This window comes from Pedobacter sp. D749 (assembly GCF_019317285.1).
Taxonomy (GTDB): domain Bacteria; phylum Bacteroidota; class Bacteroidia; order Sphingobacteriales; family Sphingobacteriaceae; genus Pedobacter.
On record NZ_CP079218.1, the window covers coordinates 461,372 to 519,042 of the forward strand.

Consider the following 57,671-nt stretch of genomic DNA (forward strand, 5'->3'; position numbering starts at 1 on the left):
TACGATCATGGCCGATTACCTCAACATCATGTACATCCCCAATTCGGCAGAGCTGATGATTTTTGCCGGAGCCTTTGTTGGTGCGTGTGTAGGTTTTCTTTGGTACAATTCTTACCCTGCCCAGATTTTTATGGGTGATACCGGGAGTTTAGCCATTGGTGGTATTATTGCCGCATTTGCACTCATGATCCGTAAAGAACTTTTGATCCCGATTTTATGTGGGATATTCCTGGTAGAACTGGTGTCGGTAATTATGCAGGTTTCCTACTTTAAATATACCAAGAAGAAATTTGGAGAAGGACGAAGGATTTTCCTGATGTCACCTTTGCATCACCATTACCAGAAAAAAGGATACCATGAAGCTAAAATTGTAACCCGCTTCTGGATTATAGGAATCATGCTTGCAATTATGACCATTGTAACATTGAAACTGAGGTAGGTTGAGGTTGAAGGTTTGAAGGTTGAGGGGAAAAGCTGAAAGACTAAAGCTGAAAGATAAAAGAGAGAAAAATAAAAAAGTTAAAGTGTGGAGGTATTCCTGTCTTGATACTCGATACCCATTACTTGATACTAAAAAAAATAAAAAATGAGCACGAATAATATCACATCAAGCAATACTACGTCAGCAATGACCGGGCAGGGCCGTGTGGTTATTCTTGGTGCTGGCGAAAGTGGTGTTGGTGCCGCAAAATTGGCTCAGGCCAAAGGTTTCGAGGTATTTGTTTCCGATTACGGTGTAATTACTGATAAATATAAAGCCGCGTTAGAAAAGCTTTGCGTACCATTCGAATCTGAAAAGCATACTGAAGAATTAATTCTGAATGCAACGGAAGTAATTAAAAGTCCGGGTATTCCGTCTACAGCGCCAATTGTTAAAAAGCTGGTAGCTCAAGGTATTCCGGTGATTTCAGAGATTGAATTTGCTAAAAGATATACCCATGCCAAAACCATCTGCATTACAGGTTCCAATGGTAAATCAACCACGAGCCTGTTAACCTATCACATCTTAAAAAATGCCGGGTTAAATGTAGGCTTGGCCGGTAACATCGGACAGAGTTTTGCCGCACAGGTGGCTACAGAAGATTACGAATATTATGTGCTGGAAATCTCGAGCTTTATGCTTGATGATATGTTCGAATTTAAAGCCGATATCGCGGTTTTGCTCAACATTACCCCAGATCATTTAGATCGGTACGATTATAAACTGGAGAATTATGCTGCATCTAAAATGCGCATTGTTCAAAATCAAACTGCAGATGATGTTTTCATCTATTGTGCAGACGACGAAGAGAGCTTAAAAGCCATTACGCTGATTAAGCCGATAGCAAAAGCTTTTCCTTTTTCAATTACTAAAAAAGTAGCGATTGGTGCTTATTTAGAAAAAAATACGATACATATCCTTACAGAACCAAATAACCAACTAACCATGTCTATTTCAGATTTAGCCTTACAGGGCAAGCACAACATTTACAATTCTATGGCCTCAGGCATTGTGTCTAAAGTTTTAGAATTAAGAAATGAGACCATCCGCGAGAGCATGGGCAATTTCAAAAATATTGAGCACAGGTTAGAGCATGTGGCCAAAATTTCGGGGATCGATTTTATCAACGATAGTAAAGCCACGAATGTAAACTCAACATGGTATGCTTTAGAAAGTATGACTAGTGATGTAGTGCTGATTATGGGTGGTGTTGATAAAGGAAACGATTACAATATGCTTAAAGACCTGGTTAAAAGTAAGGTTAAGGCTATCGTTTGTTTGGGTAAGGACAACAAACGTATCCACGATGCTTTTGAGGATGATGTAGAAGTAATTGTAAATACTTTTTCGGCTGATGAAGCAGCGCAGATTGCCTTTCACCTGGCTAAACGTGGCGACGCAGTATTGTTATCACCTGCATGTGCAAGTTTTGACTTGTTTAAAAATTACGAAGACCGCGGTAACCAGTTTAAAGCGGCAGTTAGAGAATTATAAAGGAGGTACAATAGATGTTGCAGGCACTACTTAATAAAACAAAAGGCGATAGATGGATCTGGTTGATCATCATCCTGCTTTCGCTTATATCTGTAATGGCAGTATACAGTGCAACAGGTACCTTGGCCTATAAAAAAGGCGAAACCGTAGAAAAACTTTTGCTTACCAAACATTTAATTTTTGTGTTGATGGGGATAGGCATGATTTATATCGCCCACCTGCTGGATTACCGTTATTACGCTGGTATTTCGAAGGTGCTGATGATTGTAACCATTCCGTTATTGTTCTATACATTAATATTCGGAACGAATTTGAACGATGCTTCCAGGTGGGTTAAAATACCCGTAATCGGATTAACCTTTCAAACTTCCGATTTGGCTAAACTCGCATTGATTACCTTTTTGGCCAGGATGCTCACTAAAAAGCAAGAAAATATTAAAAATGTTAAAGAGTCATTTATACCAATTATGGGCTCGGTTTGCGTGGTGTTTGTTTTAATCGCGCTGGCCAACCTATCTACAGCGTTAATGCTGTTTGGTGTAAGTATATTGCTGTTAATTATTGGTAGGATTAGTATTAAGCAGATCGCAATTGTTTGTGCAGGCGGCTTCGTGTTGCTGTTGTTCGTTTTCTTTTTGGGACCAAGGAGAAAAACTTACATGTCGCGTATCAATACGTTTATGCATCCCGAAATGCAGCATTCAGACAAAACTTTCCAGGCAGATCAGGCAAAAATTGCCCTGGCTACTGGTGGTGTTTTTGGTAAAGGACCAGGTAATAGTACACAACGCAATTTCCTACCACACCCGTATTCCGATTTTATTTTCGCCATTATTATTGAAGAGTGGGGAACCGTGGGAGGAATTGTAATCATGATACTATACCTGGTGCTTTTATACCGATGTATCAAAATCGTAACCCGGGCGCCCAAGGCCTTCGGTGCGCTCCTGGCGGCCGGATTGAGTTTCAGTCTCACCATTCAGGCTTTCGCAAATATGGCGGTAGCTGTAGGACTGGGGCCGGTAACAGGGGTTCCGCTTCCATTGGTTAGCATGGGCGGTACATCGATGATTTTTACCAGTGTGGCCTTTGGGATTATATTGAGTGTAAGCCGCGATGTTGAGGAAAATGCAAGCGCATCTACAAAAGAGGATAAAGAGAAAGTAAAAAATAAAGTGATCGTTGGAGAGATTCCGGCGATGGCGTAAGATTAAACGTCATTGCGAGGAATAATGACGAAGCAATCTATTTAAAATAATAAAGTAAAAAAGGTTTAACCACAGAGGACACGGAGGAAAGCACCGAGAAACACGAAGAAATATTTTAAGCGCTTGGCTGAGTATTTTTTGTGGTTAAAAGAAAAAATAAAAGCTCAGTGCCCTCTGTGAGAACTCAGTGCACTCAGTGGTAAAAATAGATAAACAATTAAAATGAATAATTCCCCAAAAATTATCATATCAGGTGGTGGCACCGGTGGGCATATTTTTCCCGCCGTAGCCATAGCCAATGCGCTAAAACGCATGGTGCCAACCTGTGAAATCTTGTTTGTGGGCGCACTAGGCCGAATGGAAATGGAAAAAGTTCCTGCAGCCGGATATAAAATTATAGGATTAAACATTAGTGGGATGCAACGTGGCTCGATTATTAAAAATCTGGCACTCCCGCTCAAAGTAATCGGAAGTGTGCGTAAAGCTATACAGATTATTAATGATTTTAAGCCCGATGTTGTAGTTGGTGTTGGTGGTTATGCTTCAGGACCGTTATTGTACGCAGCTTCTTTGAAGGGAATTCCTTACCTCATCCAGGAACAGAATTCTTATGCAGGAATAACCAATAAGTGGTTAGGCAAAAAGGCTTCGAAAATCTGTGTCGCTTTTGATGACATGGATCAGTTTTTTCCAGCTGATAGAATTTTGAAAACAGGAAATCCTGTTCGCCAGGAAGTGGTTGATATTAAAGGAAAACATTTTCAGGGTGCCGAATTGTTAAAGCTGGATCCATTGAAAAAGACCATTATGGTTACTGGTGGAAGTTTAGGCGCAGGTACACTGAATAAAGCGATTGAAAAACATTTGCCCGATATCCTTGCACAAGATGTACAGGTGATCTGGCAAACAGGTAAATATTACTATAAAGGAATTATCGAGAGATTGGGTTTAGACTATCACCCCAATGTTCGGATTCTTGAGTTTTTAAATAAAATGGATTTGGCTTATGCTGCAGCAGATGTAATTGTGAGCCGGGCAGGAGCGGGAACCATAGCAGAACTTTGTTTAATTAAGAAACCGGTGATTTTGGTGCCTTCGCCTAATGTAGCAGAAGACCATCAAACCAAAAACGCCATGGCCCTGGTTAAAAATGGAGCAGCAATATTAATTAACGACCGCTCTGCGGAAGATACCCTGGTTAAGGAAGCATTGGTATTGCTCACGAATAAAGAGCACTGCGAAACGTTAGCTCAAAACCTGGCAAAGATGGCATTGCCACAGGCAGATGAAATTATTGCGAATGAAGTATTGAAACTTATAAAGCGGAAAGACTAAAGCTGAAAGTCCAAAGGGAGAAATAAGTAGTAAACAAAATAAAAAATATAACTGGAAGATAGAGAGGAGGCTTTAAGCTTTGGTCTTTCGCTTCAAACTTAAAATAGAACGGTGGAAAGACAGCTTTAAGCTTTAGTCTTTCTGCTTTTAGCTTAAAAAAAATGGAATTAAGTAAAATAAACAGGGTTTTCTTTGTAGGTATCGGTGGTATCGGCATGAGTGCGCTTGCCCGTTATTTTGCTAAACGCGGACAGGTGGTTTGTGGTTACGATAAAACCAAAACTAAATTGACCGAAACCTTAACGAGTGAAGGCATTCTTATTACCTACCTGGATGAGGTATCTTCGTTGCCTGGTGAATTTTTGGATCATCAGGATGATACCCTTGTAGTTTATACACCAGCGATTCCGAAAGATTCGAAAATTTTAAACCATTTTATAGATAAAGGTTTTGCGCTTAAAAAACGTTCAGAAGTTTTAGGGATTATTAGTAAAGGAATGTTCTGCATTGCGGTTGCAGGTACACATGGCAAAACCACAACATCATCTATTGTTGCACATATTTTAAAGGATACCGGATACGATTGTACAGCTTTTTTAGGTGGAATAACCAGTAACTATAACAGTAATGTGCTTTTTGGGGAAAATAATGTGGTAGTGGTAGAGGCTGATGAATATGACCGTTCGTTTCTTACGCTACACCCTGATGTAGCTGTTGTTACTTCTATGGATGCCGATCATTTGGACATTTACGGAGATAAAAGCCATCTCGAAGAATCTTTCAGGTTATTTGCCGGGCAGCTCAAGGGCAAAGGTACACTTTATGCACATGAAGGATTGCCTTTGGACAGTAGTATCAGTTATGCTGCAAGTTCAACTGCTACAGCAAAGGCAGAAAATTTAAGGGTAGAAGGTTCGAAGTTTGTGTTCGATTATGCAGATGCCACGCAGCGCATAAAAGATATCAGTTTAATGCTTCCCGGTAAGCACAATGTCGAAAATACAACGGTTGCCATTGCTATTGCGCTGCAATTGGGAATCGATGCAGAAAAGGTAAAACAAGCGGTTGCCAATTTTAAGGGTGTTAAACGCCGCTTTGAATATATAGTGAATAATTCCAATCAGATTTATATAGATGATTATGCGCATCATCCTGAAGAACTGAGGGCTTGTTTTGATGCTGTGAGGCAATTGTATCCAGATAAAAAATTAACGGTAATTTTTCAACCGCACTTATTCACACGGACACGAGATTTCGCCGATGAATTTGCAAAAGTTTTAAGCACTGTTGATGAATTGCTACTGCTGGAGATTTATCCGGCAAGAGAATTGCCGATTGAGGGGGTAAACGCACAGTTTTTATTGGATAAAATTACTTTAGCAGATAAAAAAATATGTGAAAAAGGTTTTGTAGTTCAGCATGTTGAGCACACAAAACCTGAATTAATTTTAACAGTAGGCGCGGGAGATATCGATACGATTATCGAACCCCTTAAAAATACTTTGAATAATGCTTAAACGGATAAACTGGAGCGTAATTTTTACTGGCTTTGCCTGGCTGATCAGCCTGGCAGGGGTGGTGGTGCTTTTGAGTTTTATCAATGTGAAGAAACAGACTGTTAAATGTACTGATGTTAAGATTCTGATTCCTGGAGCAGATAATTTTATTGAACGCGAAGAAATTGACGCTATTTTAAAAGAAGACCAGGGTGTGCTTTTAGGACGTAACCTCGAAAATATCAATATACATAAGATCGAGAAAAAACTGCAGTCTAACCCGTATATCGGATTTGCGAAAGTTTACGTTGATATGGATGGGGTGTTGCACATCGAAGTAAAACAGCGCCAGCCTATCCTTCGCATATTGAACGAGAACGGACAGGATTTTTATATTGATAACGAGGGGTTGAAAATGCCTATTTCATCAAACTTTACCGCTAATGTGCTGGTGGCAACAGGGCATATTACTGAGGTTTTTGGTAGTCGTGTTGATAGTCTGCATACCCAGCTGGCACGAGATTTATATAAAACTGCCCAATACATTAAAAAAGATACCCTTTGGGATTCACAGATCGAACAGATTGTGGTTGATCAGAAAAACGATATTGAACTGATCCCGAGAGTCGGTAATCAACGGATTATTTTAGGTGATGCTGATTCGCTTGAGAAGAAAATGAAAAACCTGTTATTGTTTTATAAAAAAGCAATGCCACAGGTAGGATGGGATACTTATAGAACGATCAACATTAAATATACCAACCAGATTGTTTGCGAAAAAAGAGATTCGACAGGATTAGGAAGAAAAGCGAAAACAATTTCGGCGGCAGATAGTTTGAGGATACAACGAAGTGTGACCGACTCATTAATCAAAAGTACAATTGTGGCAGAAATGGACGATCGCCCTGAGCCTGATCAACAGGAAAAAGAAGTGCTTAAAAAAAGTGAGGTTCGAAAGATTGAACCTAAAAAGGTAGAGCCGAAAAAAACAACGCCAGTTAAAACAGAAGTCAAAAAGCCGGCGGTTACGCCAGCCGCAAAACCAAAGGAAACTAAACCTGCGGATAAAAAAGATAAACCGAAGCAAACGGTAACAACACAGCCAAAGCCGGCAAAATCTGAGGCCCAATTAAAGAAAGAGAAAGCAGCAAGAGAAAAAGAAATCAGAGCCTTAGAAAAACAGTATAAAACTCAGCAAAATTAACGAATATGGACAAGGCAAAATTTACCAGTCAGTCGCCCATCGTAGTAGGATTGGATATCGGTACTACAAAAATTTGTGTTATCGTTGGTCGTAGAACGCAACACGGTAAGATAGAAATCTTAGGAATAGGCAAGGCAGAATCGGCGGGAGTGACACGCGGAGTGGTTTCTAACATTCAAAAAACAGTGCAGGGTATTGCTCAGGCAGTTGAAGTAGCAAGCGGACAATCCAATGTAGAGATACAAGTGGTAAATGTGGGTATTGCTGGTCAGCATATTAAGAGCTTACAGCACAGAGGAATTTTAACAAGAAGAGAATTAAACAACGAAATCGGTAAAAGGGATATTGATAAGTTGATTGATGATATGTTTAAGCTGGTAATGCCTCCGGGTGAGGAGATCATCCATGTATTGCCGCAAGAATTTACCATCGATAATGAGCCAGGAATTAAAGATCCGATCGGTATGGCGGGGGTTCGCCTTGAAGCTAACTTCCATATCATTTCTGGTCAGGTTACGGCCGTAAAAAACATTATCAAATGTGTAAATAATGCAGGTTTGCAAACTCAGGATTTAATTCTTGAACCATTAGCTTCTTCTGAATCGGTGTTGAGCGAGGAAGAAAAAGAAGCGGGCATTGCATTGGTTGATATTGGTGGTGGTACTACAGATATAGCCATTTTCCATGAAGGTATTATCCGTCACACAGCAGTTATCCCTTTCGGTGGCAATAGTGTTACAGAAGATATCAGAGAAGGTTGCTCTGTAATGCGTAACCAGGCCGAGTTGTTAAAAACACGCTTTGGTTCGGCATTGGCTGAGGAAAATAAAGAAAACGAAATTATTTGTGTTCCGGGATTACGTGGTCGCGAACCAAAAGAAATTTCGGTTAAAAACCTGGCTTATGTCATTCAGGCACGTATGGAAGAAATTATTGAACACGTATATTACGAGATCAAATCTTCCGGATATGAGAAAAAGCTGATTGGTGGTATTGTAATTACAGGTGGTGGTGCTTTATTAAAACACTTATCTCAGGCGGTTGAATATGTAACCGGTTTAGATTGCCGTATTGGTTACCCGAACGAGCACTTGTCTAAATATGAAGATATGCCTAAAGCCATTTACGACGATCTGAAAAGCCCGATGTATGCGACTAGTGTAGGTTTGCTGATCAAAGGAATCCAGAAAGCAGAAGAGTTAATTGAAGAAATGAAACAACCTGGTGTTTTTGTAGAAAAACCAAAAACAGCAAAAGAAAAAGAGAAACGAGGACCTGGTTTGTTCGATAAATTACTGGCGAAAACTAAAACTTTCATTCAGGATGATATGAATGTGAGTGATGAAGATTACTTAAAAAGCTAAAACTTTTCCACAAAAGATGAGTTTTCCACATTATTAACAGTTGTGGAAAACGTCTGTTGAAAAAGTGTTAATATTACATTGAGTAATGAACAGAATTTAAAAATTTTTAAACAACTGATTCATAAAGATATGCAGTTCGAAATGTTAAAAGATAAGTCGTCAATCATCAAGGTAATTGGTGTTGGGGGCGGTGGCGGCAACGCAGTGAACCATATGTACCTGTCAGGTATTACTGGTGTGGATTTTATTATTTGTAATACAGATGCCCAGGCTTTGGAATCTAGTCCTATACCCAACAAGGTACAATTAGGCGCTAGTTTAACCGAAGGAATGGGAGCTGGTTCTATTCCTGAGGTTGGTAAAAACTCAGCTATAGAAAATATAGATGATATTAAGGCCATGTTAGGTAGTACAACCAAAATGCTTTTTATTACAGCAGGAATGGGTGGTGGTACCGGAACAGGGGCTTCTCCAATCATTGCGAAAGCAGCCAAAGAACTTGACATTTTAACTGTTGCTATCATTACTACACCATTTTCTTTCGAAGGAAAAAGACGTAAACTGCAGGCCGACGAGGGAATGGAAGAGTTGAAGAAATATGTAGATTCTTACCTGGTGATCTCTAACGATCGCCTGCGCGAGATCTTCGGAAACTTAACTTTAGGTTCTGCCTTTGGCCAGGCCGATGATATTTTAACAACCGCTGCGAAGGGTATCGCAGAAATCATTACAGTTCCAGGTTATATCAATGTGGATTTTAAGGATGTGCGTACCGTAATGAAAGATAGTGGCGTAGCCATTATGGGTAGCTTTGCCGCTGAGGGCGAAGACCGTGCATTACAGGCAGTTGAAGGTGCTTTGGCTTCACCGCTTTTAAAAGATAACGAAATCGAAGGTGCCCGTTATATTTTATTGAACATCAGCTCTGGTTTGCGTGAGGTAACCATGGATGAGGTTTCGATCATTACCGACTATATTCAGGAGAAAGCTGGTTTATCAGCAGACTTAATATGGGGTAACTGTACCGACGAATCTTTAAGCGATAAACTTTCTGTAACCATTATTGCAACAGGTTTCCAAACCTCTGAAGAGCGCGTACATGAAGAAAAAAATAAAAAGAAAATATCACTTTTAACACCAGAAGAAGCGCCGCTGGTTCGTCCCGTTGAACCAGTAAACTCTTTCATTCAACCTAAAACGCCATCTTATGAGCCTGTTTTAAAAACGAAGGAAGAAGTTTCGCAGGCAGATCTTTTCGGTGGTATGTTTAATAAGCCGGAACCTCAAAAATTTCAGGAGCCGGAAAATAATGTGGTTCGCCATACTTTAATTGAAGAAGAACCTCAGGTTGAAGAAGCCAAAGAAACAGGATTTGAATTTGAAGTTAAATTGGCAGAAACCAACTATGTATTCGAAACGCCAGTAGCCCAGTCAGTACCTATGCCACAACCTGAGCCAGAAATCGAAATGCCGGTTGTTGGATTAGATGACGACAAAAGTGACGAATCAATGGAAGAGCAATTGAAAAAATCTAAAGAACGTATTTTACGTTTAAAAGATTTGAGCATGAAATTGCGTACAACCAATGGTTTACAGGAATTGGAAAACGAACCTGCCTACAAACGCAAGCAAATGCAGTTGCAACAGGTTCAGCATTCTTCTGAATCGCAGGTGAGCAGGTTTACTTTAAGCAACGACCAGGACGGTGGTACAGAGATCAGACCTAACAATTCTTTTCTGCACGATAACGTTGATTAAAACAAACCAAATATAATTATAGAGCCCCGTTGTAAAATCGGGGCTTTTTTGGCATAAAATTGGAGTACTAAAAACCTTAATCGAAGCCTAAAAGATCATTAGGTTGATTTTAAGCCGAATAAAGCTTAAATTCGCAAAATTTCATTATAAAAAATACATAATACATTGGATATATTTGATAAGATAGCAAAGCACATGGGGCCGCTTGGCCAACACCAGAAATGGTCTCATGGGTATTTCTCATTTCCAAAATTAGAGGGAGAAATTGCACCTCATATGCAATTTCGTGGAAAAGAGCATTTGGTTTGGAGTTTAAACAACTACTTAGGTTTAGCCAATCACCCGGAAGTTAGAAAAGCAGATGAAGAAGCAGCTGCAAAATTTGGTATGGCTTACCCTATGGGAGCCCGCATGATGAGTGGTAACTCAAACTATCACGAACAGCTGGAGCAGGAACTTGCAGAATTTGTAGGTAAACCCGATGCATTTCTATTAAACTATGGTTATCAGGGCATGGTATCCATTATCGATACTTTGGTTGACAGAAACGATGTGGTGGTATATGATGCAGAATCGCATGCCTGTATTGTAGATGGATTACGTTTGCATATGGGTAAACGTTTTGTTTACAAACATAATGATATTGAAAGTGCCCGTAAGCAATTGGAGCGTGCCACCAAACTTGTTGAAGAAACTGGTGGTGGGATTCTTTTAATTACAGAAGGTGTTTTCGGAATGAGTGGTGCTCAGGGCAAATTAAAGGAAATCGTTGATCTTAAAAAAGATTTCAATTTCCGTATACTGGTTGATGATGCGCATGGTTTTGGTACCATGGGTAAAACCGGGGCCGGTACACATGAAGCACAGGACTGTATTGAAGGAATTGACGTTTACTTTGGAACATTCGCCAAATCAATGGCAGGTATTGGTGCATTCGTTGCTTCAACAGAACAAATTACCAATTTCTTAAGGTATAATATGCGTTCTCAGACTTTTGCTAAAGCATTACCTATGCCAATGGTAATTGGTTTATTAAAGCGCTTAGAATTGCTTAAAAGCAAACCTGAATTAAAAGATAAACTTTGGGAAATTGCAATGACCCTTCAAAAAGGATTGCGCGAACGCGGATTCGATTTAGGTGTTACCGATTCAGTAGTTACTCCGGTATTCCTGAAAGGTGAACTTTCTGATGCGACTGCAATTACTTACGATTTACGCGAGAATTATAGCATCTTCTGCTCAATTGTAGTTTATCCGGTAATTCCAAAGGGAATGATCGAACTTCGTTTAATTCCTACAGCAGTTCACACGCTGGACGACGTACAACGTACTTTAGATGCTTTTAGCGAAGTTGCTGAAAAATTAGAGAACGGGTATTATAAAGAAAATCTTTTCGCTACCGTTTAAGATCAATCAAAATTATACAGAGCCCTTTAAATATGTTTGAAGGGCTTTTTTGTGTAAGTTTGTTTTTTAAAAACCTGTATATCAGCATTTTATTTTGTTGTTGTTGCGTGATATGTTTATAAAGCCATAACATGTGGAAAAAAAACGTTTTAGAAGGCTGTTTTTTATTATTCTAAAAATTTTTTTATTTCGTTAAACCCTTTAAATTAGATAATTAAAACTAAAAACCTTAGAACCATAGGAGTAATTAAAAATGAAAAAATTCGAAGAAGTAAAAAGTTTAGTGACAGCTTTAGAAGCTGATGCAGACAAATTTTATAACAAAGGCAACAGCGCAGCCGGCACCCGTATACGTAAAGGTATGCAGGATTTGAAAAACTTAGCCCAGGCTATCCGTTTAGAAGTTCAGGAAACCAAAAATAAAGCTTAAGCGAAAAAATATTATAGTAAAGAGCCTCAGGATTTTCTGAGGCTTTTTTTTTAACCAATGTTAATTTTTTGTAAATAAATATTGTGCTTGCTGTAAAATTTATAATACAAACCAACCTTTGTGATATAAGTTTTTTAGCTTTCTTATCATTTGCTCCAGGTCGTCTTTTAGAGATAACATTTGCGGAATTTTGATGTTATGACACGTCATAAGATTTACGTTAAGGCAAAGTAATTAATTTACTTAAGTGAGCGATCATTTGGTAGGATTGAAAACATTATAGCAGGATAAGGTGTCAAAACATTTACAATACAATAAGGCGGAAAGTAAGGATGTAGGTTATATATTGAATGTGCTCAGTAGCATACATACAGTAGATCCTAAATTGAAAGAAGAATTTGAGAAACATCTTTTAAGGCTCAGGATTAAAAAAGATCAGATCCTCTTCAAAGAGAATGAAGTATGCGAATACATATACTTTATAGTTAAAGGTGCTTTAATGGGGTGTACCACTCATAATAAACAAAAAATAACCACCTATATTTCAATTGAAAATGATTTTGTAAGTTCTATTTCCGGGCTTCACGGATCTGATTATTCTCAGGAATATGTAGTCGCTGTTGAAGATACAGATCTGCTGGCCATCCACAATAGTGAACTCAACCGACTTTTTGCATACCATTTCGAGCTCAACTATATCGTTAGGGTTGTTTTAGGAAAATATTATAAAGCTGCACAACAAAGGGCACACATTATCCGTGTTGGAAATGCAAAGGAAAGATACCTGTATTTTGCAAAAACGAATCCAGGCTATCTGGACCGGCTGCCCCTGGATGTGGTAGCTTCATTGTTGAATGTTAAAACTTCAACACTACTATCCATTCAGAAAAATTCTTCTAAAGCAAAAGAAGGCAATGTTGACCTTGCTGAATTCGGGCGCAAACTGGAACGTTATGTCAACGACTATCAGTTGTTCAGGCAAAAGGATATCAGGCTCAGTTCTCTCGCTCAAAAGATCGGTATAAGCAGTCACAAGCTTTCTATTGTGTTAAATAGCTATTTCAACACAAGCTTTATTGATTATATTAATCAGTATCGGGTAAACTGGATAAAGGACAGTATCCGTAATCCGGAGATTATGCAAAATTTTACACTCGAGGCCCTGGCTTATAGTGCAGGTTTTTCATCCAGAAGTGCCTTCTATAATTCTTTTAAAAAATTAGTTGGAATGAGTCCTCTCGACTATTCAAAAAACAATGCGGAGGAAATACTTTAGTTTAACGTTTTTGTTACCGATATGCCGCCTGAGGTTACTTTTAGCGGGCTTATTGTATTGATTTATAATACTGGACAAACTTGATCCTGTTATCTTCGCCAGAATAAGCCTGATTGGCTAATTTAGTTTGACTAGCAATTTTATATATAGCTTTTACTGAATTTTGCCAAAACTGATTAACTATGATAAGAAAGATGCGTGATACAGATTGGAGTGAGGTAAGTACCATTTATCAGGAAGGAATCGACACGGGTACCGCAAGTTTTAGAACCCCAGACATTTCATGGAAGGACTGGGATTCATCACACCTTAAAACCTGCAGATTTGTGATCTTGCAGGGCCGGGAAATTGTTGGGTGGTGTGCACTTTTGCCGGTAATGGCCAATTATGACGCTGGTGGTGTTGGAGAGATTGAAGTTTACGTTAAACAGGGTTACAAGGGGCAGGGCCTGGGTTCTTCTTTATTAAACACCCTAATTGCCGAAAGTGAAAAAACAGGAATATGGATGCTTCAGGCAGGAATCTTCCTGCAGAATTCGGCCTCCTTAAAAATTCATGAAAAAGCTGGATTCAGGGTAGTAGGGTACCGGGAAAAAATAGGTAAAGCAAAAGGTGTTTGGCAGGATAACCTGTTACTGGAAAGAAGAAATAAATTAATTGCATGATAAACAAAAGGTCTTTGAAAATAATTTCAAAGACCTTTATTGTTTTTAGTATCTGAACGACTTATAATCATCTGCATAAATCCCTTTCTCAAACCTCACAAGTTTTTCATTTCGAAAAAAGAAAAATTTGTAATTCGTGCTGGCGTAATATGTGCTATAAATTCTGGTCCCATCTTCTTCATTCGCAGCGACCAATTCCGGCTTGTTTTTCTTTTTGAAATCTGATTCCGACATGCCCATTGTAAAAGTAGGTTCGAAGCCTACAAAGGCCCTACAGCTCAGCATAACCAGTGCCAGGCCAATTAAAATTAATTTTTTCATTGTGTGTTTAATTTGTGTGTATCGAAGCCAATTCAATAATGATGCCTTTAATATTTCTAAAACTTTTGTAACATTATAGTTTTTGAGCTTTGTTTTAAGGCGTTGATTGTCAGTTATTTTGTTTTCATATTTTTTTATTCAACACAAAAAAACAGATTGTCTTCATTTGCATTTTTTCTGCAAAATCAAACAATCTGTTTACATTTTTGGGAAATATTATTATAAGCAGCTTAAGCTACTTCACTTAGCTTTTCTATTTCTGCAATTATTGATTTTTCTAAAGATGCAGATGCTTTAACTAATGGCAACCTTACGGTATCGCCACAAACACCTAAATGTTTTAATGCAGCTTTTATCCCTGCCGGATTGCCTTCTGCAAATGCCAGGCGAGTGAATTCTACTAAGCCTAAATGAGCAGGCAATGCCGCTTTATAAGCGCCAGCTAAACAAAGTTTTACCATATCAGAAAATTGTTTAGGTAAAGCGTTTCCGATTACTGAAATAATGCCTGCGGCACCCAAAGCGATCATCGGCAAAGTAACCGGATCATCCCCGGAGATTAAAAGAAAATCTGCAGGTTTATCTCTCATAATCTGGTTAAACTGATCGAAACTTCCTGATGCTTCTTTGGTTGCAATAATGTTTTTAAAATCATGAGCCAGCCTGCAGGTAGTCTCAGGGCTCATATTACTTCCTGTACGACCGGGTACGTTGTATAAAATCAAATCTAAAGGAGAAATTTCAGCTAAATATTTATAGTGTTGATAAATTCCTTCCTGGGTAGGTTTGTTGTAATAAGGACTAACCGATAAAATTGCACTATAACCTGCAGCATCGAAAGATTTAATGTCTTCAGCCACAGAAAACGTGTTATTGCCACCTATGCCGGCAACTAAAGGTAATCTGTTATTGTTAATTTCAGCAGTATAGGCCCACACCTTCTTCTTCTCGTCCTTGGTCATTGTAGCGGTTTCGCCGGTTGTACCTAAAGAAACGAGGTAATCTATCCCTCCATCTACCAGGTAATTAATCAGGTTTTTTAAGCCGTTATAATCAACTGATCCATCTGTGTTGAAAGGCGTAACTAAGGCTACACCAGTACCCTGAAATTTGTTCATTTTATAATTTACTTTTTTGTTTTTACCACGGAGCCACAAAGTACACCAAGGTTTTTGTTCTTTGGGTTATAAATAGCCATTTATAACTCTTTTTATTCCATCTTTTATTTTTGACTCGTTAAAGTTAATGAGTAATCCTAGCTTACAGTTAGAGAGCTTTAAATATGTTATTGTTTGCGCTAAGTGAACATCTTTAAGAATATTTACAGCTTTCACTTCAATAATAACTTTTCTTTCAACCAAAATATCTATTCTGTAATTACAACTAAGTTTTATATCCTTGTAATGAACAGGAAGATCTATTTGATTGGAAACTTGCAGCCCTGCATTAACCAATTCATAAACCAGACAAGCTTCATAAGCTGACTCTAACAATCCTGGCCCAAGCTCAACATGAACTTGATACGCAGCATTAACAATTAATTTAGCAATTTCATCTTCAGTCATCCCTTAATATTTTAAAATAATTTATTTTGAAGCAACAGGGATGTTTATAATCAATTAACTTTGTGTTCTTAGTGTCTTTGTGGTAAAATATTAACCATTTATCATTTCTAAAAGTTCGGCATCGGTGATGATTGGGACGTTTAGCTTATTCGCTTTTTCCAGTTTCGATGGCCCCATATTGTCGCCCGCTACCAGATAATTCAATTTGCCCGAAATGCCGCTCAGCATCTTGCCTCCGTTGGCCTCAATCATATCTTTTAGCTCATCGCGGCTAAAGTTTTCAAAAACGCCCGAAATTACGAATGTTTTTCCAATAAGTCTATCACTGTCCAGCGTTATTACTTTTTCTTCAATTTCAAACTGTAATCCTGCTAATTTTAATAATTCTACCTGCTGTAAGTGCTCAGATTTTCCAAAATATTCAACAATACTCTCTGCTATTCGCTGTCCAATTTCATCAATAGCAATTAAATCCTCTACAGTTGCCTTGGCCAAATTATCTATATTCTTAATTCCGGCGGCCAGTTTCTTTGCTACTGTTTCGCCAACGTAACGGATGCCCAAGCCAAAAAGCACTTTTTCGAAAGGCATTTCTTTTGATTTTTCAATGCCTGCAAGCATGTTTTCAATAGAACGTTCGCCGAAACGATCCAGGGTTTTAAGTTCATCTGATTTCTCGTATAAGGTATATAAATCACTAATGTGGTTTACTAAGCCCCGTTTGTAAAAGGTTTCGATGGTTTCATCTCCAAGTCCGTCTATATTCATGGCCTTGCGGGAAATAAAATGCTGAATTTTTCCCACTATCTGTGGAGGGCAACCTTCATCGTTAAGGCAATAATGAACTGCTTCTCCTTCTCTCCTGATTAATTCTGTTCCACATTCGGGGCAGTTGTGTAAATAATGAACCCTTTTAGCACCAGGCAAGCGCTTATCTAAATTTACCTTAATAATTTTCGGAATAATTTCACCACCTTTTTCTACATACACAGTATCGCCTTCATGTAAATCTAAACGCTCTATTTCGTTTGCGTTATGTAGTGTAGCACGTTTAACCGTAGTACCAGCCAATAAAACAGGCTTTAAATTGGCAACCGGCGTAACTGCTCCGGTTCTACCCACCTGATAGGTTACCTTTGCTAAAACAGTTTCAACCTCTGCTGCTTTATATTTATATGAAATGGCCCAGCGTGGAGATTTGGAAGTGAAACCCAATTCCTGTTGTTGCGCATAACTATTTACCTTAATTACAATACCATCAATATCGTAACTTAGTTTAAAACGTTCGTTTTCCCAATGGTGAATAAATTCCAGAACTGCATCGATATTAGAAACCAGGCGGTTATGTTCGCAAACATGAAAACCCCAGTCTTTTACGGCATTTAAACTTTCCCAATGGGTTTTAAATTCATTTTTATCTGTATACAGGAAATAAATAAAACCGTCTAATGGCCGTTTAGCTACTTCCTTGCTGTCTTGCATTTTTATAGTGCCAGATGCAAAGTTACGGGGGTTTGCGTAAGGGATTTCTCCCAGCTCCTCACGTGCTGCATTTAAGCGTAAAAAGGCCGCTTTGTGCATGAAAATCTCGCCACGGATTTCGAAATGTTCAGGTGCGGCAGTTGATTTGATTTGATGTGGGATGGTATGAATGGTTTTTACATTATTAGTTACATCATCACCTTTGGTGCCATCACCACGGGTAACCGCACGTAAAAGTTTGCCATTTTCGTAAGTAAGACTAATAGATAAGCCATCAAATTTTAATTCGCAAACGTATTCAAAATTATCGCCAATTGCTTTACGGATACGTTCATCAAAATCCCGGAGATCCTGTTCGTTATAGGTATTCCCCAGTGATAACATCGGGTATTTATGATTTACCGTAACAAAATTTTTGGTGATATCGCCACCAACACGCTGCGTAGGCGAATTTGGATCGGCAAAGTCAGGATTTGCTTTTTCGAGCCCGGCAAGATGTTTTAATTTTTTATCAAATTCATAATCGCCAATGGTAGGCATAGCCAGCACGTAATAGTTATAATTGTGCTGGTTTAATTCGGCCACCAGGGCATCCATTTCTTCTTTTATTGCAGTTAGCGACATAAGACAAATATAGAAAAAGGAGGAAAGGGTTTTATGGTGTGGAAAACAAAAAAACTGCTCTGTTTAATCTTTTTTAAGATGTTAGCGAGAAATCGTTATTGCTGTAAAGGTTTTTTCGGCCGACGAAGCAATCTCCTACTGTGGGTTATAGCGATCGTTGTAAGATTGCGTCGTCGTTTCTCCTCGCAATGACGACTTTTTTAGATCGCTCCATTCCAATGCGTTTCAGGAGATGACGATTTCTCTTACAAGTCTATTTTTTCTTCAATTTCCTTAAAAATATCCATATAGTCTTTTTCCAAAACCGCCTTGAAAAGGCTCAACTGAAAAGTAAGCTGCTGCAACTGTTTTTCATTTAATGTTTCTGGCCACAAACGCATACAAATCCTGTTAAGGGCATAACTGATGTTTTCGAGTTTTTGGTAACTCAACAGGTATTTACTGCTAATGAATTTCGTTAAAAAATCGAAAAATATTTCAGGATTTTTAAGCTTGCAGTGCTCCAGGAAATCGCTTAACGATTCTTTTTTTACGGCATCAAGTTTATCGTAAAAATGGTTAACCTGAACCAGGTTGTGTTCCACTAATAGATGATCCAATAAAAGTTCTAAGCCAATATGGGCAAGAAAGGAAGGGCGCACCGCAGTATTTTCTACAATTGGCTTAATGAGTTGCTTAAGTTCTGTGGTTTTCTCCAGGAAGAAATTAGAGGAATGAAAAAGCAGATCGACAGCTAAATGTCTTTTCCAGCCAATTAGAAGGCTTTCTTCGTCAGGGTTCCCTTTAAACAGGAATTCATTCTTCTGGGGATATAAATTTGCTTCTTTAGCCGCATTTTTAATCAGATCTGGCAAAACAGTTCCCATTACCACATTGGCATCATTACTTGTCCGGTCGAAATAATAATGGGATAAAAAGTTCATCTTGCAAGGTAATGTTTTCTTATATGGTTGTAAAGGCTGAGTTCAATTATGATAACTCATTTACAAAACCAACTAATTTGCTTTAAACTAAGCTAAAATTTTATCTTTGCACGCACATTATTAAAGTGTTTGTACAATGACGAATTTTGTTGAAGAGTTAAGATGGCGTGGCATGCTGCATGATATTATGCCGAATACTGAAGAAAAGTTAAACGAGGGTATGACTTCCGGTTATATCGGTTTTGACCCTACTGCAGATTCGTTACATGTTGGTCACTTAACGCAGATCATGACCCTGATTCATTTTCAAAATGCCGGTCACAAGCCGTTTGCTTTGGTTGGTGGTGCTACAGGTATGGTGGGCGATCCTTCAGGGAAATCTGATGAACGTAACCTTCAGACACCTGAAATGATTGAGCATAATCTGAAAGGGATGAAAAAGCAATTGGCTAAATTCTTAAAATTTGAGGAAGGCGGAAACGGGGCCGTAATGGTTAACAATGCCGATTGGTTTAAAGATATGAACCTTTTCACTTTCATCAGGGATGTAGGTAAGCATATTACTGTGAACTATATGATGGCCAAGGATAGCGTTAAAAGACGTTTAGAGGGCGATTCTGGTCTGTCTTTTACCGAATTCTGTTACCAGTTGATTCAGGGTTACGATTTTTATCATTTATGGAAAAATGAAAACTGTTTGGTACAGATGGGTGGATCAGATCAATGGGGCAATATTGTTACCGGAACAGAGCTCATCAGAAGAAAAGACGCTGGCACAGCTTATGCGATTACCACACAACTGATTAAAAAGGCAGACGGAACCAAATTCGGTAAAACCGAGAGTGGTGCAGTTTGGCTGGATCCGGAAAAGACTTCTCCATATAAATTCTACCAGTTCTGGTTAAATGCATCAGATGATGATGTGAAAAAATGGATCCGCATTTTTACGCTTAAAAATAAAGAAGAAATAGAAGCTTTAGAAAAGGAACATGATGCCGCTCCGCATTTGCGTATCCTTCAAAAAGCTTTGGCTGAAGATATCACCATAAAAACCCATTCGGTGGATGCTTTGGAAACCGCTATTAAAACATCTGAGTTTTTGTTCGGTAACGGTTCATTGGAGTTTTTAAAAGGCTTATCTGATAAAGAAGTGTTGGATATATTTGATGGTATACCACAATATAAAATCTTAATTGAAGAACTTGGTGCTGGAATTGATGCAGCAAGCTTACTTGCAGAAAAATCAGCTATATTTCCGTCAAAAGGAGAAGCCAAGAAAACCATTCAGGGAGGAGGGGTTTCTGTAAATAAAGAAAAGGTAGCTGAAATGGCTCAGATCTTTACCGCAGATCATTTGATAAACGACAAATTCATCGTCGTACAAAAAGGAAAGAAAAACTACTTCCTTTTAATCGCTGAATAATATTTTAAGCCCAATGAAACTGATCATAAAAGATCTGTTCATTGGGCTCGAATTTAAAATTGAACAGGAAGTTGATCTCCAGCAAGATCTCTTATTCAAAGCGTATTAGTCAAGAATTACCTTGACTGAAGGAAATTGATTAGTCGCTCAACTCAATTTGAAATGAATTGGTTTTTAGATTTTTTTCTTTAATCTTAAGACTTTCGATCAATCGATTGGCAGCGTATGACCTTCTATCTTATTTGAGTTATAAATAAAGTAGATCTTGATTAATTTCGATTCCAGGATTTGCTATAAGTATAAAGCGTTTTAAAAGAAAAAAGCTAACTGAAGCGGCTTAAATGGGATGATAATTTTAGATTACTTAAATACGTAAAACTTATTAAAACACTTATAACATTTGTATCTCTTAACTGAAATCCAAGGCATAAGTATTTTAAAGATAAACCCTCTTGGTACTCTATAGGTTTCGAAGTTTTTACACTTCGGGCAATGCACGTGGATTTTAACTGAAGTTAATTTTCCTGAGGATTCCATGATAAGCGTTGTTTGGTTAGACAAATTTAAGCAAAATAAAACCTAAAAATATTATCGAAAAACTACCATTTTGTTAACTTTATCTACTAATTATCAGTATTATAGCGAAATATACTCAAATGCATTCTTAGAACTGGTTAATTTAAATAGTTTTGCTTCTGTATCCGTTAACAGGCGGTATTTGAATGTTTTTGCAGATAATCCTATCCTGTACGGTAAATAAATTGGTTTTAATGGCCTATCGTTTGTAAAACAGGCCCGCTAAGAATATCATAGAAAAACTTCCATTGTTCATTCCATCTAATATTGTTTTGTTTTTAAAATAAAACATGCTCAAAAGGATTTTTAAAGCTGTTTTTTGTTTGATAATCCTTCACTTCTCGGTCAGTTAAGAGGCAATATTCAAGCGATTTTTTTAACTCATCGTTGTTCATTTCCTGGCCAATAAACACAAGCTCATTTTTACGGTCTCCAAAATCGTTGTCCCAATCTGCATCAATTTCAGCTCTGTTCTCCTGGTAGTCCTGGTATTGCTCACGTTCATGCTGTTGCATACTTGCCCACCAAACCCCTGCCAGATCGATACGTAAAGAACCACCCGCTTGCGAGAAATTAATGGCCTGTTCAGGCATGGCAGCTAAATAGAAAATACCTTTCGAACGGATAATGTTCTGTGGAAATTCTTTATTAATGAAATGCCATAATCTTTCAGGGTGAAAAGGTTTTTTAGAACGGAATACGGTCGAACTTATTCCATATTCTTCTGTTTCGGGTTGATGGACTTCTTCCAGCTCCTTTTTCCATCCTGCACCATCTGATGCCGATTCAAAATCGAATAAACCAGTATTTAAGATTAAGGATGGATTTATTTCTCCGAAGAGTGTCTGATAAATTTTAGCAGTAGGGTTAAGTTTTGCAATTAACGCCTTAAGTACTTTAAGGTCGGTATCACTTACCAGGTCAGTTTTGTTCAATAAAATAACATTGGCAAATTCGATTTGGTCGGTAAGTAGATTTACAATAGTACGTTTATCCGCCAGGTTATCAACCATATTACGGTCGGCAAGCTTATCTGCCGAACCAAAATCTTTATAAAAGTTGTAAGCATCAACAACAGTCACCATGGTATCTAACTGGCTAAATCTGCTCAGATCAATACCGGAGGCTTCATCTATAAAAGAAAATGTTTGTGCAACAGGGATGGGTTCAGATATTCCGGTGCTTTCAATCAGCAGATAGTCGAATCGGTTTTCTTTCGCCAGTTTTTCTACCTCAATCATCAGATCTTCACGCAAGGTACAACAAATGCACCCATTGCTCATCTCTACCAGTTTTTCATCAGTTTTAGATAAACTATGCTGGTTTTTGACTGTAGCAGCATCGATGTTTACCTCACTCATGTCGTTCACAATAACCGCCACTTTTAAATCTTGCTTATTCTTTAATATGGCGTTTAGCAGGGTGGTCTTGCCACTGCCTAAAAAACCGCTTAATACGGTTACCGGTAATTTCTTTATCATTTTAATGCAATTGTGTTGCAAATATACAATTGATAATTACAAATGCAACTAAATTGCTTTTGTGCATTAAATTTATCTCATTGCGAAAAAAGGAATTTACAGCAACAACCTTCACCCTGCAGCTTTTCGGCTTCAATACTTTAACTCATAAATGCGCTAGGTCATTTGCAGATATGAATGCCAGCGCTTGCCCTAAATTCAGGTTCATTATGCAGACAGGTGAATGAATGATGGAATAATTTTAGGATGGTTGTGATGACTTTTATGGTTTTTTTGATACATAAAAGCACTTTTTAAGCTACTTAAACAAACTGGGTATTAATTTAAACAATTGTGCTATCCTTAAAATTGTAGTTGTCTTAGCTTCGAATATTCAATACAGGGTAAAACCATTATCTTCTTTTCAAACATGATGCTGAAGTAAGTATACCAATACTTACCTAAGAGTGCATAATGCTGATCTTAAATCTCAGTGAGCGCCAAAGACAGATTGTTCAAAATGAGGAAAACTAAAATTGGTTTTTATTGTAAGGAGCTAACCAAATAAATATGAACCAAATTGAACAAATGCTCATGAAAGCACCTGGCTAAATCCAAATCGATCTCAAACCGATATAGGTGAATTTCGTTCAACGGTATCGAATAGTAATTCTAACCAAAATAAACCAAAATTTATGACCAAAAACTACTACTACTCCAAAGAGGGATTAATCCGCTCTTCGCTACCTGAAACAGTTGAAAAATCTGTTTTGATGACCCTGATTTACTAGGCCTGGCGTACAATTATCCAATTCTATTTCTTTTTTAATGATTTTAAATAATGGAAAAAATAACCAATATGGGTAATAGTGCGCGCTCCGGATTTAAGGGGGCAAAGCAGTTATTACTTGTGATGTATTTAATACTGATTACTTCCGCGCTATTCGTCAATACGGCTGCTGCCCAACAACGGCGAAAGATAACCGGGACGGTAGTTGATGAACAAAAGCAGTTGCTAGTAGGAGTTACTATCACTATAAAAGGCACTAATTCTAAGGTGCAAACCGGTACGAACGGCGAATTTGCCATAGAGGTGCCGGCTGACAAGCAGGTACTTAGCGTTGCATATATAGGTATGAAAACGCAGGAAGTAAGTGTTGCCGGCAAAAACAAAATAAACGTAACAATGAAATCTAACTCCGATCAATTGGGTGATGTTGTGATTGTGGGATATGGCGTTCAGAAGAAACAAAGCGTGGTAGGTGCAATTTCTCAAACAACCAGCGAAGTATTGGAGAGAACAGGTGGTGTATCTAGTTTAGGTGCCGCATTAACCGGAAATTTGCCAGGTGTAATTACCACCGCCAGCACCGGAATGCCGGGAGATGAAGATCCTCAGATTCTTATTCGCGGGCGCAGCACCTGGAACAATGCCAGTCCGCTTATTTTAGTAGATGGAGTTGAGCGATCGATAAATAATATAGATATCAGCTCTGTAGCTACAGTATCAGTACTTAAAGATGCTTCAGCCACTGCGGTATTTGGGGTAAAAGGAGCAAATGGCGTAATCTTAATCACCACCAAAAGGGGGCGCGAGGGGAAGGCAGAAATTAGGGCAGCTGCTAATACAGTAGTTAAATCTGCATCTAAACTGCCTGGTAAACTCGATTCGTATGATATGTTCCAGGCACGTAACCGGGTAATCGAATATGAACTGGCGCTCGCTCCGGGCGCCTGGAGTTCCTATCTTCCAGAAGCTGTGATGCAAAAATACCGCTCCCCAGCCAATCTTGAAGAAGCCGAGCGTTACCCCAATGTAGATTGGGTAAATACCTTGTTCAGAGATAATGCAATGTCTTATAATGCCAATCTTAATATAAGCGGTGGAACTTCATTCGTAAAATATTTTTCTTCAGTGGATTACCTTGACGAAGGAGATTTATTTAAAAGATTTAGTAACGATCGTGGCTATAGCGGGGGCTACAGTTTCAAAAGACTGAACGTAAGAAGCAACTTAGATTTTCAAATAACACCATCAACGGTATTCAGAACAAATATCTCCGGTTCACGAGGCACATCTGAGCGTCCATGGATTAACGTTAACCCTTACAACACCTGGACTGCTGCTTATTCTGCAGCGCCAAATCTCTATCTTCCTGTTTATTCGGATGGTACATGGGGATACTACAAACCCAATGAACAACAAAGTTTAAACTCTGTGCGAATTTTATCTACCAGTGGTATGCAAACGACCACAACTTCCCGTATTACCACAGATTTTACCTTAGATCAAAGCTTAAATTCTCTTGTTAAAGGATTGAGCCTGAAAGGAACATTATCTATCGATAATACATTTATTGAAGCTGGCCGCGGAATTGATGACAGTAATAACGGAACACTAAGTAAATATATTGATCCTGAAACAGGAGTGGTAAGTTATTCGCAAACTAAGGATGCGGCAACAGAGCTGGAATGGAGAGAAAGTGTAAGGTGGGCAAGCCGTGCAGGTGATGTTAACGATGGCGCAACTTACCGCCGGATGTTTTCTCAAATGCAAATCAATTATGCCCGAACCATCGCTCAAAATCATAATATAACGGCTATGGGACTTTGGAGCAGAGATAATACCGCCACCGGAAGTATTATTCCTTCTTACCGTGAAGACTGGGTTTTCCGTACCACTTATAATTATGCAGGTAAGTATAGTGTAGAATATAATGGTGCTTATAATGGTTCTGAGCGATTTGCACCTGCCTATCGTTTTGATTTCTTTTCTTCTGGAGGACTTGGATGGATGATTTCTGAAGAAAAATTTATGAAACCGATCAAATTCATCAATTCATTGAAATTACGCGGATCGTATGGCGCAATTGGCGATGATGGCGGTTCTCCAAGATTTGCCTTCTTAACGAACTGGGCATTTGGCGGCACTACACCGCTCGGCATTACCGGAGAAGCTGCAGAGAATAGTCCTTACAACTGGTATAGGGAAACTTCGGTAGGTAATCCAAACGTGCGTTGGGAAAAAGTTGTAAAGAAGAATATTGCACTTGATTTTGGATTTTTTGGAAACATGATCTCTGGAAGTGTAGATTTCTTCCAGGACAACAGGAGTGATATCCTTACCAGCAATCGTGCTGTTCCAAGTTACTATGGTGCCACACCACCTACGTTTAACGTTGGGAAAGTGAAATCAAGAGGATTTGAAATCGATCTGCGTTTTAATAAGAAAATCAACAATAACCTTACATTATGGAGCAACATTAATTATACTCATGCCAAGAACAAAGTTACCTATGCTGATGTTGCCGGATTATTACCGTTATATGCTAAGCCTCTTGATAAACAGATTGGACAGGCTTATTCTTATGTGAGCGCTGGTTATTACAATACCTGGGATCAGCTTTATGGAAGTACCATGCACAATGCCAACGACCAATTGAAAATCCCGGGAAACTATCACCTGGTAGATTACAATGCTGATGGGGTAATTGATGCGAATGATAACATTCCTTATGGTTATTCTGGCGCTCCTGAAAACACCTACAATGCAACTATAGGTTTTGAATGGAAAGGTTTCAGTGCCTTTGCTCAATTTTATGGTGTAAATAATGTTACCCGCCAGGTTGTATTCGGAACATTTTCAGGAAAGAATACAGTTGCCTATGATGAAGGAAGTTATTGGTCAAAAGACAATACAAACCCTGATGGTCCGATGCCACGTTGGGAAACAACGCCAGCGGGTTTTTACACAGGAGACAGGTATTTTTATGACGCATCTTACCTGCGTTTAAAAAATGCTGAGGTTGCTTACACTTTTAGGCAAGATTGGGTTAAAAAAGCAGGAATCTCAAGCATACGTATATTCTTAAACGGAAACAATTTATACGTGTGGACTAAGATGCCGGATGACCGTGAAGCGAACTATCAAAGTGCTGGCGGACAAGGATGGGCTTCGCAGGGTGCTTATCCAACTGTAAAGCGGTATAATCTGGGCGCTAATTTCATCTTCTAACATGATCATTATGAAAAAATATATAAAACACCTATTGTTAATAGGAATGATTTGGGCGGGAACCGGCATGGTATCTTGTAAAAAATATTTAGACAGAGATCCTGAAGCAACTGTGACGGCAGAATCTGCCTTTAAAGACTTTCGTAGTTTTCAGGGTTTTACCGAAGAGCTCTATAACTGTATTCCAGATTTTACCAATCGTTATTGGACCAACAGTTTCAACTGGGGGGAAGATGAAATTCAGTCTACCGTGCAAAATTTCCACTTTGTTAATAAAATTGATAATGGTGATTTTTGGGGCTGGCAAAGAGAGTTTGACGGATGGGGTGCAGGGTTTTTAGACAATGCCAATGCCAGTACAAATAACGATCGTTTTACCAAGGGCCTTTATCCGCTGGCCTGGTATGGCATTCGTAAAGCGAATTTAGGTTTGGAGAACCTAAACCTGATGGCAAACGCAACTGATGAAGAACGTAATCTGATCAGAGGTCAGCTACTGTTCTTTAGAGCCTGGTTCCATTTTCAGCTCATTCAATATTTCGGAGGGTTGCCATACATTGATAAGGTATTACCAGCTGATGAAGAATTGAGATTGCCAAGGCTTAAATATCAGGAATGTGCAGCAAAGGCAGCACTGGATTTCAGAGCCGCCGCTGATCTTTTGCCAATCAATTGGGATAATACAACAGCCGGAATCCAAACCCTGGGTAAAAACCAGTTGCGCATCAATAAAATTATGGCGCTAGGTTATTTAGGTAAAAACTACCTGTGGGCCGCTAGTCCGTTAATGAACCTTGAATCTACCGGAAGTAAAACTTACAATGTAGAACTGAGTAAAAAGGCTGCGGCTGCATTTGCCGAGTTATTGAAACTAACAGAAAGTGGGGCTGCTCCACATAAGTTATTACCTTTTGCACAATACAGTACCAATTTTTACACAATCGGACAAAATTTCTTGATCCCGGGAGGTACTGAAGTCATATTTACAGGTCCATACTGGGGGGCGCATGGTTCAACCTATGGTACTGCAAAACAATATACACCAGCAATTGTAGGTGCCGATGCACTGGTATTTGCGCCTACTGCAAATTATATTAATTATTATGGGATGAAAAATGGTTTGCCCATTTCAAATTCTGCCCAGGCTGATCCTAGCGGATCAGGATATGATCCGCAATTTCCATGGCGCGATCGCGATCCAAGGTTCTATAATGACATTATATACGATGGGGTTAAAGTGGTGCAGGGAACATTAGCGGCAAATATGGAGCCACACCGGTATGCAAACCTGTATACAAGTGGAAGTTACAGAGATGAACGTTCTGGTAGTCGTACCGGGTACATGATGTTTAAATTTGTGCCCAGAACTGCCAATAACTTTGATCAGGGCTGGAATTATGGCCAGAATCTGAATATTAAGGTTTCATATATGCGTTTGGCCGATATCTACCTGATGTATGCAGAATCGGTTGCAGCAGGATACGAGTCCCCGGGTGCAACCGCAGAAGGTTTTAGCAAAACTGCCGTTGATGCGATCAACGTAATTCGGGATCGCGCTGGTGTTGGGCATGTTGCCGCACAGTTTTTAGCATCTACAACAGAATTTATGAAAGAAGTTAGACGCGAACGCGCTGTTGAACTTGCCTTTGAAGGACATCGTTTTAATGACCTTCGCCGCTGGCATTTGCTCGCCGAATTGCCGTACACGCTAAAAACAGCTGCAGAATTTGATCGTGCTGCCCCTTTAAACACCACAACCGATACCAAATTGAATAAGGTTGTAAACTATCGCGAGCGGTTAATATTACAACGCCCATTTAGTGAGAAGCATTATTGGCTGCCACTTAAGCGGGCAGATGTAAATATGTATAAGGAGTTTGCGCAAAACCCCGGATGGTAAGGTAGTTCATGATCACAAATAATTAAAGACAAGAATGATGAAATTTTTAAGAAATGCATTGGCGCTGTGTGTCTTTCTTACACTGTTTGTTGGTGTAATCAAAGGTCAGGACGCCGTTAAGATACCTATAAAAGCTGTTGTTCGCGATATTAATGGAAATCCGGTAAAAGGGGCATCCATAACTATTGAAGGAAGCGATGTGCTCACTATAGCAAATCAGGAAGGTGAATTCTCTTTATCCGTAAATGAGAACAGTACATTTTCAGTAAGTGCTAAAGGCTATAAAACCTCACTGGTAACCGCATTAGCCAACCTGAAGCAAGTAACTTTAACTAAAGAGGATAGGCTGATAAATGTGGGTTTTAAAAACGTCGCGGAAAGTAATCTTCCTGCCGGTGTTTCAAGTGTTAACCTGGCACAGCTCTTTGAGAAAAACTTTACCACTTATGGATTGGACGGGATGGAGGCTTTTGCTCCGGGCTTTAATGGCAACAACCTCTGGGGTATGAACACCTCGTTTATATTGGTTGATGGAGTTCCGAGGGATGTGAACAGTGTTACACCAAATGAAATTGAGGAGATCACTTTTCTAAAAAGTGCTTCGGCCGTTGCCCTATATGGCAGCCGTGGTGCCAAAGGGGTAATTTTGATCACTACAAAAAGGGGTACACCCACTAAGCAAAAAATAAACGTTCGTTCCAATATTGGGTTAAATACGCCAAAAAGATATGCTCAATACCTGGGCTCTTCAGAGTACATGACCTTATATAATGAGGCTTTATCCAATGATGGTTTGGCAGCGGCTTATACTCCTGAAACTATTTATAATCATTCTGGTGTTAACCCTTATCGTTATCCAAGTGTGGATTATTACTCTTCAGAGTACCTCAAAAATAGTTTTTCACGCTATGATGGGGTGGCAGAAATTTCAGGAGGGAATGACCGTGCCCGTTATTACACCAATGTTGGGTTCGCATCTACAGGTTCACTGCTTAATTTCGGTGAAGCAAAAGAAAATAATACGTCAGACCGCTTTAACATCCGTGGAAATGTTGATATGCAACTCACCAAAGCATTAAAAGCACGGGTAGACGCAAGCGCTGTGTTTTCCAGCAGTGGCGGTGTAAATACCAACTACTGGAGTAGTGCTGCAACCCTGCGCCCTTATTTATTTACACCCTTAATCCCAATTAATTTATTGGAGCAGAGTGATGAGGTGAGCAAAGCGATGATTAAAAACGCTACAATTATTGATGGGCAATACATCCTTGGTGGTACGCAATTAGATCAAACCAATCCATTTGCGGCCATTTATGCGGGTGGTAACAATAAATTTGTACAACGCCAATTTCAGTTTACCACAGGTATTGATGCTGATTTGAAAGGAATTTTGAATGGACTTACCTTTAGTACTACTATGGGCGTTGATTACCTGAACAGCTATAATCAGGGTTATCGAAACGGATATGCAACTTACCAACCCAATTGGACAACCTACTCTGGTACAACGCTAATCGGAAGTTTAACGCGCTGGGGGGAAGATACTAAAACCGGAGTTCAGAACATCGCAGATAGTTATTATAGACAAACTATTTCGTTATCTGGCCAATTTAACTACAATACTACGTTCCGTAATAACCATCATATCTCTGCGGTATTGCTGGCTGCGGCATATCGTCAGTCACAGTCTGAAATCTATCAGCCAACAACAAATTCTAATTTAGGATTGCAGTTAAATTACGATTTCAGCCGTAAATATTTTGCTGAAATTACCGGAGCAGTGGTACGCTCACCAAAAATGCCACCAGGAAACAGGACTGCACTTTCTCCAGCAGCTTCTATTGGATGGCACCTTAGCGAAGAGCCGTTTTTGAAAAAAGTTTCATTCATTAACGACTTAACGCTAACTGCATCAGCCGGTGTTTTAAATACCGATCTTGATTTTGATGAGTATTTTGCCTATGAAAGTATTTATACAGCAACTGGCGGTAACTGGTATGGCTGGAACGATGGTACAGGCACACAGTCTACCGATTCGCGCCGTGGTTCCAACATGGACTTAACTTTCGCTAAAAGAAAAGAAATCAGCATCGGGATAAAAGGTGGGATGTTCAAAAATCAACTTAATTTCGGAGCAAATGTTTTCAGGAATAACATCACCGGAATTATCGGTCAGATTAATGTGCTTTATCCAAACTATTTCACTACCGGATTTCCGAGTTCTTCTTTTGTTCCTTATAGTAATTATAATAGCGATCAACGCACGGGTTTAGATTTCTACTTAAACTTCAACAAACATATTGGAGCTGTCGACTGGACATTAGGCGTTTCCGGAACATATTATACCACCAAGGCAACAAAACGTGCCGATATGTTAACTTACGAAAATAGCTATCAATACCGTGCCGGTAAACCGCTTGATGCGATCTGGGGATTAAAAAGTAATGGTTTTTATATGGATGCCAGTGAAGTGGCAGCGGCCGATGGAGTTAGTAATGCAAAACCAGCATTTGGATCAGCATTGGCTCCGGGCGATATCAAATATATTGATCAGAACGGCGACAAAATTATCGATGATAAGGATCAGGTATATCTTGGTCGTGGTGGATGGTTTGGTGCTCCCTTTACAGCAGGATTGAATTTAACTGCTAAATGGAAAAATCTTACCCTATTTGTTTTGGGTACAGGCCGTTTTGGTGGAAGTGCCATGAAAACCGATAACTATTTTTGGGTTAACGGAAGCGATAAGTATTCGGCAGTGGTGCGTGACAGATGGACGCCTCAAACAAAAAATACGGCAACATTTCCGCGACTTACCACTTTAAATGGCGATAATAATTTCAGAGCGTCTGATTTCTGGTTGTACAGCACAGATCGGTTTGATTTATCTAAAGTTCAAATCTCCTATACAGTTTCCGATAAATTGTTCAAAAGTAAAGTGCTGAAAGAACTTGGGCTGTATGTGGCAGGATTTAATCTTTTAACAATTGCGAAAGAAAGAGAAATACTTGAGCTGAATTTAGGAGGTACCCCACAAACAAGGTTATATAACCTGGGCGTAAAGGCAATGTTTTAATTGAATATTAGATTAGAAAAGATGAACAGAATATTAATACGATTTGTAGTTGTCGTTGTGATGCTCTCGGGCTGTAAAAAGTTTACCGACCCCGCTCCACAAAATAACGGAGATTTTGAGAACATCTATACAGAACCCGCACTTGCCCATGGGCTATTGCTAAATGGTTACACAAGGCTTCCATCAAATGGCTGGTCTTTTAATGATGTAGCTACCGATGATGCGGTAAGTAATGATATCAATAATAATTTTAGAAAAATTGCCACCGGACAATGGTCGGCTGCAGTTAATCCATTAGATCAATGGACAAATGCAAGAGCTGGCATTCAGTACATTAACTTGTTTTTAGCAGAAACAGACAAGGTGCTTTGGGATTCTAAAGACCCCGTGTTAAGTAGAATGTTTAACGACAGGCAAAAAGGCGAAGCATATGCCTTGAGAGCTTACCTGATGTCGTATATGCTACAGGCACACGCCGGAAAAGTAGGCGGAAATTTATATGGTTTCCCAATTGTACTCGAGCCTGAAACTCCGGCTTCTGATTTTAACAAACCAAGGGCTACATTTGATGCCTGTATGAAACAGATTTATGGCGATTTGGACAAGGCAGAACAATTACTTCCTTTAGATTATGCTGATATCAATAGTACGAGCCAGATCCCGACAAAATATGCAGGAGTTAATGTAGAGACCTATAACCGTGTTTTCGGTAAGTTTTTTAACCAACGCATGACGGGTCGTATTTCTAAAGCCATTCGTGCCCGGGTAGCACTAATGGGCGCAAGTCCGGCTTTCAGCACTGGTAATTCTACCACATGGGCCGATGCCGCCACCTACGCAGCACATGTACTTACACTGAATAACTGGTTAGCTAATTTAGATCCTAATGGTGTTACCTGGTACGATAACAAGGCAGAAATTGATGCATTGGCTTCAGGGGCTAGTCCAAGGGAAGTACTTTGGCGTACAAATGTTGGATCAAATAGTGATTTAGAGGCTGCCAATTATCCACCAACCTTATCAGGGCAGGGACGCATAAATCCAACTCAGAATCTGGTTAATGCTTTCCCGATGCAAAATGGTTATCCGATTGCCAATATGCCACAGAGCGGATATAACCCTGCTGCTCCGTTTACAGGTAGAGACCCGCGTTTAGCAAAATTTATTGTGTACAACGGAAATACAATCGGGCCAACAAATAAAGTCATTAATACCACAACAGATGTGGCAACCAATGATGATGGACTGAATAGAAAAGAAGTTTCTACACGGACTGGTTATTACATGAAAAAACTGTTGAGGCAAGATGTCAGCCGTACACCAACTGTAAATAACCAGAAGCACTACAGGCCACATATCCGTTATACCGAAATGTTCCTGATCTATGCAGAGGCCGCAAATGAGGCATGGGGACCAACGGCAAATGGTGGCAATCCTTATTCTGCTTACGATATTATTAAAGCTATTCGTGCCAGGGCTGGCGTTGGAACTGCAAACGGTGATGCTTACCTGGAATCGATTAAAGCAGACAAAGATGCCATGCGAACATTGATTAGGAACGAACGTAGGTTAGAACTGGCTTTTGAAGGGTTTCGTTTTTGGGATCTTCGCAGATGGAATGCAACATTAACCGAACCGGTTAAAGGGGTTAGTATCTCGCAAGGTACCTATCAGGAAATTAATGTAGAAGCAAGAAACTATCAGGAGTATATGAGATTTGGACCAATTCCTTACAGTGAAACGCTAAAGTATAATGCTTTGCAACAAAACACGGGATGGTAATATTCAATCGCTATAAAAAAATAACATCATGAAAAATAAAATATATATTTTACTTGCGCTCGTTTTAGCACTTAGCGCTTGCAAAAACGAAGAATGGGCATTTCCGGATAACGACGTACAATCTGTATATTTTGCCTACCAGGGGCCAATTCGGACTATTACCATGGGAGAAGATATTTTTGATACTTCACTTGATAACCAACATAGATTTCAGATTATGGGCACGGTTGGTGGAGTATATTCAAATAAAGAAGACATTACCATTGGCATCAGTGTGGATAATGCGCTAACTCAGGGATTGTCTTTTCCATCGCCGTATAGCGGTACTGTAAGGCCAATGCCTGCAAACTATTATACACTTGCGGCTAACAAAATTGTCATCCCGAAAGGAAGTTTGGTTGGTGGAGTAGACGTGCAGTTAACCGATGCTTTTTTCGCAGACCCATTGGCTGTTAATACCACTTATGTAATCCCTTTAACAATGACCAGTGCCGATCAAAACAAAACAATCTTGCCTGAGAAAAAATATACATTGTATGCCGTAAAGTATATCAATACATGGCAGGGTTTCTATCTTCGGAGAGGAAAGGATGTGATTACGGGAAAAAACGGCAATACGTCACTTAATCAATCTGTAGTTCGCCACATGAAGTATGTGGAGAGTGATGAAATCAACAAATTAAACACACGTTCACTAACCCAGGCGGAGTTTCCTGTTACTTTTAAGGTAGCGGGAGGAGCCAGCATCAGCAGGACCTTACTGCTTACTTTCGATAATGCGGGCAATTGTGCAATTTCGGCTGGCGACGCTAGTTTTACAGCAAGTGGCAGCGGGAAATTTGTTAAACGCGGAGAGAAAAATAGCTGGGGCAACCAGGATCGCGATGCGCTTTATCTTAACTATCAGATCGATCTGAATGATAGAACGGTGAACAGCCTGGATACCTTGGTTATGCGCGATCGTGGTGTGAAGGCCGAAACATTTACACCGGTCAAATAATTAATATTTAATCAAACAATTGAGAAAATGAAACGATTATACAAAATAGCATTTTGTCTGGCGGGGATAATATTGCTTGCTTCCTGCCACAAATATGAAGCACTCGATTTCCAGGTGGCTAAACCGACAAGCTTTGCGACCCAGGAGACGATCGATGCCTATCAGCCATTAAAAACCTATATTGATAGAACGGCAAATCCTAAATTTAAATTAGGCGCCGGAACCGGCCTGCAATCCTACCTCTCTAAAGGTGTGATTTATAGATTGACCAATAGTAATTTTGATGAAATTACACTAGGTTACGAAATGAAACATGGTGCCGTTGTACAGGCCGACGGAAGTTTGGCCTTAACTAATGTGAAAAACCTGCTGGAGACAGCATCTAAAGCAGGTATTACCGTTTTTGGCCATACACTTGCCTGGCACGCCAATCAAAATGCTACTTACCTAAAAGGACTGATTGCCCCGGTGGTAACTGCATCAAGTAGTGGTCCTACCTGGGACCTGGTCATTGGAGCCGATTTTGAAACTGACAACGCTTCAGTTTATCAATCCAATACCAATGCCGTAGCCTCTTTTACTGCGACTGGCGGAGGCTTTAACGGTACAGGACGGGCTTTGAAAATTAGTAACTCGGCAGTGCGGGCCAATGATTATGATGCACAATTATTTCTTAAGTTTCCGGCGGTAGCAGTAGGAGAGAAATATGAGCTGAAAATGAATGTACGCTCTGATGTAGCGGCATCTTACCCTACACAGGCTCACACTACGCCCGGTGCCTACAAATTCTATGATTTTTTTGGCGCAATTTCTTCAACACCTATCTGGACAACCTATACCAAAGAAATTACCGTTACCACAGATATTGCAGCAAGTGGTGCTTTGGCTTTTAATCTGGGTAAAACCGCGACAAATTTTTATTTTGATAATATCACGCTTAAAAAATACAATGCCCTTGGCGGCACTACAATTGTAGAAAAAACTGCCGAGCAGAAAAAGGCCATTTTAACCACCGCATTAGAGACCTGGATTAAAGGGATAGTTACCGCTTCAAAAGATTATGTTAAAGCCTGGGATGTGGTAAACGAGCCGATGGATGATACAAAGCCAACTGAGCTTAAAACTGCTGCAGGTAGGGCTTCCATTGCGGCTGATGAATTCTTTTGGCAAGATTACCTGGGTAAGGATTATGCGCTAAAGGCATTTCAATTGGCCAGGCAGTATGGTAACGCAAATGATATCCATTTTATAAATGATTATAATCTCGAATACAGCATCGAAAAATGCAAAGGATTACTTGATTACATAAAATATTTAGAAGGCAAAGGCGCAAAAATAGATGGTATTGGTACACAAATGCACATTGTAGCTACTTCCGATAAAGCTAAGATTGAAGAAATGTTCAAATTATTGGCCGCAACAGGCAAACTGATCAAAATATCAGAATTAGATATGGGTTTTACAGGAAATGTAAAAACGGCACAGGCAACGGCCGAGCAATATGCCGCTCAATCAGAGATGTATAAATATGTAATCAAGAAATATTTTGAGCTTATTCCAGCCGCTCAGCGATATGGAATTACCATCTGGTCGCCTCAGGATAGTCCAGCCAGCTCAAGTTGGAGAGCAGGGGAGCCAATTGGCTTGTGGACAGAAGGCTTTGTACGGAAACCGGCCTATGCAGGCACAGCTGAAGGCTTAAAGAATAAATAAAAAATTACGCTCTTAAAGCCAGAAACTTCGTTTAACGTTGTTTCTGGCTTTTTTTATTGGATTAGGTCATCACTCCCGTTACCATAATATCACCTCATTTTTCCATGCTTTTTTAATACTCCTGATTAAAAAATACAACATAGTAATGCAATCGATTGTTTTTTTCAAAAGTAAGTGATATATTCGGTTAGAAATTATTCAGGTATTGCTTTACATGAGTATCACTTCTAAAATAAGGTAACCAAATATAATGCTTTAATGATGTATTGCTGTAGTGAACCAAACGGAGGCGTGTAAGCACCCATATTTTGTCGGAAATTATATATTGCTACATTTCCCGGATTTCAAAAGCGTGATCGTAAAACTTATCTTCCGCTTTAGCATATCAACGTCAATTAAGCAGTCCTGCACAAACACAATCACAATCCAGATCGCTAAAGCGTGAATCTATTATTATGATGTTAAAACGAGTATTGATTACAGGTGCAATGTCAATTTTAGTGATATTGTTATTGAGCTCCACTATTGCAAGGGGACAAAATAATCCCAATTTCATTACCCTTAATACTAAAAACGGTCTTTCTTCAAATACTGTAAATACGATACTTCAAGATCATAATGGCCTTGTGTGGTTTGGCACCAGCGATGGACTAAATAAGTTCGATGGTACCAATTTTACTGTTTATACCACCAAAAGCGGCGATAGCTCAAGCATTCCGTCTAATAATATCTCAGCACTTTTAGAAGATCGGAGGGGAAGGCTTTGGGTGGGTACAAACGGGGGTGGCCTGGCCTATTACGATGCCAAGCAAAATACATTTAAATCATTTGTTGGGGAGGGGATCCCGAATCGTAACACCCCCTTCAATGTATTAACACTTTACGAAGATAAAAGCGGAAATATATGGGTAGGCACCTTTGGTGGATATCGGGTGATCAATTCGAAAACGTTAAAGGTAAAAAACGTCGGAATAAATGCCTTAATGGGCAATGGCTCCAGTGTGCTTTCTTTTCTTCAGGCTAACGATAACAAGCTATGGATTGGTACCAATGTTGGGCTTTTGGCGCTCAATTTAACCAGCGGTGCCACCGAGAAATTTATCCATCACCCCAATGACCTTTCAAGCCTCACTGATAATTTCATCAGAACTATTGTGAAGGATGAAAAGGGGCGGATATTTTTTTGTACCAATAATGGCCTCAATATGTTGCTCGATGATGAGAAGCATTTCAAATCCTTTTTGCAATCGGGTGATATGCTATTTTCTGACGACATTATTTATGCTGCCAGATTAGAAAAAGGAGGTAAATTGTGGCTAGGAACCGAAGACGGGGTAACTATTTTCAATACCGCCACTGAGGTTTTTTCAAATATTCGTCCCAACAAACGCGAATCCTTTGGCCTTAGCCATAAGTCGGTTAGAAGCATTTGTATGGCTGATAATGGTATTATCTGGCTGGGTACCTATCAAGGTGGCGTTAATAAGTTCGATCCAAATTTAGCACTGTTTAACCTGAAGCATAGCAGCCCGTTTGATCCCAAAGGACTTTCATCACCCATTGTTACCTCCTTTGCCGAATTCTCAAAACGAAAAATATTTGTAGGTACGGATGGGGGAGGGTTACACTTTTTCGATCGTGATCAAGGCGTGTTCGAGCATGTTGACATGAAGAGCAAAATTGATTTTTCCAGAAATCCATTGGCTATACTTAACTTAATGCTTGATTCGAGGGGCACGCTTTGGGTAGGAACGTACCAACATGGCTTATTTGCCTATAATTCCAAAACCAAAACCTACAAACAATACCTGGCAGGGCCATCAGCAACTGATCTTAGCCAGAATGAAATTTTCGCTATTAAAGAAGATAGTAAGGGTTTAATATGGATTGGTACAAACGGAACTGGTGTTAATGTATTTGATTATAAGACGAATTCATTTACGCAATATGGCACTCAATCCCTGCCACCTATGCTGCTCCCTAGCAATGGTTTTATACGGGCCATTGTAGAAGATCATTATGGCGATATGTGGATATCATCCAGCGGAACTGGAATAGCTGTATTTCAGCGTAGTAACGGTAAATATAAAGTATATCGAAAAGCAAATAGCGGACTTTCCAACGATGTGGTATTAAGCTTGTTATGCGATACTAAAGGGAATATATGGGCAGGAACTGATGGTGCCGGGCTCGATCTTTTCAATCGCCGTACTGGGAAATTTACCAATTTTAACGAAACAAACGGATTGTCTAATGCTATCGTTTACAAGATATTAGAGGGTAAAGACGGATTGATTTGGCTCAGCACCGATAACGGCATCAGTTGCCTTAATCCTGAAACAAAAAAAATAAAAAACTTCGGGCATCCCAATGGCGTGCAAGACAGTCCTTTCATATTGGGTTCCGGAATCAGCACTTCAGATGGCGAACTTTATTTTGGCGGGCAAGACGGTTTCAACTATTTTAATCCGCTCCAGTTGCCTACCAATACTGTGGTTCCAAACGTGCTGCTTACCGAACTAAAGGTTTCTAATACCGTTGTACTCCCTGGCGAAAAGTCACCGATTCAGGAGCAAATAGGTTTCGCAAAAGACATTAAATTAAGTTATGGACAAAATTTTTCAATTAGTTATGTAGCACTTAATTACACAGCGCCGCAGCAAAACCACTATTCCTATCGACTGGTTGGCCTGGATGATGGCTGGAACGAGGTTGGTAAAGAGAAGACCGCCTATTACACGAATCTGGATCCCGGAGATTATGTTTTTCAAGTAAGGGCAAGTAACAACGACGGCGTTTGGAGTAATAAAATTACTTCAATTTCTGTTCATATACAGCCACCCATATGGAGGACAACTTACGCTTATATTTTTTATGTAGTTTTAACTGGTACAATTCTATTTGCCATTCGCAGAAGAGGAATTCAGCGCATCAAAAAACAGCTCGCCATAGAGCAAGCTCAAATAAATGCAGAAGAAAGAATACTGCAGCAACGAAAAGATGCCGAACGTGCACATGCGTTGGATACACAAAAGATCAAATTCCTTACCAACCTAAGTCATGAGTTTAGAACACCAATTTCGTTGATTTTAGCACCTGTTGATAAGTTGCTTGCCGTTAAACAAGAGTCTTCAGTAGCCGGTCAGGTAAAGATGATCCGTAGAAATGCCCGAAGACTGTTAAATCTGGTCAATCAACTGCTCGATTTTAGAAAGATGGAAGAACAGGAACTGAAATTAAACCTGAATGAGGCCGATCTCATTACTTTTATCAGTGAAGCCGCAGAATCATTCCAGGATCTTTCCGAACGCAAGAAAATTTCACTTCGCATTAACAGCGATATCAAAAGCCTGAAAACGCAATTTGATCAGGATAAAATGGAAAGGATTATATTTAACCTGCTTTCTAACGCATTTAAATTCACAAAAGAAGGTGGTGAAGTATGCCTTAACATGTTCATCAGGGCCACCGGCGATCAGGTAAAACCTGTATTTTGCATTGCAGTTTCAGATACCGGGATAGGTATTGCACATCAAAGTAAAGACAGGGTATTTGATCGTTTTTTTATGGATAATAATGAAACCGCTATTTTAAATCAGGGAAGTGGAATTGGATTATCGATTGTAAAAGAATTTGTAGAACTGCACGGCGGACAGATTACTGTAGAAAGCGAACCTGGAAAAGGCACTACATTTTTGGTTTCGCTGCCGGTTGACGTGGTGAAAGAAGATCATAATCAAGAAACTGACCTTGCAGTTGACAGTCTAACAGAAGAAGAAACAGATGAAACTTTTGGAGAATCGGTAACTGCCGAGAGTAAGATGGCTACGATCCTGCTGGTAGAAGATAATGAGGAATTTAGATTTTACCTGAAAGATAGCTTACAGCCTTTTTATCAGATTATAGAGGCGGCAAACGGAAAAGAGGGTTGGCAAAAAACACTTTCCGGGCATCCTCAGTTGGTGGTTACTGATGTTAGCATGCCCGAAATGAATGGCATTGAGCTTAGTCAGAAAATAAAAGCAGATAAAAGAACAAGCCATATTCCGGTTATTTTGCTTACCGCAATTAGTGGAGAGGAAGATCAGATTAAAGGCTTAAAGTCAGGTGCCAACGATTACCTTACAAAGCCTTTTAATTTTGATATTCTTCATGCAAAGATTGACAATTTATTGTTGTTTAACCGCTCCGTTAAAAATGCATATTCTAAACAAGTGCAGGTACAGGCTAAAGAAATCGAAATTGAGTCTGGCGAAGTTAAATTGTTGAATAAAATTGTTCAATACATTGATGAAAAACTTAATAATCCGGAACTTTCAGTAGAGGAACTGAGCAGGCATGTGGGAATGAGCAGGGGCTCTCTTTATCATAAGCTACTTGAAATTACGGGTTTAACACCAATAGAATACATCAGATCTGTAAAACTGGAAAGAGCCGTGGAGCTGCTGGAGAAAAGTGATTATAACGTTGCACAAATTGCATACATGGCTGGTTTTGGTACACCAAGCTATTTTTCTAAGCTTTTTAAAGCCCAGTTTAATATGCTTCCATCTGAATATATTAATGCAAAACGAAAAGATAAACGAGAGAAGGTTTAAAATATATATGGGCTTAAATAAATGGCTCAAAGAGGTAAGAGCTTGTTTAAAAATTAGTAGGCTGCGTGAGGTCGTCATTCCCAACTCGATTGGGAACCACGGAGTGCTCATGAATGCCTTTGAAACAAGGGAAACTTATGAATAATCGTAATGCAAGCGCTTTAAGATTCCCGCATGCGCGGGAATGACGTCCATTCTATTGGAGTCTGTCAATGGTAGCGTAGTCGAAGGCCATATCAACGCATTAATAGATTTAAAAAATCGCCGTCATTTCGATCCGATGGCTATCGGATTTATTTCAGCATCTTTTTTGCTAAACCGCCTTGCTATACAGACCCTGAAACAAGTTCAGGGTGACGACCATTCATGCAAGGCGCTAAATAACCCAAATTAAAACACATTATTAATCGAACTGAAGTTACTACATTTGGTTAGCTTGATTGTTTTCTGTAACCGGGATTGATTCAATTCAAAACATTCGTCACACACATTTGAACAAAGCCGTCCATTGATCTGTATATTTTTGAATAGCTTTGAATACCGAATATAAACGCAGTGCAAATTGAAATGCTGACTAACCTGTATGAAGAATCTTAAATTATTTACATTATCGCTCTTTTTTGTGCTAATTGCTACAGTTAGTGTTAATGCGCAAAAAGCTACAAATCCGATCATTTTTGCCGATGTACCCGATCTTTCGATGATCAGAGTGGGCAAAGTGTATTACATGAGTAGCACCACGATGCACATGAATCCAGGTGTACCGATCATGAAATCAACCGATCTGGTAAACTGGAAAATTTTAAGTTACGCTTACGATACCCTCGGAAATGCTGATGAATTAACTTTATCTAATGGAAAGTGGGATTACGGGCGGGGATCCTGGGCAAGTAGTCTTCGTTTTCATAAAGGCATTTATTATGTAAGCACTTTTTCTGGCACTACTGGCAAAACGTACATCTACAGTACAAAAGATATCGAAAAAGGCCCATGGAAGCTAACATCGTTTAAACCTTCACTGCACGACCATTCCCTGTTTTTTGAGGATGATGGAAAACCTTATATGGTATATGGGACTGGAAAAATTACCCTGGTGGAGTTAAAGGAAGATTTATCTGGAATAAAACCCAATACGCAACCTGTAACGATCATCGAAAACGCAAGCCTTCCGGCAGGTACGGGTGCCGGATTACCAGCAGAGGGTTCCCAACTGTTTAAAATTAATGGAAAATATTATCTTTTTAACATCACCTGGCCACGAAATGGAATGCGTACGGTTGTTGTACACCGTTCCGACAAACTTACAGGGCCATATGAAGGGCAGGTAGCGCTTAAAGATCAGGGTGTTGCACAAGGCGGTTTAATTAGTACACCAGAGGGGAAATGGTTTTCTTATCTTTTTAGAGATTTCGGATCCGTTGGACGCATTCCGTATTTAGTTCCGGTTAACTGGCAAGATGGATGGCCGATACTTGGCATAAACGGTAAAGTTCCGGAAACACTGGAACTTCCGGTTAGCAAAGGCTTAATTCCCGGAATTGTAGCATCAGATGAATTTAACCGCAAAAAGGGCGACCCCTTGCTTCCGCTGGTATGGCAATGGAACCACAATCCAGACCATGCATTTTGGTCAGTAACTAAACGCCCGGGATTTTTACGGATTACCACTTCAAGATTAGATACTAATATTCTTTTGGCTCGCAATACATTAACCCAGCGTACCATCGGACCGGTATCAACCGGAACCACTTTAATTGATATCTCCGGTATGAAGGCTGGAGACCAGGCCGGACTGATGCTGCTTCAGCGCAAATTTGGTTGGGTTGGTGTAAAACACACTGGATCAAAGAAAACGGTGGTTGCCGTAAGCGCCCAAAATGGTATTGTAATTGGTGAAGATGTTCCGGCCGGACAGCAAACCATTTATCTCAAAGCAAGATGTGATTTTGAGAACCGAACAGATAAAGGTTATTTTTCTTACAGCTTTGATGGCAAAACCTGGAAACCTATAGGGGAGCCGCTGCAAATGTCGTATACGCTTCCCCATTTTATAGGGTACCGTTTTGGATTGTTTAATTACGCAACCGAAAATGCTGGTGGATATGTTGACTTTGATTATTTTAGAATTGAAGCAAAATAGAAGAGTTTCACACCTGATCTTATCCTTTTAGTTTAATTAAATCATCAACATTTTGGATGACCTGCTCCGCATTAATTCATCTAAATGAAATGTGGGTAATTCAATTGTGAATGGCTTCATAATTGCCTTCGTAAACAAATATCCATAAAGGATGTGGCCATTGCGTAAGCTAATACGCGCGTCTAATCTAAAATCTTATTTATTTCTGAACATCGTATTAAGCGGCTTGGTCACTACTACTGCAACCGCTTAATCCTTTCCTGGTAATTTTCTTTATCATTCTAATGCAATTATGTTGCAAATGAAGCGTTAATTATTTTAGTGCAACTAAATTGCTTTTATATTTGTGCGCTAAATTTATTTTTAATGAAACAACGGAGTTCCAAAATCAATCTCGACAGGATAGGCATTACGGCCTCAACACTTTGTGCCATACATTGCGCTGCATTGCCATTTTTAATTACCGTTTTACCGATGTGGGGACTGGGTTTCCTGGCCAATGAGGAGGTTGAAATAACCATGATTGCCATTTCATTGCTTGTTGGTATCTGGAGTTTAAGTTCGGCGTACCGCAAACAACATCGCCGTATGATGCCAATTCTGATACTTATTGCCGGCTTTGCCTGTATTGCATTGGGGCATTTTTCGGGCATTGAACCATTAGAGCCAATCTTGATTCCTGTAGGCGGCCTTATCATTGCTGCTGCACATTATATTAATTTACGAATGCTTAAATCCTGCCCATTGGGTCATCAATAGTCAATTATGTCAATGAATTACAAAATATTATTTATCACAGCTTTATCGTTTATAGCCATGTTAAATCCGGCCTGTAAACATGGTACAAACGATGGAATAGAACTTTACAGGCGTTACGCCATAAAAAACCTGGTTATTAAAAAAGTACAAACAGCAGCACATCATGATTGAGGTAAACGCTTTGGCACATGTTTATGATAAGGGGAGACGCTTAAAATTTCCATCTTGGGAAATTGCCGATATGGAACAATGGCTTCTACTGGGTGCATCAGGAAGTGGCAAAAGCACACTTCTTAATATTATTTCAGGTCTTTTAAAGCCAAGCCAGGGTGGAGTTTTAATTAACGGAACCGATTTGTATACTTTGCCTGCACGGGAACAGGATAGATTTAGGGGAAGGCATATTGGCATCGTTTTTCAAAGGCCGCATCTTATTCGTTCTCTTAATGTGCTCGATAACCTGGAACTTGCTGCGGTAATGGCTGGTTTGCCAATAGATTATGAACGAAACCTTTCGCTTTTAGCTGATCTGGATATTGCTGAGCTGGCTAAAAATTATCCTGATGAATTAAGTCAGGGTCAGTTGCAAAGGGTTTCGGTGGCACGTGCATTGGTAAACAGGCCCGATCTGTTGATTGCAGATGAACCTACCTCTAGCTTAGATGATGAAAACGCCAGTCAGGTAATTCAGATGCTGACTACCCAGGCCAAAGATAACGGTGCTGCACTGATTATTGCCACGCATGACGGGAGGGTTAAAAACCATATTACTAAAACCTATCTACTCTAATGAATATTTTTAAAATCAGTAGCAAGAACCTCATCAGGAATAAACTCACAACAGTTTTGAATATTATTTTAGTTGCCTTTGGTGTGGGTATTCTGTCTATTCTCTTTTTGGCTTCAACACAGATTAACAATAAACTGGAGAAAAATGCGAAAGATATAGACCTGGTTGTAGGAGCAAAAGGAAGTCCGTTACAATTGATATTAAGCAGTGTTTACCATATTGATTATCCAACAGGAAATATCCCGGCCAAAGATGCCTACAAACTGATGCATAACCCGATGGTTAAAAGGGCAGTTCCATTGGCGTTGGGAGATAATTATAATGGTTACCGGATTGTTGGTACAGATAGTACTTTCTCCAATCTTTATGGTTTATCTATCCAAAAGGGCAGTTTTTGGCAAAAAGATTTAGAAGTAACCCTGGGTAGCACTGTTGCCATAACATCGGGGCTTAAAATTGGTGATTCTTTTTTCGGTGCACATGGTTTAACCGGTAACGGAGATATTCATAAACAACACGCTTACCAGGTAAAGGGGATTTTAAAACCGCAGGGGAATATAACCGATAACCTGATCCTCACTAATATTGGCAGTGTGTATAAAATGCATGAAGAGAAGCATGCTGAAGGCCATAGGCATACCGCCGCAGAAGAAGCCAAAGAAATTAATGATAAGCAGATTACAGCCTTGCTGATTCAGTATAAATCGCCAATGTCGGTTATCCTTTTTCCGCGGATGGTTAACCAAAGCACCAATATGCAGGCCGCCTCTCCGGCGATGGAAAGTGCAAGACTATTTTCGCTCATTGGCGTTGGCATTGATACCCTGCAATGGTTTGCCATATTTATTATGGGAATCGCAGCGCTGAGTATTTTTATTAGCCTTTATAATGCGATGAAAGAACGGAAATACGATCTGGCTATTATGCGTTGCCTGGGTGCATCAAAATCGAAACTATTTTTCCTGGTTATGTTTGAAGGCGTTTTGGTTACGTTTATCGGTGCCTGTTTGGGATTACTGATCGGGCATGCTGCCCTCGAGTTAATCGGGAGCTACCAGGAATCTTCGCAGGCAAAATTAACGGGGCTTACTGCAGTTCCGCAAGAGATCTATTTAATCTTGATCGGGCTGGTTATAGGTACTTTGGCTTCGCTTATTCCTGCTATGCAGATTTACAAAGTTGATATTGCTCAAACCTTAACCAAAGACAGATAAACTCAAATGTTTATGCAATGAAGAAATTGATTTTATTGGTTGTTTCTTGTTTAGTTATCCACGTAGTAGCGGCGCAGGTTAAGGTACATACCGACATGCGCACGCCTACCTGGAACCTGATCGGTTTAAGGTACGATGCCGAAATTGCGCCAAAGAAATGGGGAAGCGTTTTTCCACCGGCATTAAAGGCATTACACAATAAGGTTATTGAGCTGCCCGGTTACATCATTCCCACCAAAGTAGGATCGAAATTTAGCGAATTTATGTTCTCCATTGTGCCCATTGCCTCCTGTCCGTATTGCGGCTCGGGCGATATTCCATCAATGGTGCAGGTAAAAATGACGACGGCTATTCCCATTACCGAAAAACCAATCAAACTTAAAGGGGTATTTATCATTAACGATTCGGGCGATGACCGGAGCGAATTTTTTCTTTTAAATGCAAAACAGTTATGATGAAAAAATATATAACGGTTTTATTGATATTGATCTCTTTTACGGCTGTTGCGCAGGTAAATGTACATACCGATATGCGCACGCCCACCTGGAACCTTATCGGTTTAAAATATGATAAACAGGTAAAGCCCCTGGTTTGGCAGGCTGTTTTTCCTCCCGCTTTAAAGGCCATCCATAATAAAGTAATTGAACTTCCTGGCTTTATTATTCCCATAAAAGTTGGCAATAGCTTCAGCGAGTTTATGTTTTCTATCGTACCTGTTGCCTCCTGCCCGTATTGTGGTACAGGCGATATCCCTTCAATGATAGAAGTGAAGACTTTAAAACCCATTAACTGGACAGAAGAGCCCATTACCCTTCGGGGGAAATTTATAATTAACGATTCTGGCGACAGCCGGTCTACCTTTTTTCTACTAGATGCTGTAAAACAATGAGACATTTATATGCCATTTTTATTCTGTTTTCGGTATGTACAGCCAATGCGCAAATGCAAAAACATAGTCCAAAAGATCAGTTACGCTCTTTAAACTGGGATGTAATCGGCTCTGTGAAATTTGAACTTACCGAAAAGAACGAACTTTTGCCCCTGTTTACAGAATCAATCAGGCGTTTTGAAAATAGGGAATTTGATTTAACAGGTTACCTGATTCCTATAAAAAGCGGACAGAAACAGCAGACATTTCTTTTGGCCACTTTGCCTATTAATCAATGTTATTTTTGTGGACAAAACGGCATTCCGGTAATGATTATGATAGAGATGGCAACTGCGGTACCTTATAGTGAAAAACCCATTCACGTACAGGGAATTTTAAGATTAGAAGAAAAAGATGCGAGTTACAAGCCACCAATAACTATCAAAAATGCCAAACTCATTAATTAATTGCTTATTTTTGTATTGCTATGGAAGATAATACTTCGCGTTTTGAAAAACTTTTGGTAAAGAATGGACTAAAAAGAACAGCCCCGCGTTTACAGGTGCTGGAAATTTTGAGTGGGAGAGATTCTGCAACATCACAGCCTTATTTAGAGCAGGTGATGGGAAAAGATGCAGACCGTGTTACCTTATACCGCGTTTTGCAGGCTTTTGAAGAAAAAGGGATTATCCACAAAGTTTTAGATCAACAGGGAACCGCCAATTATGCCATCTGTTCTGATGGCTGCAGTGCGCACGAGCATCATGATGAACATGTGCATTTTAACTGCGATAACTGCCACAAAATTTACTGTTTGGATACGGTTAAAATTCCGGCATTAAAAGTTCCGGCAGGGTTTAAAGTAGATCGCCTTAATCTAATTGCTACGGGTTTATGCGCCAGTTGTTCGGATAAGGTAAATTAAGAATTACTGTACTAAAAGATTACATCCCCTGATATCGGCATTGTCAAACCGGCCCAGTACTTCAAAACTTTGATCAGGATTGATCCTGCCCAGATCCTGTGTGGCAATAAATGAGCAAGAATTGAGATTAGCCAGATCGATTACATTAATGCCACCAGTTCTGCCATTTTTAATTAAACTCAAAGGATCATTGGTATCGCGAATCAAAACCTGCATCCAGTCAGGACAGTTGAAAATACCTTCGCCCAAAGAATAAGCCTGAGAAAGGAGCTCGGTCATTCCATATTCGCTATGGATAGCTTTTACGCCAAATCCTTTAGTTAACTGTTCATGAAGCTCCTCGCGCACCATTTCTTTACGTTTCCCTTTCATTCCTCCGGTTTCCATTACAATAAGTTCAGGAAAATCGATATCGAAATTTTCAATAAAATCAAGCAAGGCATAAGTAACACCAATTAAAACGGTTTTCTGTTTTTTTGATTTAAGATCCATGAGGGTTTTTAGCAATTCATCATGGTTGTATAAAAAGTAATCACTTTGTGGATGTCTGCTTTTTTCAATCAGATCGTTCACCATGTAGATCAAAGATGAACCAGAACGTTGTTGGTAGGATGGGAGAAGCGCTAAAAAGCAATATTCGGTAACATCTCCATAAAACTCCGTAAAAGCCTGCAGATAGCTTTGTTCGTATAGTTTTACATTGGTTACGTGGTGGCTGCTTTGCACCATACCCGTTGTACCAGAACTGCTAAAGGTAATTTCTACAGGGTCATTACTACTCAGGATAGAATGGCTTTTAAAAAAACTGATGGGTAAAAATGGGATCTGTGCAATTTCGGTTACCGCATCGGCATCTATACCCAGGTGAAAGATATATTCGCGGTAAACATTGCAATTTTGCGCCTGTAGCTTAAAAATGTTTAAGGCAAGGGCGTTAAATGTATCTTTATCTTTTACAGAAAATATGTCGTTAGCTGTTAAATTCACAACGCAAAAGTACAAAGCATTATGCTATTTTCTCGTCAGTTTTTTTAGCCAGCATAGCCATTCGAAACTGATAGCCACAATAACCGCTAATTCCGGCTACTAAACCACTTAATATGCCGGTAACCAATAATAATGCCCACCACAATTTAATACCCGTCATTACCGCTACACGGCCAGCGAGTACATTATCGTTAGGCAGGCTTTTGAATAAGGCATAACCGATCCAAAGTAAGAAAATAGCAAAGAAGGACTGCCAGAAGGCTATTTTTCCTGTTTTGCCGATAATGCCACAAGTGGCAAAAGATATGACGATGATAATCCACCAGGGGGCAATCATTTGTAGAAGGAAACAGATTATTAATATAACAATGAAAACCATTTTAGCCTATTTAGAAATTTTTAAACGAGAAATAACCGTGCCCGATTGATCATCAGGACTTTGCATATAAAACAGATCGTACAATTTACCATTTGCCCAGGTATCGATCATATTATCATAAAATTTGCTTCCAGGATTACCCGATTGTCCGCCTGGATAAACACCATGCCCTTTTGGCGTTTTACCCAGTTCAATTACCATCCGCCATGAAGGCCCATTGGTTTCGTTCAAAGCATTAATAGTGCCTTTGTTGCCACCAATCTGTAAAACCTTCGAGCCGAACCCAGGTATTTTGGCCAGGTGTGGTACATTGGTCTGTTTTACATTTGCCCAATCCCAATCTTTATTTATTGGCCCAAAGCGCCTCTCCAAACTGTCGCAGCTATATTTAAAAGCTTCGTTAACCAGATCAGATAATGTTTCTTTTTTGCTGGTATTGATATTATCATACCAGGTTGCATTGGGTTCTTTCAAAATCATCTCTACCGTACGGTCTCTTGAGGGGTAACGCATCGGAATGCCTTTCACTTCAAATTCATCTGCCCAGATATCATACGATAAGCGTTTGGTCCATATTTCGAATACACTGGCTGCAATTTCGTGTGCATCATAACGTTTGTTCCATTTTTTCAGGTAAGCCAATGCTTCTTTTTGTGTGGCATTTAACTGTTCATTGTTCAGTAAAGGCAATAATGCAGGCACCAGGTTTTGCGCCACAATACTATAGTTGTCGGTCTGCATCAGGCGGATACTGTCTAAAGTAGCTTTATTCATCGCTGATAAACGGTCGTTGATGCGCTTGCCCCGCTCGTATGGTGCAAATTCCCAGTTAATGTAATATGGATAAGTGGGATCGGTAGAAGACTGGTTGGCTGAACTCACAAAACCGCGTGGCGGATTTTTAACCGTTGGATTCTGTGCATTTGGGATCCATCCCTGCCAATCGTACGCAGGGTCTGTTCCATCCAGTATAAATTTGCCCTGATCTTTCCATTTTAAAGGAAATTTTCCATTTGGCGTAATGGCAATATCATTATCTATACTGGCAAAAACGAAGTTCTGAGCTGGTGCCGTATAAAAAGTTAAAGCCTTGCAGTAGTCGTTATAGTTTTTGCCGCGGTTGAGGTAATAAAAAGTCATGAGTTCATTCGATTCATCATGCGCTATCCACCTCAATGCATCGCCAACAGGTACGTTATCGGCCCTACCGTATTTTGGTTTCTGGAAATATACCACTGGCCCATGATGGGTGTAGTAAACAGTATCGATTTCATCTTTCCCGCCGCGGATTTTAATGGTCTCCAGTCTTTTGGTTGTGGCTTTCCATTTATTGTTATACCAATACTCATTGTGGCTCGAATCCTTAAACTTGATCTGATAGAAATCAAGCACATCAGCAGCAACATTGGTTACACCCCAGGCTATTTTCTGGTTAAAGCCAATAATTACGCCAGGGGCACCAGGTAAAGAAACACCATAAGTATTTACGCCAGGTGCATGTAGCTGAATCTGGTACCAGATTGATGGAAGTGTTAAATCTAAATGGGGATCGTTGGCTAAGATGGGATATCCTGATGCAGTTTTAGTGCCAGATAATGCCCAGTTATTACTGCCAATACCTTCTACTTTTTCAGTTGTTTTAACCTCACCGGTTTGAGCCTGAGTGAAGCTTTCAGGCGTTTTAGGGATTGGTAATGGAGAGAAATTCCATTTTGTGCCCACAGGTATAATCGGGTCTTCGCGGAAAGGGTAATCCGGAAAAAGATTTTTCGTCACTTCCGGGCCGAATTTTTTCAAGATATTGGTCATGTAAAATTCATCAGAACCCATGGCTAACACTGCCGACATCTGTTTTAACAGTAAAGCACATTTTACAGGAGTCCAGTTTTCGGGTTTAAAATCGAGTATCTTATATTCTAAGGGATAATTGGCTTTAGAGAGTGTTTTGATGTAAGCATTAATCCCTTCGGTATAAGCCAGGATCATTTCTTTTGCTTTGGGATCCGCCATCATACCTTTTAACGAGTTTTCTGCGCCATAAACCATGCCCATCCGGCGTTGATACCGGTCTACCTCTATCGCTTTGTCGCCCACAACTTCACTAATTCTCCCCGCGGCAAAACGGGTCTGGAAATCCATTTGCCAAAGGCGGTGCATGGCGGTTACATAACCTTGTGCCAGATACAGATCGTGATCATTCTGCGCAAAAATATGTGGAATCATGCGGTCGTCAAAAACGATTTCGATTTTATCTATGGCACCTTTAATCTTCGCTTTATGGTTAAACATAAAATGATTATTCTCTGCATTTTGCCAGAAACCCATAAAAGGATTTAGAAATTTTAACAATGGAGGCGTACTGCCTAATTTGGTATTAAATAAAAAACCTAATGCTATCGGAATGACGATGCAGAAAATGGCTTTAATTTTATTCATAATGGCTAGCTAACAAGTCTTTTGCTAAGATAGGGCAAAATGACGGTTTATGTTTACTGCAAAATACAACAAACTGTATATCAATCAAAATTATAATTGAATTGAGATTATTATGCTAACATAATTTGTTTAATTCAAAAAAAGAATTTAAGTTTATATAACTAATAATACAAATAACCAAATTAAATCGCGTATGAGCAGAATTTTTACACAGATCTTCTATGTGTTAATATTTGTGTTTGCTGGTAATATGGCAGCACAGGCACAGAGTATTACGGTAAGCGGAACCGTAAAGGATAAGCAATCTAAAGAAGGACTAGCAGGAGTTAGTTTAACCATTAAAGGCCAATCGGGTGGTACCGCATCAACAGCCAATGGAAGTTTCAGCTTTAGTACAACGGCAAAAGTGCCCTTTACTTTAGTCGCATCCTATGTAGGATATGGTACAGTAGAACAGCAGATTACCGGAAGCACTTCAGGTATTAATCTGGAAATAGAAACTGCAGTTGTATTAGGAGGAGATGTAGTTGTTTCTGCTTCGCGTACACCAGAGCGTATTTTAGAATCGCCTGTTTCCATCGAGCGGATGAGTGCTGCCACCATCAGGGAAATCGCTGCGCCATCGTTTTACGATGCTTTGAACAATATGAAAGGTGTAGAAAGCAGTGCGCAGAGTTTAACTTTCAAGTCGATTAACACGCGTGGTTTTAATTCTAATGGTAATACCCGCTTTAATCAATATATCGATGGAATGGATAACCAGGCGCCGGGATTAAATTTCTCGGTAGGAAATATAGTAGGTATTACGGAACTCGATATAGATAATGTAGAGCTCTTACCAGGCGCTTCATCTGCCCTGTATGGTGCGGGTGGTATTAATGGAACTTTGTTAATGACTTCAAAAGATCCTTTTAAATATCCGGGAGCTAGTTTTCAATATAAAACAGGTGTAAATCACGTTAATGACGATAATAGCAGTGTACAGCCATTTAATCAGCTGGATGTACGCATGGCAAAATCATGGAACAATAAATTCGGGGTAAAGGCTGCCTTTTCATTTTTGCAGGCCAAAGATTGGTACGGAAACAACTTCTCAAACTTTGACAGGGTATCAAGAACGGTAAAAAGTGGGGATCGGAGCGATCCGAATTATGACGGGATCAATACTTATGGAGATGAGTTAAGCCAAAATATGAGAAATGTGGCGCAAAGTGTGCTGGCTTCAGGAACAGCAACTTTCGTTAAGAATTATGGATTAGCAACCGGAGGAATGGTTCCAAGTCAAACCCAGATTAATTCATTTCTTTCTACAAATGCCCAAACCAGACCATTTTATGCAGGATTGAATACTCCGGGTTTAATACCGAATCAAAATATTACCAGAAATGGGTATCAGGAGGCTGATCTTGTAGATTATAACACCAAGTCATTGAAAGCATCCGGTGCATTATATTACAATATCAGTAGCACCGTTCAGGCAACTTTACAGGCTAATTGGGGAACAGGGACTTCGGTTTACACTGGATCTGACCGTTATTCATTACGTAACTTCAATATTGGCCAGTACAAATTGGAGCTAAAGGGAGAGGATTTCATGTTACGTGGTTATACCACACAAGAACGTTCTGGCGATTCTTATATTTCTTCTATTTTGGGAAGTTATATTAACGAAAAATCTAAAATTTCTCAGGCTTGGTTCCCTGAATACGTAGGTAATTATGTTGGTGCAAGATCGCTCGGACAAACTGATGCACAAGCACAAATTACCGCAAGAACGGCTGCCAACTCTGCTTCAAGTGGCGGTAGTGCGTATTTTGCTCCTGGCTCACCACAATTTTTGCAGGCAAAAGATGAGATTATGAATACGACGATCAGTGCATCCGATCCGAGTAAAGGTATTTACGGTGCTAAATTCGACGATAAATCTAACTTATATCATTATGAAGGATTATATAATTTTACCAACCTTTTCAACAAAGTGGTAGAGTTTCAGGTAGGTGCATCTTATCGTTTATATGATTTAAATTCAGCCGGAACAATTTTTAACGATTTAAATGAATCTATCGATATTAAGGAATACGGTGCATTTGGACAAATAGGTAAAAAGTTCTTTAACGATAAAGTGAAATTTACCTTTGCCGGTCGTTATGATAAAAGCCAGAATTTTGAAGGCCGGTTTACCCCAAGGGTAACCGGAGTGTTTACAGTTGCCAAAAACAACAACATCAGGGTTTCTTACCAAACAGGTTACCGTAACCCAACTACACAGAACCAGTACATCGATCTGTCTGTTGGAGGTGGTTCGCAGAGATTAATTGGTGGCTTGCCAGAAATTATATTCAGCAAATACCATTTAGATACCAACAAACCCTATACTGATGTGAGTTACCGCGCATTCCTGGCTTCGGCAGCAACCACCGGAGCACCAAATCCGGCATTATTAAAGCAATATAATTTTGATGCAAAAGGTGTTCGTCCAGAAAGTGTTCAGTCTTACGAGTTGGGTTACAAAGGTTTACTCTTACCTAATTTGTTGCTTGATGCATATGGTTATTACAATATTTACAAAGATTTTATTACCGCAGTTGATGTATACCAGAATGTTGGAGGAAGTTTTGTGAAATTCGGCGTTCCGGTTAATGCAGAAGGTAAAGTAACTTCTTATGGTGCAGCTTTAGGTCTTGATTACCTTGTGGGTAAATGGAATGTAAGCGGTAACGTTTCTTACAACCAGATCGGAGATTTGCCGGTTAACTACATTAACGATTTTAATACGCCTAAAATCCGTTATAACCTGGGATTGGGTAATAAAGAAATTATTAAAAACTTTGGTTTCAATGTTTCTTACCGTTGGCAAGATCAATTCTACTGGAATTCTTCTTTTGCCTCAGGTCAGGTGCCTGCATACAGCTCGCTTGATGCGCAGGTAAGTTTAAGAATCCCTTCAGTACAATCGGTAATTAAACTTGGTGGTTCTAACGTATTGAACAAATATTATTTTACTTCTTATGGTAACCCATCGGCAGGAGCAATCTACTACGTGGCCATTAGTTTTAATCCATAGCCAGTTAATTGAGTTTTTAAAAGCCTTCTATGCTAAAAAGTATAGAGGGCTTTTTTGTGAACTTCTAGTCGTTCGACTTAGTACTAAAGATTATTTTTCAAAAAATCCTTCAACTCCACAGTAGAAAGTCCTGTAGCTACAATTTTACCTTGCTGGTTAACCAGCAAGCTCGTAGGGAAAATGTGGATACCATATTTGCTGGTTTCAATTCCGTTTAAATCTAAATACTGGGGCCATGTCAGTTTATATTTGTCGATGGCAAGTTTCCAATCTTCTACATATTTGGTTTTATCTGTTGATATTCCAATGATTTCGAATCCCTTATCTTGGAATGCGTTTCTGATTGCTTTTAAGTCTTCAAATTGTGCGATACAGGGCATGCAATGACTATACCACATATCTACAAGTGTTAATTTGTTGGAATTGTATGGGTTGTCTGCAATTTTTCCCCCTTTTAAGTTAAAAACGTTGAAGTTTGGGAGTGTTTCTCCAATAGCGATCTGTTTCAAAGATAAAATCCGTTGCAGAGTAGCCTGGCCAAGTCTTGATGTTTTCAGCAGTGTTGAAAAATGTTCAAAGGTGTTTCCCAAAGTGGTATTGTAGCCAAAATTCAAAAGAGCGTATAATTTGTAAAGTGCATAATAAGAATTTGGATTTTCCTTAACAAACGATAACAGTGTAGCATCGTGAGCAATATAGGTTGCTTTCAGCTCCTTCATTGATTTCAGCTCAAGTTCTTCCGGGAATTTTCTGCCATAAATATTAAACAAACTATCGTAATGTAATTTATATTGCTTGCGTTGGTTCTCTACGATCATAAATGCCTTGTCATAACTCTTGGCATCTTTCATAACCAAATTATCATTTATTGGATCTCCGTAATTTGATGCAGTATCAATAGAAATACGCTGCTCTCCTGTGTTTATAGCTGTGCCTGCAGATTGATATTTATCTCCAATTTTAAAGTACATCCACACGGGTCCATCTATCTGCCCGTTAAATTTGAATTTTCCTTTATTTATTTTCGCTATTATTGATTTAAAACCAGTTGGATAAAGCGCTTTGTTTAATTCATTCGGGATAAGTTGAACAGTTCCTGTATCAACATTTACCTCTCCTGAAATGGTAAAGTTTTTTAAATTTTTTGTTTGCCCGAGAGTAAAGAGTGGAAGTGACGAGATAAAGATTAAGGCTACGGCAATTTTTTTCATGTTAGGGCTGTTGATAAAGCTATTAATGAACATTGTTAAAAATGCAATATAGGCTTTAATGAAAAGTTTTTTGCCTCAACATATGTTATCTTATGTTAAATTTGGCTTGATTTTTAATCCTATTTTTTAGGTGATTCTGTTTAGGGCATTATCGTCCTTTTCTACCTCATCTACTTTTTGCTTTCCGTAATATCGGATTAGCTCATTTTTTTCATCACGATTTCCACGCTCCCATACTCTTTGAATGACAGATTTATATTGGCTTTTCCAGTTTATTTTATCAAAGTCTGTATCCCAAAAGAGAATTTTTCTGAGTATTGATAAATTGGGTTTATCGGATGCGTTCAGTTTATCTTTTTCTTTCTGTATCTCATAGTAAGCCTGAAGTATCAGTATAGTACCTTCTTCCAAACCTAAAAATTGATCTAACTTAATAGAAAGTGAGGCTGTAACTCCTCTTTTGCCTTTTGTAATATCGTTTAAGGTTTAAATGTTTATTTATTTATGTTTAAATATATTTTGTGATTTACAATTTATCAAGTCCAGAATAATGATGCAAAAAAGCATGTCTGGATTGTATAATGGAATAGCTTAGTGTGAAATTCACACTATTAAAACATCTTTTCAAAAAAAGCTACATCCCTTTTGTAAAATATTTGTATTATAGTACTTTCTTAAGCACATCCCGGTTTAAGAGGTTATGAATTTAAAATTTGAATAAATAAGGATGGAAGCGCAAAACGACAAACCTAACGAGGCAAGTGATCTGATCGAAAAGGAACAGGAAGTACAGCATTTAAACAATCCAGTTGATATATCGGTAAAACCAATCGTTAAACAATACCTTGGTTCAGTTAAAAAGGTAAAAAAAGAGGGCAACCGCTTTTATTTTTCTGATGGGGATGCGAGAGTAGAAATTCGGGTAGTAAGTGATGATATGATCAGGGTTCGCCTGGCACCACATGGCGTTTTTCTTGATGATTTTTCTTATGCGGTACCTGAGGTAGACCAGAAAGTTTCTGTTTTTAAGATGCAGGAACATGATGATCATTATACCGTTTCTACCCATTCGGTAACCTGTAAAATAGAAAAGGCAAATTTCCATATTTCTTTCCACGATAATATTACCAATGTGATGATGGTTGATGAAGCCAACTCTATGCACTGGGAAGAAAATGTAGATTTTGGTGGTTATTATATCTACGCAACCAAAAAATGCCACCCTGAAGAGAATTTCTTTGGTTTGGGAGATAAATCCGGTAATTTTAACCTGCGCGGCAGGCGTTTCGAAAACTGGAATACCGATGCCTATTCTTTTGGATGGAACCAGGATCCACTTTACCGTACAATACCTTTTTATATTGGTTTGCATAATCAGGCAGCCTACGGTATCTTCTTCGATAATACCTTTAAATCGTATTTCGATTTCGGTTCGGAAGATGTAAATAAAACAAGTTTCTGGGCTGATGGAGGAGAACTTCAATACTATTATATCCACGGGCCACATATTATGGACGTGGTTAAACGTTACGCAACTTTAACCGGTACGCACCCAATGCCGCCAAAATGGACTTTGGGCTATCAGCAGTGTCGTTGGAGTTATTATCCTGAAACAAAAGTTAAAGAAATAGCCAGGCAGTTCAGGGAGCGTAAAATTCCTTGCGACGCCATTTATCTGGATATCGATTACATGGATGGCTACCGCTGTTTTACCTGGAATAAAAAGTACTTTCCGGATCCGCGGAGAATGATTAAAGAACTTTCTGATGATGGCTTTAAAACTGTGGTCATGATTGATCCAGGAATTAAGGTGGATGATGATTACTGGGTTTTTAAAGAAGGAAAAGAGAAAAGATTTTTCTGTCGCCGCAGCGACGATTATTATATGGAAGGGCATGTTTGGCCGGGCCGTTGTCAGTTTCCCGATTTTACCAATCCAAAAGTACGGAGCTGGTGGGGTAATTTATACAAAGAGTTGGTAGACATGGGTGTTGCAGGTTTCTGGAACGATATGAATGAACCAGCTGTGTTTGGCTCAGGAACTTTCCCTAACGATGTTCGTCATAATTATGATGGTTACCGCGGCTCGCACCGTAAGGCACATAATGTTTATGGTATGCAGATGGTACGTTCTACTTACGAGGGATTAAAAAAACTGATGCGCAATAAACGCCCGTTTACTATTACAAGAGCTGGTTATTCAGGCATGCAGCGTTATGCCAGTGTATGGACGGGTGATAATATTGCAACCTGGGAACATTTAAAGATTGGAAATATTCAGTGCCAGCGTTTATCGGTTTCTGGTGTGCCTTTCTGTGGAAC

General features: G+C 39.4%; 42 protein-coding genes (2 of these 42 running past the window's edge). 31 read left to right on the forward strand and 11 right to left on the reverse strand.

Features of this window, described 5'->3' with window-relative positions; genetic code table 11:
* The 12 genes from mraY to KYH19_RS01900 form a co-directional block, all read left to right on the forward strand.
* Nucleotides 1–439, forward strand: the end of a protein-coding gene (mraY, locus tag KYH19_RS01845) for a phospho-N-acetylmuramoyl-pentapeptide-transferase (RefSeq protein ID WP_132395146.1). It extends 809 nt beyond the left edge of the window; 439 of the gene's 1,248 nt are visible here — the last part of the coding sequence; its start codon lies off the left edge, out of view; it ends in the stop codon at nucleotides 437–439.
* 147 nt (nucleotides 440–586) lie between these two features.
* Entirely contained in the window at nucleotides 587–1,975 is a 1,389-nt protein-coding gene (gene murD, locus KYH19_RS01850; RefSeq protein ID WP_255562531.1) for a UDP-N-acetylmuramoyl-L-alanine--D-glutamate ligase, read from the forward strand.
* A 14-nt stretch (nucleotides 1,976–1,989) separates the two neighbouring features.
* Nucleotides 1,990–3,183 (forward strand): FtsW/RodA/SpoVE family cell cycle protein, encoded by a 1,194-nt coding sequence (locus KYH19_RS01855; protein ID WP_219077359.1) that lies wholly within the window; start codon nucleotides 1,990–1,992, stop codon nucleotides 3,181–3,183.
* A 222-nt stretch (nucleotides 3,184–3,405) separates the two neighbouring features.
* Nucleotides 3,406–4,518, forward strand: coding sequence for an undecaprenyldiphospho-muramoylpentapeptide beta-N-acetylglucosaminyltransferase (murG, locus tag KYH19_RS01860; protein WP_219077360.1), 1,113 nt, complete (start codon nucleotides 3,406–3,408; stop codon nucleotides 4,516–4,518).
* 161 nt (nucleotides 4,519–4,679) lie between these two features.
* Nucleotides 4,680–6,035, forward strand: coding sequence for a UDP-N-acetylmuramate--L-alanine ligase (gene murC, locus KYH19_RS01865; protein ID WP_219077361.1), 1,356 nt, complete (start codon nucleotides 4,680–4,682; stop codon nucleotides 6,033–6,035).
* Entirely contained in the window at nucleotides 6,028–7,218 is a 1,191-nt protein-coding gene (locus KYH19_RS01870; protein ID WP_219077362.1) for a cell division protein FtsQ, read from the forward strand. Before murC ends, KYH19_RS01870 begins: the two co-directional genes overlap by 8 nt.
* 5 nt (nucleotides 7,219–7,223) lie before the next feature.
* A complete protein-coding gene (ftsA, locus tag KYH19_RS01875) occupies nucleotides 7,224–8,582 on the forward strand; it encodes a cell division protein FtsA (protein WP_121282312.1) in 1,359 nt (452 codons plus the stop codon).
* A gap of 129 nt (nucleotides 8,583–8,711) precedes the next feature.
* Nucleotides 8,712–10,340, forward strand: coding sequence for a cell division protein FtsZ (gene ftsZ / locus KYH19_RS01880; RefSeq protein ID WP_132395361.1), 1,629 nt, complete (start codon nucleotides 8,712–8,714; stop codon nucleotides 10,338–10,340).
* Between the two features lie 165 nt (nucleotides 10,341–10,505).
* Nucleotides 10,506–11,747: an aminotransferase class I/II-fold pyridoxal phosphate-dependent enzyme gene (locus KYH19_RS01885; RefSeq protein WP_219077363.1), complete on the forward strand. Its 1,242-nt coding sequence runs from the start codon at nucleotides 10,506–10,508 to the stop codon at nucleotides 11,745–11,747.
* A 253-nt stretch (nucleotides 11,748–12,000) separates the two neighbouring features.
* Nucleotides 12,001–12,177 (forward strand): hypothetical protein, encoded by a 177-nt coding sequence (locus KYH19_RS01890; protein WP_055915195.1) that lies wholly within the window; start codon nucleotides 12,001–12,003, stop codon nucleotides 12,175–12,177.
* Between the two features lie 292 nt (nucleotides 12,178–12,469).
* The gene (locus tag KYH19_RS01895; protein WP_219077364.1) at nucleotides 12,470–13,453 is read left to right on the forward strand and encodes a helix-turn-helix domain-containing protein; all 984 of its coding nucleotides are present in this window, start codon (nucleotides 12,470–12,472) and stop codon (nucleotides 13,451–13,453) included.
* Nucleotides 13,454–13,635: 182 nt separating this feature from the next.
* Nucleotides 13,636–14,118 (forward strand): GNAT family N-acetyltransferase, encoded by a 483-nt coding sequence (locus tag KYH19_RS01900; protein ID WP_219077365.1) that lies wholly within the window; start codon nucleotides 13,636–13,638, stop codon nucleotides 14,116–14,118.
* 45 nt (nucleotides 14,119–14,163) lie between these two features.
* On the opposite strand, the gene KYH19_RS01905 is transcribed toward KYH19_RS01900, so the two are convergent.
* The 5 genes from KYH19_RS01905 to KYH19_RS01925 all read right to left on the reverse strand — a co-directional run bounded on the left by KYH19_RS01905 (nucleotide 14,164) and on the right by KYH19_RS01925 (nucleotide 19,033).
* On the reverse strand, nucleotides 14,164–14,439 hold the full coding sequence (locus KYH19_RS01905) for a hypothetical protein (protein WP_131526948.1): 276 nt from the start codon (nucleotides 14,437–14,439) through the stop codon (nucleotides 14,164–14,166).
* 230 nt (nucleotides 14,440–14,669) lie between these two features.
* Nucleotides 14,670–15,557, reverse strand: a complete 888-nt coding sequence (gene dapA / locus KYH19_RS01910; RefSeq protein WP_132395137.1) for a 4-hydroxy-tetrahydrodipicolinate synthase — start codon at nucleotides 15,555–15,557, stop codon at nucleotides 14,670–14,672.
* A 66-nt stretch (nucleotides 15,558–15,623) separates the two neighbouring features.
* Entirely contained in the window at nucleotides 15,624–16,004 is a 381-nt protein-coding gene (locus KYH19_RS01915) for a GxxExxY protein (RefSeq protein ID WP_219077366.1), read from the reverse strand.
* A 90-nt stretch (nucleotides 16,005–16,094) separates the two neighbouring features.
* The gene (gene ligA, locus KYH19_RS01920) at nucleotides 16,095–18,110 is read right to left on the reverse strand and encodes an NAD-dependent DNA ligase LigA (protein ID WP_219077367.1); all 2,016 of its coding nucleotides are present in this window, start codon (nucleotides 18,108–18,110) and stop codon (nucleotides 16,095–16,097) included.
* 245 nt (nucleotides 18,111–18,355) lie between these two features.
* Nucleotides 18,356–19,033, reverse strand: a complete 678-nt coding sequence (locus tag KYH19_RS01925; protein WP_132395135.1) for an ACP phosphodiesterase — start codon at nucleotides 19,031–19,033, stop codon at nucleotides 18,356–18,358.
* A gap of 136 nt (nucleotides 19,034–19,169) precedes the next feature.
* On the opposite strand from KYH19_RS01925, the gene tyrS reads away from it, so the two are divergent.
* Nucleotides 19,170–20,456 (forward strand): tyrosine--tRNA ligase, encoded by a 1,287-nt coding sequence (tyrS, locus tag KYH19_RS01930; protein WP_132395134.1) that lies wholly within the window; start codon nucleotides 19,170–19,172, stop codon nucleotides 20,454–20,456.
* A gap of 854 nt (nucleotides 20,457–21,310) precedes the next feature.
* Here the strand turns inward: tyrS and KYH19_RS01935 are convergent.
* A complete protein-coding gene (locus tag KYH19_RS01935) occupies nucleotides 21,311–22,513 on the reverse strand; it encodes a GTP-binding protein (RefSeq protein WP_255562532.1) in 1,203 nt (400 codons plus the stop codon).
* Between the two features lie 820 nt (nucleotides 22,514–23,333).
* On the opposite strand from KYH19_RS01935, the gene KYH19_RS01940 reads away from it, so the two are divergent.
* The 16 genes from KYH19_RS01940 (at nucleotide 23,334) to KYH19_RS02015 (ending at nucleotide 47,272) form a co-directional block, all read left to right on the forward strand.
* Nucleotides 23,334–26,507, forward strand: a complete 3,174-nt coding sequence (locus KYH19_RS01940) for a SusC/RagA family TonB-linked outer membrane protein (protein ID WP_255562533.1) — start codon at nucleotides 23,334–23,336, stop codon at nucleotides 26,505–26,507.
* Between the two features lie 10 nt (nucleotides 26,508–26,517).
* The gene (locus KYH19_RS01945) at nucleotides 26,518–28,407 is read left to right on the forward strand and encodes a RagB/SusD family nutrient uptake outer membrane protein (RefSeq protein ID WP_219077368.1); all 1,890 of its coding nucleotides are present in this window, start codon (nucleotides 26,518–26,520) and stop codon (nucleotides 28,405–28,407) included.
* A gap of 34 nt (nucleotides 28,408–28,441) precedes the next feature.
* On the forward strand, nucleotides 28,442–31,483 hold the full coding sequence (locus KYH19_RS01950) for a SusC/RagA family TonB-linked outer membrane protein (protein ID WP_219077369.1): 3,042 nt from the start codon (nucleotides 28,442–28,444) through the stop codon (nucleotides 31,481–31,483).
* Between the two features lie 21 nt (nucleotides 31,484–31,504).
* On the forward strand, nucleotides 31,505–33,265 hold the full coding sequence (locus KYH19_RS01955) for a RagB/SusD family nutrient uptake outer membrane protein (protein ID WP_219077370.1): 1,761 nt from the start codon (nucleotides 31,505–31,507) through the stop codon (nucleotides 33,263–33,265).
* A 28-nt stretch (nucleotides 33,266–33,293) separates the two neighbouring features.
* The gene (locus KYH19_RS01960; protein ID WP_219077371.1) at nucleotides 33,294–34,265 is read left to right on the forward strand and encodes a DUF5627 domain-containing protein; all 972 of its coding nucleotides are present in this window, start codon (nucleotides 33,294–33,296) and stop codon (nucleotides 34,263–34,265) included.
* Nucleotides 34,266–34,292: 27 nt separating this feature from the next.
* Nucleotides 34,293–35,978: an endo-1,4-beta-xylanase gene (locus tag KYH19_RS01965; protein ID WP_132395129.1), complete on the forward strand. Its 1,686-nt coding sequence runs from the start codon at nucleotides 34,293–34,295 to the stop codon at nucleotides 35,976–35,978.
* Nucleotides 35,979–36,433: 455 nt separating this feature from the next.
* Complete coding sequence (locus KYH19_RS01970; RefSeq protein WP_132395128.1) at nucleotides 36,434–40,576, forward strand: hybrid sensor histidine kinase/response regulator transcription factor; 4,143 nt, start codon at nucleotides 36,434–36,436, stop codon at nucleotides 40,574–40,576.
* Nucleotides 40,577–41,159: 583 nt separating this feature from the next.
* Nucleotides 41,160–42,716 carry a glycoside hydrolase 43 family protein gene (locus tag KYH19_RS01975; RefSeq protein ID WP_132395127.1) on the forward strand — a complete coding sequence of 519 codons (1,557 nt, stop codon included), beginning with the start codon at nucleotides 41,160–41,162 and terminating at the stop codon, nucleotides 42,714–42,716.
* Between the two features lie 366 nt (nucleotides 42,717–43,082).
* Entirely contained in the window at nucleotides 43,083–43,475 is a 393-nt protein-coding gene (locus tag KYH19_RS01980; protein WP_132395126.1) for a MerC domain-containing protein, read from the forward strand.
* 12 nt (nucleotides 43,476–43,487) lie between these two features.
* Complete coding sequence (locus tag KYH19_RS01985) at nucleotides 43,488–43,646, forward strand: hypothetical protein (protein ID WP_165902547.1); 159 nt, start codon at nucleotides 43,488–43,490, stop codon at nucleotides 43,644–43,646.
* Nucleotides 43,639–44,265 (forward strand): ABC transporter ATP-binding protein, encoded by a 627-nt coding sequence (locus KYH19_RS01990; protein WP_132395125.1) that lies wholly within the window; start codon nucleotides 43,639–43,641, stop codon nucleotides 44,263–44,265. Before KYH19_RS01985 ends, KYH19_RS01990 begins: the two co-directional genes overlap by 8 nt.
* Entirely contained in the window at nucleotides 44,265–45,479 is a 1,215-nt protein-coding gene (locus KYH19_RS01995; RefSeq protein ID WP_132395124.1) for an FtsX-like permease family protein, read from the forward strand. The genes KYH19_RS01990 and KYH19_RS01995 overlap by 1 nt, the downstream gene beginning before the upstream one ends.
* Nucleotides 45,480–45,496: 17 nt before the next feature.
* On the forward strand, nucleotides 45,497–45,934 hold the full coding sequence (locus tag KYH19_RS02000) for a hypothetical protein (RefSeq protein WP_132395122.1): 438 nt from the start codon (nucleotides 45,497–45,499) through the stop codon (nucleotides 45,932–45,934).
* Nucleotides 45,934–46,368 (forward strand): hypothetical protein, encoded by a 435-nt coding sequence (locus KYH19_RS02005; protein WP_219077372.1) that lies wholly within the window; start codon nucleotides 45,934–45,936, stop codon nucleotides 46,366–46,368. Before KYH19_RS02000 ends, KYH19_RS02005 begins: the two co-directional genes overlap by 1 nt.
* A complete protein-coding gene (locus KYH19_RS02010) occupies nucleotides 46,365–46,814 on the forward strand; it encodes a hypothetical protein (RefSeq protein WP_219077373.1) in 450 nt (149 codons plus the stop codon). Before KYH19_RS02005 ends, KYH19_RS02010 begins: the two co-directional genes overlap by 4 nt.
* Before the next feature lie 20 nt (nucleotides 46,815–46,834).
* Nucleotides 46,835–47,272: a Fur family transcriptional regulator gene (locus tag KYH19_RS02015; RefSeq protein WP_121282329.1), complete on the forward strand. Its 438-nt coding sequence runs from the start codon at nucleotides 46,835–46,837 to the stop codon at nucleotides 47,270–47,272.
* 3 nt (nucleotides 47,273–47,275) lie between these two features.
* Here KYH19_RS02015 and KYH19_RS02020 read toward each other — a convergent pair whose 3' ends face one another.
* From KYH19_RS02020 to KYH19_RS02030, 3 genes are read right to left on the reverse strand one after another with little or no spacing between them, the layout of a single operon-like run.
* Entirely contained in the window at nucleotides 47,276–48,259 is a 984-nt protein-coding gene (locus KYH19_RS02020) for an acyl transferase (protein ID WP_219077374.1), read from the reverse strand.
* 19 nt (nucleotides 48,260–48,278) lie between these two features.
* Nucleotides 48,279–48,638 (reverse strand): hypothetical protein, encoded by a 360-nt coding sequence (locus KYH19_RS02025; protein WP_132395112.1) that lies wholly within the window; start codon nucleotides 48,636–48,638, stop codon nucleotides 48,279–48,281.
* A 6-nt stretch (nucleotides 48,639–48,644) separates the two neighbouring features.
* On the reverse strand, nucleotides 48,645–51,074 hold the full coding sequence (locus KYH19_RS02030) for a penicillin acylase family protein (protein ID WP_219077375.1): 2,430 nt from the start codon (nucleotides 51,072–51,074) through the stop codon (nucleotides 48,645–48,647).
* 193 nt (nucleotides 51,075–51,267) lie between these two features.
* On the opposite strand from KYH19_RS02030, the gene KYH19_RS02035 reads away from it, so the two are divergent.
* Nucleotides 51,268–54,138, forward strand: coding sequence for a TonB-dependent receptor (locus KYH19_RS02035; protein WP_219077376.1), 2,871 nt, complete (start codon nucleotides 51,268–51,270; stop codon nucleotides 54,136–54,138).
* A gap of 83 nt (nucleotides 54,139–54,221) precedes the next feature.
* Here the strand turns inward: KYH19_RS02035 and KYH19_RS02040 are convergent, their stop codons facing one another.
* Nucleotides 54,222–55,349 carry a TlpA disulfide reductase family protein gene (locus KYH19_RS02040; RefSeq protein ID WP_219077377.1) on the reverse strand — a complete coding sequence of 376 codons (1,128 nt, stop codon included), beginning with the start codon at nucleotides 55,347–55,349 and terminating at the stop codon, nucleotides 54,222–54,224.
* Nucleotides 55,350–55,475: 126 nt separating this feature from the next.
* Complete coding sequence (locus KYH19_RS02045; protein WP_219077378.1) at nucleotides 55,476–55,760, reverse strand: hypothetical protein; 285 nt, start codon at nucleotides 55,758–55,760, stop codon at nucleotides 55,476–55,478.
* A gap of 316 nt (nucleotides 55,761–56,076) precedes the next feature.
* Here KYH19_RS02045 and KYH19_RS02050 point away from each other — a divergent pair, with 316 nt between their 5' ends.
* Nucleotides 56,077–57,671: the 5' portion of a glycoside hydrolase family 31 protein gene (locus KYH19_RS02050; RefSeq protein WP_219077379.1), read on the forward strand. Its footprint extends 868 nt past the window's final position; the window shows 1,595 of its 2,463 coding nt (coding positions 1–1,595); its start codon is at nucleotides 56,077–56,079; its stop codon lies beyond the right edge, outside the window.

What these genes read in the sequence shown, in the direction of transcription:
- murD (WP_255562531.1), top strand. Translation starts at nt 587, where the DNA reads ATGAGCACGAATAATATCACATCAAGCAATACTACGTCAGCAATGACC.
- KYH19_RS01855 (WP_219077359.1), top strand. Translation starts at nt 1,990, where the DNA reads ATGTTGCAGGCACTACTTAATAAAACAAAAGGCGATAGATGGATCTGG.
- murG (WP_219077360.1), top strand. Translation starts at nt 3,406, where the DNA reads ATGAATAATTCCCCAAAAATTATCATATCAGGTGGTGGCACCGGTGGG.
- murC (WP_219077361.1), top strand. Translation starts at nt 4,680, where the DNA reads ATGGAATTAAGTAAAATAAACAGGGTTTTCTTTGTAGGTATCGGTGGT.
- KYH19_RS01870 (WP_219077362.1), top strand. Translation starts at nt 6,028, where the DNA reads ATGCTTAAACGGATAAACTGGAGCGTAATTTTTACTGGCTTTGCCTGG.
- ftsA (WP_121282312.1), top strand. Translation starts at nt 7,224, where the DNA reads ATGGACAAGGCAAAATTTACCAGTCAGTCGCCCATCGTAGTAGGATTG.
- ftsZ (WP_132395361.1), top strand. Translation starts at nt 8,712, where the DNA reads ATGCAGTTCGAAATGTTAAAAGATAAGTCGTCAATCATCAAGGTAATT.
- KYH19_RS01890 (WP_055915195.1), top strand. Translation starts at nt 12,001, where the DNA reads ATGAAAAAATTCGAAGAAGTAAAAAGTTTAGTGACAGCTTTAGAAGCT.
- KYH19_RS01900 (WP_219077365.1), top strand. Translation starts at nt 13,636, where the DNA reads ATGATAAGAAAGATGCGTGATACAGATTGGAGTGAGGTAAGTACCATT.
- KYH19_RS01905 (WP_131526948.1), bottom strand. Translation starts at nt 14,439, where the DNA reads ATGAAAAAATTAATTTTAATTGGCCTGGCACTGGTTATGCTGAGCTGT.
- dapA (WP_132395137.1), bottom strand. Translation starts at nt 15,557, where the DNA reads ATGAACAAATTTCAGGGTACTGGTGTAGCCTTAGTTACGCCTTTCAAC.
- KYH19_RS01915 (WP_219077366.1), bottom strand. Translation starts at nt 16,004, where the DNA reads ATGACTGAAGATGAAATTGCTAAATTAATTGTTAATGCTGCGTATCAA.
- ligA (WP_219077367.1), bottom strand. Translation starts at nt 18,110, where the DNA reads ATGTCGCTAACTGCAATAAAAGAAGAAATGGATGCCCTGGTGGCCGAA.
- KYH19_RS01925 (WP_132395135.1), bottom strand. Translation starts at nt 19,033, where the DNA reads ATGAACTTTTTATCCCATTATTATTTCGACCGGACAAGTAATGATGCC.
- tyrS (WP_132395134.1), top strand. Translation starts at nt 19,170, where the DNA reads ATGACGAATTTTGTTGAAGAGTTAAGATGGCGTGGCATGCTGCATGAT.
- KYH19_RS01935 (WP_255562532.1), bottom strand. Translation starts at nt 22,513, where the DNA reads ATGATAAAGAAATTACCGGTAACCGTATTAAGCGGTTTTTTAGGCAGT.
- KYH19_RS01940 (WP_255562533.1), top strand. Translation starts at nt 23,334, where the DNA reads ATGGAAAAAATAACCAATATGGGTAATAGTGCGCGCTCCGGATTTAAG.
- KYH19_RS01945 (WP_219077368.1), top strand. Translation starts at nt 26,518, where the DNA reads ATGAAAAAATATATAAAACACCTATTGTTAATAGGAATGATTTGGGCG.
- KYH19_RS01950 (WP_219077369.1), top strand. Translation starts at nt 28,442, where the DNA reads ATGATGAAATTTTTAAGAAATGCATTGGCGCTGTGTGTCTTTCTTACA.
- KYH19_RS01955 (WP_219077370.1), top strand. Translation starts at nt 31,505, where the DNA reads ATGAACAGAATATTAATACGATTTGTAGTTGTCGTTGTGATGCTCTCG.
- KYH19_RS01960 (WP_219077371.1), top strand. Translation starts at nt 33,294, where the DNA reads ATGAAAAATAAAATATATATTTTACTTGCGCTCGTTTTAGCACTTAGC.
- KYH19_RS01965 (WP_132395129.1), top strand. Translation starts at nt 34,293, where the DNA reads ATGAAACGATTATACAAAATAGCATTTTGTCTGGCGGGGATAATATTG.
- KYH19_RS01970 (WP_132395128.1), top strand. Translation starts at nt 36,434, where the DNA reads ATGATGTTAAAACGAGTATTGATTACAGGTGCAATGTCAATTTTAGTG.
- KYH19_RS01975 (WP_132395127.1), top strand. Translation starts at nt 41,160, where the DNA reads ATGAAGAATCTTAAATTATTTACATTATCGCTCTTTTTTGTGCTAATT.
- KYH19_RS01980 (WP_132395126.1), top strand. Translation starts at nt 43,083, where the DNA reads ATGAAACAACGGAGTTCCAAAATCAATCTCGACAGGATAGGCATTACG.
- KYH19_RS01985 (WP_165902547.1), top strand. Translation starts at nt 43,488, where the DNA reads ATGAATTACAAAATATTATTTATCACAGCTTTATCGTTTATAGCCATG.
- KYH19_RS01990 (WP_132395125.1), top strand. Translation starts at nt 43,639, where the DNA reads ATGATTGAGGTAAACGCTTTGGCACATGTTTATGATAAGGGGAGACGC.
- KYH19_RS01995 (WP_132395124.1), top strand. Translation starts at nt 44,265, where the DNA reads ATGAATATTTTTAAAATCAGTAGCAAGAACCTCATCAGGAATAAACTC.
- KYH19_RS02000 (WP_132395122.1), top strand. Translation starts at nt 45,497, where the DNA reads ATGAAGAAATTGATTTTATTGGTTGTTTCTTGTTTAGTTATCCACGTA.
- KYH19_RS02005 (WP_219077372.1), top strand. Translation starts at nt 45,934, where the DNA reads ATGAAAAAATATATAACGGTTTTATTGATATTGATCTCTTTTACGGCT.
- KYH19_RS02010 (WP_219077373.1), top strand. Translation starts at nt 46,365, where the DNA reads ATGAGACATTTATATGCCATTTTTATTCTGTTTTCGGTATGTACAGCC.
- KYH19_RS02015 (WP_121282329.1), top strand. Translation starts at nt 46,835, where the DNA reads ATGGAAGATAATACTTCGCGTTTTGAAAAACTTTTGGTAAAGAATGGA.
- KYH19_RS02025 (WP_132395112.1), bottom strand. Translation starts at nt 48,638, where the DNA reads ATGGTTTTCATTGTTATATTAATAATCTGTTTCCTTCTACAAATGATT.
- KYH19_RS02030 (WP_219077375.1), bottom strand. Translation starts at nt 51,074, where the DNA reads ATGAATAAAATTAAAGCCATTTTCTGCATCGTCATTCCGATAGCATTA.
- KYH19_RS02035 (WP_219077376.1), top strand. Translation starts at nt 51,268, where the DNA reads ATGAGCAGAATTTTTACACAGATCTTCTATGTGTTAATATTTGTGTTT.
- KYH19_RS02040 (WP_219077377.1), bottom strand. Translation starts at nt 55,349, where the DNA reads ATGAAAAAAATTGCCGTAGCCTTAATCTTTATCTCGTCACTTCCACTC.